The sequence below is a fragment of the Novosphingobium sp. CCH12-A3 genome (genome assembly GCF_001556015.1).
GTDB lineage: Bacteria > Pseudomonadota > Alphaproteobacteria > Sphingomonadales > Sphingomonadaceae > Novosphingobium > Novosphingobium subterraneum.
This window is the reverse complement of sequence record NZ_LSIA01000315.1, coordinates 1-55,445: the sequence shown is the minus strand read 5'-3', so window position 1 is coordinate 55,445 and position 55,445 is coordinate 1. Positions and strand designations below refer to the sequence as shown.

Annotated in this window: 56 protein-coding genes, 2 tRNA genes and 1 pseudogene (1 of these 59 running past the window's edge); 21 read left to right on the top strand and 38 right to left on the bottom strand. The window is 63.5% G+C overall.

Annotated elements, in window-relative coordinates; genetic code table 11:
- Positions 1-1,266: the 3' portion of a lipopolysaccharide assembly protein LapB gene (locus AX703_RS26225; protein ID WP_039331032.1), read on the top strand. Its footprint begins 45 nt before the window's first position; only the last 1,266 of its 1,311 coding nucleotides appear in the window; its start codon lies off the left edge, out of view; it ends in the stop codon at positions 1,264-1,266.
- A 75-nt stretch (positions 1,267-1,341) separates the two neighbouring features.
- On the opposite strand, the gene AX703_RS26220 is transcribed toward AX703_RS26225, so the two are convergent.
- The gene (locus AX703_RS26220; protein WP_039331031.1) at positions 1,342-1,992 is read right to left on the bottom strand and encodes a carbonic anhydrase; all 651 of its coding nucleotides are present in this window, start codon (positions 1,990-1,992) and stop codon (positions 1,342-1,344) included.
- Positions 1,993-2,058: 66 nt separating this feature from the next.
- On the opposite strand from AX703_RS26220, the gene lipA reads away from it, so the two are divergent.
- Both lipA and AX703_RS26210 read left to right on the top strand, forming a co-directional pair.
- On the top strand, positions 2,059-2,997 hold the full coding sequence (gene lipA, locus AX703_RS26215) for a lipoyl synthase (RefSeq protein ID WP_039331029.1): 939 nt from the start codon (positions 2,059-2,061) through the stop codon (positions 2,995-2,997).
- Between the two features lie 7 nt (positions 2,998-3,004).
- Complete coding sequence (locus AX703_RS26210; RefSeq protein WP_062348447.1) at positions 3,005-3,466, top strand: type II toxin-antitoxin system RatA family toxin; 462 nt, start codon at positions 3,005-3,007, stop codon at positions 3,464-3,466.
- Here AX703_RS26210 and AX703_RS26205 read toward each other — a convergent pair.
- Genes AX703_RS26205 through AX703_RS26195 form a run of 3 tightly spaced genes read right to left on the bottom strand, consistent with a single transcriptional unit; the run spans position 3,427 to position 5,672 of the window.
- Positions 3,427-3,930, bottom strand: coding sequence for a CinA family protein (locus tag AX703_RS26205; RefSeq protein ID WP_156135681.1), 504 nt, complete (start codon positions 3,928-3,930; stop codon positions 3,427-3,429). The genes AX703_RS26210 and AX703_RS26205 overlap by 40 nt on opposite strands.
- Positions 3,931-3,939: 9 nt before the next feature.
- Positions 3,940-4,491: a hypothetical protein gene (locus tag AX703_RS26200; protein WP_156452232.1), complete on the bottom strand. Its 552-nt coding sequence runs from the start codon at positions 4,489-4,491 to the stop codon at positions 3,940-3,942.
- A 20-nt stretch (positions 4,492-4,511) separates the two neighbouring features.
- Positions 4,512-5,672, bottom strand: a complete 1,161-nt coding sequence (locus AX703_RS26195) for a bifunctional 2-C-methyl-D-erythritol 4-phosphate cytidylyltransferase/2-C-methyl-D-erythritol 2,4-cyclodiphosphate synthase (RefSeq protein WP_062348441.1) — start codon at positions 5,670-5,672, stop codon at positions 4,512-4,514.
- A 103-nt stretch (positions 5,673-5,775) separates the two neighbouring features.
- Between AX703_RS26195 and dusB the strand changes: the two genes are divergently transcribed.
- From dusB to hflX, 7 genes are all read left to right on the top strand, one after another.
- Positions 5,776-6,819: a tRNA dihydrouridine synthase DusB gene (dusB, locus tag AX703_RS26190; RefSeq protein ID WP_062348439.1), complete on the top strand. Its 1,044-nt coding sequence runs from the start codon at positions 5,776-5,778 to the stop codon at positions 6,817-6,819.
- Positions 6,816-7,931: a nitrogen regulation protein NR(II) gene (locus tag AX703_RS26185; RefSeq protein ID WP_062348436.1), complete on the top strand. Its 1,116-nt coding sequence runs from the start codon at positions 6,816-6,818 to the stop codon at positions 7,929-7,931. The genes dusB and AX703_RS26185 overlap by 4 nt, the downstream gene beginning before the upstream one ends.
- The gene (locus AX703_RS26180) at positions 7,931-9,370 is read left to right on the top strand and encodes a sigma-54 dependent transcriptional regulator (protein WP_062348435.1); all 1,440 of its coding nucleotides are present in this window, start codon (positions 7,931-7,933) and stop codon (positions 9,368-9,370) included. Before AX703_RS26185 ends, AX703_RS26180 begins: the two co-directional genes overlap by 1 nt.
- A 140-nt stretch (positions 9,371-9,510) precedes the next feature.
- Positions 9,511-11,685, top strand: a complete 2,175-nt coding sequence (locus AX703_RS26175) for an ATP-binding protein (protein ID WP_062348434.1) — start codon at positions 9,511-9,513, stop codon at positions 11,683-11,685.
- A 13-nt stretch (positions 11,686-11,698) separates the two neighbouring features.
- Positions 11,699-13,084, top strand: coding sequence for a sigma-54 dependent transcriptional regulator (locus AX703_RS26170; protein WP_062348433.1), 1,386 nt, complete (start codon positions 11,699-11,701; stop codon positions 13,082-13,084).
- 189 nt (positions 13,085-13,273) lie between these two features.
- The gene (gene hfq, locus AX703_RS26165; protein WP_082013224.1) at positions 13,274-13,849 is read left to right on the top strand and encodes an RNA chaperone Hfq; all 576 of its coding nucleotides are present in this window, start codon (positions 13,274-13,276) and stop codon (positions 13,847-13,849) included.
- Entirely contained in the window at positions 13,846-15,195 is a 1,350-nt protein-coding gene (gene hflX / locus AX703_RS26160; protein ID WP_062348432.1) for a GTPase HflX, read from the top strand. The genes hfq and hflX overlap by 4 nt, the downstream gene beginning before the upstream one ends.
- On the opposite strand, the gene mazG is transcribed toward hflX, so the two are convergent.
- The 10 genes from mazG to AX703_RS26115 form a co-directional block, all read right to left on the bottom strand.
- The gene (mazG, locus tag AX703_RS26155) at positions 15,172-15,957 is read right to left on the bottom strand and encodes a nucleoside triphosphate pyrophosphohydrolase (RefSeq protein ID WP_062348430.1); all 786 of its coding nucleotides are present in this window, start codon (positions 15,955-15,957) and stop codon (positions 15,172-15,174) included. The two genes, hflX and mazG, sit on opposite strands and share 24 nt — an antisense overlap.
- Before the next feature lie 106 nt (positions 15,958-16,063).
- Positions 16,064-16,234: a hypothetical protein gene (locus tag AX703_RS27695; RefSeq protein WP_156452231.1), complete on the bottom strand. Its 171-nt coding sequence runs from the start codon at positions 16,232-16,234 to the stop codon at positions 16,064-16,066.
- 11 nt (positions 16,235-16,245) lie between these two features.
- A complete protein-coding gene (locus tag AX703_RS26150; RefSeq protein WP_062348428.1) occupies positions 16,246-17,013 on the bottom strand; it encodes an MBL fold metallo-hydrolase in 768 nt (255 codons plus the stop codon).
- The gene (locus tag AX703_RS26145; RefSeq protein WP_062348458.1) at positions 17,010-17,786 is read right to left on the bottom strand and encodes a TatD family hydrolase; all 777 of its coding nucleotides are present in this window, start codon (positions 17,784-17,786) and stop codon (positions 17,010-17,012) included. The genes AX703_RS26150 and AX703_RS26145 overlap by 4 nt, the downstream gene beginning before the upstream one ends.
- Positions 17,786-19,351, bottom strand: a complete 1,566-nt coding sequence (gene metG, locus AX703_RS26140) for a methionine--tRNA ligase (RefSeq protein WP_062348426.1) — start codon at positions 19,349-19,351, stop codon at positions 17,786-17,788. Before metG ends, AX703_RS26145 begins: the two co-directional genes overlap by 1 nt.
- A 35-nt stretch (positions 19,352-19,386) precedes the next feature.
- Positions 19,387-20,355 carry a DNA polymerase III subunit delta' gene (locus AX703_RS26135; protein WP_039332340.1) on the bottom strand — a complete coding sequence of 323 codons (969 nt, stop codon included), beginning with the start codon at positions 20,353-20,355 and terminating at the stop codon, positions 19,387-19,389.
- A complete protein-coding gene (gene tmk / locus AX703_RS26130; RefSeq protein ID WP_062348424.1) occupies positions 20,352-20,987 on the bottom strand; it encodes a dTMP kinase in 636 nt (211 codons plus the stop codon). Before tmk ends, AX703_RS26135 begins: the two co-directional genes overlap by 4 nt.
- Entirely contained in the window at positions 20,984-22,144 is a 1,161-nt protein-coding gene (locus tag AX703_RS26125; RefSeq protein ID WP_231735713.1) for a D-alanyl-D-alanine carboxypeptidase family protein, read from the bottom strand. Before AX703_RS26125 ends, tmk begins: the two co-directional genes overlap by 4 nt.
- A 57-nt stretch (positions 22,145-22,201) precedes the next feature.
- On the bottom strand, positions 22,202-23,173 hold the full coding sequence (locus AX703_RS26120) for an SPOR domain-containing protein (protein WP_062348419.1): 972 nt from the start codon (positions 23,171-23,173) through the stop codon (positions 22,202-22,204).
- A complete protein-coding gene (locus AX703_RS26115) occupies positions 23,157-24,203 on the bottom strand; it encodes a lytic murein transglycosylase (RefSeq protein WP_082734822.1) in 1,047 nt (348 codons plus the stop codon). Before AX703_RS26115 ends, AX703_RS26120 begins: the two co-directional genes overlap by 17 nt.
- Before the next feature lie 110 nt (positions 24,204-24,313).
- On the opposite strand from AX703_RS26115, the gene AX703_RS26110 reads away from it, so the two are divergent.
- Positions 24,314-24,403 (top strand) — tRNA-Ser (locus AX703_RS26110).
- Between the two features lie 5 nt (positions 24,404-24,408).
- Here the strand turns inward: AX703_RS26110 and AX703_RS27690 are convergent.
- Complete coding sequence (locus AX703_RS27690) at positions 24,409-24,552, bottom strand: hypothetical protein (RefSeq protein WP_156452230.1); 144 nt, start codon at positions 24,550-24,552, stop codon at positions 24,409-24,411.
- 94 nt (positions 24,553-24,646) lie between these two features.
- On the opposite strand from AX703_RS27690, the gene AX703_RS26105 reads away from it, so the two are divergent.
- A complete protein-coding gene (locus AX703_RS26105; RefSeq protein ID WP_156452229.1) occupies positions 24,647-25,339 on the top strand; it encodes a hypothetical protein in 693 nt (230 codons plus the stop codon).
- Positions 25,340-25,412: 73 nt separating this feature from the next.
- Here the strand turns inward: AX703_RS26105 and lpdA are convergent, their stop codons facing one another.
- The 3 genes from lpdA to AX703_RS26090 are packed head-to-tail and all read right to left on the bottom strand — an operon-like array spanning position 25,413 to position 28,563.
- Positions 25,413-26,837: a dihydrolipoyl dehydrogenase gene (lpdA, locus tag AX703_RS26100; protein WP_062348415.1), complete on the bottom strand. Its 1,425-nt coding sequence runs from the start codon at positions 26,835-26,837 to the stop codon at positions 25,413-25,415.
- A 13-nt stretch (positions 26,838-26,850) separates the two neighbouring features.
- Positions 26,851-27,237 carry an acyl-CoA thioesterase gene (locus tag AX703_RS26095; RefSeq protein WP_039332329.1) on the bottom strand — a complete coding sequence of 129 codons (387 nt, stop codon included), beginning with the start codon at positions 27,235-27,237 and terminating at the stop codon, positions 26,851-26,853.
- A gap of 36 nt (positions 27,238-27,273) precedes the next feature.
- A complete protein-coding gene (locus AX703_RS26090; RefSeq protein WP_062348413.1) occupies positions 27,274-28,563 on the bottom strand; it encodes a pyruvate dehydrogenase complex dihydrolipoamide acetyltransferase in 1,290 nt (429 codons plus the stop codon).
- Between the two features lie 171 nt (positions 28,564-28,734).
- Here AX703_RS26090 and AX703_RS26085 point away from each other — a divergent pair, with 171 nt between their 5' ends.
- Positions 28,735-29,193, top strand: a complete 459-nt coding sequence (locus tag AX703_RS26085; RefSeq protein ID WP_039332326.1) for a universal stress protein — start codon at positions 28,735-28,737, stop codon at positions 29,191-29,193.
- On the opposite strand, the gene AX703_RS26080 is transcribed toward AX703_RS26085, so the two are convergent.
- The 9 genes and pseudogenes from AX703_RS26080 to radA form a co-directional block, all read right to left on the bottom strand.
- Positions 29,194-31,473 (bottom strand): ribonuclease R family protein, encoded by a 2,280-nt coding sequence (locus tag AX703_RS26080; RefSeq protein WP_156452228.1) that lies wholly within the window; start codon positions 31,471-31,473, stop codon positions 29,194-29,196.
- A 39-nt stretch (positions 31,474-31,512) separates the two neighbouring features.
- A pseudogene (locus tag AX703_RS26075) lies at positions 31,513-32,831 on the bottom strand (M28 family peptidase).
- Between the two features lie 80 nt (positions 32,832-32,911).
- Positions 32,912-34,459 (bottom strand): proline--tRNA ligase, encoded by a 1,548-nt coding sequence (gene proS, locus AX703_RS26070; protein ID WP_039332320.1) that lies wholly within the window; start codon positions 34,457-34,459, stop codon positions 32,912-32,914.
- Positions 34,460-34,542: 83 nt separating this feature from the next.
- Positions 34,543-35,094, bottom strand: a complete 552-nt coding sequence (phaR, locus tag AX703_RS26065; RefSeq protein ID WP_039332456.1) for a polyhydroxyalkanoate synthesis repressor PhaR — start codon at positions 35,092-35,094, stop codon at positions 34,543-34,545.
- A 78-nt stretch (positions 35,095-35,172) separates the two neighbouring features.
- The gene (gene alr, locus AX703_RS26060; protein WP_369821065.1) at positions 35,173-36,144 is read right to left on the bottom strand and encodes an alanine racemase; all 972 of its coding nucleotides are present in this window, start codon (positions 36,142-36,144) and stop codon (positions 35,173-35,175) included.
- Between the two features lie 88 nt (positions 36,145-36,232).
- Complete coding sequence (locus AX703_RS26055; protein WP_156452227.1) at positions 36,233-37,849, bottom strand: MFS transporter; 1,617 nt, start codon at positions 37,847-37,849, stop codon at positions 36,233-36,235.
- An 88-nt stretch (positions 37,850-37,937) separates the two neighbouring features.
- Positions 37,938-38,366 carry an iron-sulfur cluster assembly scaffold protein gene (locus AX703_RS26050; RefSeq protein WP_231735712.1) on the bottom strand — a complete coding sequence of 143 codons (429 nt, stop codon included), beginning with the start codon at positions 38,364-38,366 and terminating at the stop codon, positions 37,938-37,940.
- Position 38,367: 1 nt separating this feature from the next.
- Positions 38,368-38,922, bottom strand: coding sequence for a CvpA family protein (locus AX703_RS26045; protein WP_039332311.1), 555 nt, complete (start codon positions 38,920-38,922; stop codon positions 38,368-38,370).
- 12 nt (positions 38,923-38,934) lie between these two features.
- Positions 38,935-40,302 (bottom strand): DNA repair protein RadA, encoded by a 1,368-nt coding sequence (gene radA, locus AX703_RS26040; RefSeq protein WP_062348403.1) that lies wholly within the window; start codon positions 40,300-40,302, stop codon positions 38,935-38,937.
- A gap of 119 nt (positions 40,303-40,421) precedes the next feature.
- Between radA and AX703_RS26035 the strand changes: the two genes are divergently transcribed.
- Positions 40,422-40,943, top strand: a complete 522-nt coding sequence (locus AX703_RS26035) for a hypothetical protein (protein ID WP_156452226.1) — start codon at positions 40,422-40,424, stop codon at positions 40,941-40,943.
- 4 nt (positions 40,944-40,947) lie between these two features.
- Here the strand turns inward: AX703_RS26035 and AX703_RS26030 are convergent.
- The 3 genes from AX703_RS26030 to efp all read right to left on the bottom strand — a co-directional run bounded on the left by AX703_RS26030 (position 40,948) and on the right by efp (position 42,463).
- Positions 40,948-41,031: transfer RNA gene (locus AX703_RS26030), tRNA-Leu, on the bottom strand.
- Positions 41,032-41,071: 40 nt separating this feature from the next.
- Positions 41,072-41,896, bottom strand: coding sequence for an inositol monophosphatase family protein (locus AX703_RS26025; protein WP_062348398.1), 825 nt, complete (start codon positions 41,894-41,896; stop codon positions 41,072-41,074).
- A 3-nt stretch (positions 41,897-41,899) separates the two neighbouring features.
- The gene (gene efp / locus AX703_RS26020) at positions 41,900-42,463 is read right to left on the bottom strand and encodes an elongation factor P (protein ID WP_039332301.1); all 564 of its coding nucleotides are present in this window, start codon (positions 42,461-42,463) and stop codon (positions 41,900-41,902) included.
- Positions 42,464-42,571: 108 nt separating this feature from the next.
- Between efp and AX703_RS26015 the strand changes: the two genes are divergently transcribed.
- Positions 42,572-42,949 (top strand): hypothetical protein, encoded by a 378-nt coding sequence (locus tag AX703_RS26015; RefSeq protein ID WP_052242072.1) that lies wholly within the window; start codon positions 42,572-42,574, stop codon positions 42,947-42,949.
- Here the strand turns inward: AX703_RS26015 and AX703_RS26010 are convergent.
- From AX703_RS26010 to thiE, 3 genes are all read right to left on the bottom strand, one after another.
- Entirely contained in the window at positions 42,941-44,893 is a 1,953-nt protein-coding gene (locus tag AX703_RS26010) for an OPT family oligopeptide transporter (protein WP_062348395.1), read from the bottom strand. The genes AX703_RS26015 and AX703_RS26010 overlap by 9 nt on opposite strands.
- Positions 44,894-44,957: 64 nt before the next feature.
- Positions 44,958-46,130, bottom strand: coding sequence for a L,D-transpeptidase (locus tag AX703_RS26005; RefSeq protein ID WP_062348393.1), 1,173 nt, complete (start codon positions 46,128-46,130; stop codon positions 44,958-44,960).
- 55 nt (positions 46,131-46,185) lie between these two features.
- Positions 46,186-46,830 carry a thiamine phosphate synthase gene (thiE, locus tag AX703_RS26000; RefSeq protein WP_062348391.1) on the bottom strand — a complete coding sequence of 215 codons (645 nt, stop codon included), beginning with the start codon at positions 46,828-46,830 and terminating at the stop codon, positions 46,186-46,188.
- An 80-nt stretch (positions 46,831-46,910) separates the two neighbouring features.
- Between thiE and AX703_RS25995 the strand changes: the two genes are divergently transcribed.
- On the top strand, positions 46,911-47,273 hold the full coding sequence (locus AX703_RS25995) for a hypothetical protein (RefSeq protein ID WP_062348389.1): 363 nt from the start codon (positions 46,911-46,913) through the stop codon (positions 47,271-47,273).
- 70 nt (positions 47,274-47,343) lie between these two features.
- Here AX703_RS25995 and AX703_RS25990 read toward each other — a convergent pair whose 3' ends face one another.
- The 5 genes from AX703_RS25990 to tkt all read right to left on the bottom strand — a co-directional run bounded on the left by AX703_RS25990 (position 47,344) and on the right by tkt (position 53,088).
- Positions 47,344-48,249, bottom strand: a complete 906-nt coding sequence (locus AX703_RS25990; protein WP_062348386.1) for a fructose bisphosphate aldolase — start codon at positions 48,247-48,249, stop codon at positions 47,344-47,346.
- Between the two features lie 175 nt (positions 48,250-48,424).
- Positions 48,425-49,612: a phosphoglycerate kinase gene (gene pgk, locus AX703_RS25985; protein WP_062348384.1), complete on the bottom strand. Its 1,188-nt coding sequence runs from the start codon at positions 49,610-49,612 to the stop codon at positions 48,425-48,427.
- Positions 49,609-50,079 (bottom strand): MOSC domain-containing protein, encoded by a 471-nt coding sequence (locus tag AX703_RS25980; RefSeq protein ID WP_062348382.1) that lies wholly within the window; start codon positions 50,077-50,079, stop codon positions 49,609-49,611. The genes pgk and AX703_RS25980 overlap by 4 nt, the downstream gene beginning before the upstream one ends.
- Before the next feature lie 12 nt (positions 50,080-50,091).
- Positions 50,092-51,099, bottom strand: a complete 1,008-nt coding sequence (gene gap, locus AX703_RS25975; RefSeq protein WP_062348379.1) for a type I glyceraldehyde-3-phosphate dehydrogenase — start codon at positions 51,097-51,099, stop codon at positions 50,092-50,094.
- Positions 51,100-51,120: 21 nt separating this feature from the next.
- Positions 51,121-53,088 carry a transketolase gene (tkt, locus tag AX703_RS25970; protein ID WP_062348378.1) on the bottom strand — a complete coding sequence of 656 codons (1,968 nt, stop codon included), beginning with the start codon at positions 53,086-53,088 and terminating at the stop codon, positions 51,121-51,123.
- Between the two features lie 220 nt (positions 53,089-53,308).
- Between tkt and AX703_RS25965 the strand changes: the two genes are divergently transcribed.
- From AX703_RS25965 to AX703_RS25945, 5 genes are all read left to right on the top strand, one after another.
- Positions 53,309-53,515, top strand: coding sequence for a hypothetical protein (locus AX703_RS25965; RefSeq protein WP_156452225.1), 207 nt, complete (start codon positions 53,309-53,311; stop codon positions 53,513-53,515).
- 24 nt (positions 53,516-53,539) lie between these two features.
- On the top strand, positions 53,540-53,893 hold the full coding sequence (locus AX703_RS25960) for a cell division protein ZapA (RefSeq protein ID WP_062348373.1): 354 nt from the start codon (positions 53,540-53,542) through the stop codon (positions 53,891-53,893).
- Positions 53,894-54,090: 197 nt separating this feature from the next.
- Positions 54,091-54,678: a 5-formyltetrahydrofolate cyclo-ligase gene (locus tag AX703_RS25955; RefSeq protein ID WP_193828230.1), complete on the top strand. Its 588-nt coding sequence runs from the start codon at positions 54,091-54,093 to the stop codon at positions 54,676-54,678.
- Positions 54,675-54,893, top strand: coding sequence for a DUF2842 domain-containing protein (locus AX703_RS25950; RefSeq protein ID WP_062348370.1), 219 nt, complete (start codon positions 54,675-54,677; stop codon positions 54,891-54,893). Before AX703_RS25955 ends, AX703_RS25950 begins: the two co-directional genes overlap by 4 nt.
- 67 nt (positions 54,894-54,960) lie before the next feature.
- The gene (locus AX703_RS25945) at positions 54,961-55,338 is read left to right on the top strand and encodes a limonene-1,2-epoxide hydrolase family protein (protein ID WP_039332276.1); all 378 of its coding nucleotides are present in this window, start codon (positions 54,961-54,963) and stop codon (positions 55,336-55,338) included.
- Positions 55,339-55,445 lie beyond the last annotated feature (107 nt).

Below are 55,445 nucleotides of genomic sequence, written 5' to 3'. Positions count from 1 at the left end.
GCGCTTTCGGCCGGCGCACTGTCGGTCACGTCGACCGCGGCATTCGCCAAGGAAAAGGAAGCCAAGGCCGAGAAGGCCAGCTACTCGAAGGAATTCGTGGCCGCTGCCGGCCCGATCCAGAAGACCGTGACCGCGCTTGATGAAGCCAAGAAGAAGGGTGCCGATGCCGCTGCGCAGAAGGCGCTGCTGGCCAACGCTCCGGCTGAACTCGCTGCTGCCGAAGCTGCGATCAAGACACCGCTCGACCGCATGGCGGCAGGCGGCTGGGCTGTCAGCATCGGCGGTACGCTGAACGACATCGCGATGCGCCAGCGCGGCATCCAGAACATGCTCGACAGCGGGCAGGTTCCGGCAGCGAACGTGACCGAGTACCAGTTCTACCTCGGCAACTTCGCCTATTCGAACAAGGACTACGCCACCGCCGTCAAGGCGCTGACCCCGGTTGTCCAGGCGAACTACAAGGACGATACGGCAGCCGAGCTGCTGGCGGACTCGTACTCGCAGCAGGGCCAGAACGCTGAAGCGCTGACCGCGCTGAAGATGGCACTGGATGCGCGCAAGGCAGCCGGTGCCGAAGTGCCCGAAGGCTGGTTCAAGCGTGCAAACCTGATTGCCTACAAGAACAAGCTCGGGCCGCAGGCGATCGAATGGTCGACGCTGATGGTGGAAAACAACCCGACCCCGCTGAACTGGCTCGGTGCGGGCCAGCTGGTTCGCGAGTTCAGCCAGTTCACCAACCAGGAGTCGTTGGACTTGGGCCGTCTGCTGATGCGTTCGGGCGGTTTCCAGAACGATCCGAAGTACGTCGAGCGCGAATACGTCGAGTACATCGAAGCAGCTGACCCGCGTCGTCTGCCGGGCGAAGTGCTGAAGGTTGCCAACATGGGCGTGCAGGCCGGCGTGCTGAAGGCGAACGATGCTTTCGTCACGGACGCCATCTCGCAGGCCAAGGGCCGCATCGCGCCTGACAAGGCCTCACTCCCGGCGCTGGACAAGGAAGCCCGCGCTGCCAAGGACGGCAAGAGCCCGATGGCCATGGCCGATGCGTATCTTTCGTACGACGAAGCCGCCAAGGCGGAAGAGTTCTACAAGATGGCCATCGAAAAGGGTGGCATCGACAAGGACCGTGCCCTGACACGCCTCGGCATCGCGCAGCTCGACCAGGACAAGTTCGCTGACGCCAAGGCGACCTTTGCCCAAGTCGGCGGCGCCCGTGCAACGCTCGGCCGCCTGTGGCTGGCTTTCGCCAACACCCAGGCAAAGTAAGCCTGAGGCTTCTGGCAAACGAAAAGGGCGGCCTTCGCAGGCCGCCCTTTTTTGCTTCTGGAGCGATTGCCGTGGTCAGTTGACCGGAGCGAATGCTCCGCTGGGTTCGTCCAGCACATGCAGCACGCCGTCTGAAATCGCGAAGAATGCACCGCGAAGCTTGAGCTCGCCGCTCGCCTCCTTGCGGCGAACGCACGGGAATGTGCGCAGGTTGGCAAGGCTGGCACGAACGCCGGCCTGCTCCATCGCCCGCTCGGCTTCATGTCCTTCGGTCCCGAAGTGCGAGACGACGTCCTCTCGTGCATCGTCGAGCAGTGAAATCCAGTCAGCCACAAAGCCGCCTTCACCCGGCTCAGTGCCCTTGAGGCTCTGTGTCAGGGCCGCCTTGCAGCCGCCGCACATGCCGTGGCCCATGACCACGACTTCCTTGACCTTCAGCACCTGTACCGCGAATTCCAGCGCCGCCGAAACGCCGTGATGGCCGGGATTGGTTTCGAACGGAGGCACCATAGCCGCCACGTTGCGGACCACGAAGATTTCGCCCGGATCGACATCGAAGATCTGTGCCGGATCGACCCGGCTATCGGAGCAGGCAATGATCATCACCTGCGGTTCCTGACCCTCGCGCAGTTCGCGCCAGCGCTCAAGTTTCGGGGTCCAGCCGCTTTCGCGGAAGCGGCGATAGCCTGCAATGAGGCGGTCGAGTTCGGGAGATGCCTGGGTCATGGCCTGAGCTAATGACCACATAGATTGGGTCTTTCAAGTGCTGGCGTAACGGCTTATCTGGGCGCCATGACCGAACCGGCCCAGAATCTCCGCCCCGAACGCCAGCGCAAGCCCGACTGGATCCGCGTCAAGGCTCCGACCAGCAAGGGCTATGGCGAGACTCGCGCCCTCATGCGCGAACTCGGGCTGAACACCGTGTGCGAGGAAGCGGCCTGCCCGAACATCGGCGAATGCTGGACCAAGAAGCACGCCACGGTGATGATTCTCGGCGAGGTCTGCACCCGCGCCTGTGCGTTCTGCAACGTGAAGACCGGGATGCCGCGCGCTGTCGATCCGATGGAGCCAATGAACGTGGCGACGGCTGCGGCGAAGATGGGGCTTGAGCACATCGTCATCACCTCGGTCGACCGGGACGACCTGCCCGACGGCGGTGCCGGCCACTTCGTCAAGGTGATCAAGGCTCTGCGCGAGCTCACACCCAACACCACGATCGAGATCCTGACGCCCGATTTCCGCAACAAGATGGAAGCGGCCGTCGAATCGATCGTCGAGGCGGGGCCGGACGTCTACAATCACAATCTCGAGACGGTCCCCCGCCTCTATCCGACGATCCGTCCAGGCGCGCGCTATTATGCGTCATTGCGTCTGCTCGAGCAGGTCAAGCGCCACGATCCGCGCATCTTCACCAAGTCGGGCATCATGCTGGGCCTTGGTGAAGAGCGCCTCGAGGTTCACCAGGTCATGGACGACATGCGTTCAGCGCAGATCGACTTCCTGACCATGGGACAATATCTGCAGCCGACGCCGAAGCACGCCAAGGTGATCGATTTTGTTACGCCGAAGGCATTCGAGGCGTATGGCTCGATCGCGCGCGCCAAGGGCTTCCTGCAGGTTGCGGCGAGCCCGCTGACCCGTTCCAGCTATCACGCAGGCGACGATTTCCGCGCGATGCGCGCCGCGCGCGATGCCCAGTTGGCCAAGGCTGCTGCCAAGGTCGGAATGTAGGCCTGACTTGCCGAGAATTACCGAAACCCGGACGCTGCAATGGTCGGCCGAACAGATGTTCGACCTTGTTGCCGACGTGCGTCGTTATGCGGAGTTCCTGCCGTGGGTGGTCGCCACCCGGATCAAGTCCGATAGCGAAAGCGAGATGATCGCCGACATGCTCGTAGGCTTCAGTGCACTGCGCGAGAAGTTCACCTCGCGCGTGGTCAAGGACCGACCGCGGTCGATCAAGGTCGAGTATATTGACGGCCCGCTCAAGCGGCTCGAGAACGACTGGACGTTCCGGGAAGGGCCCGACGGGGGGTGCGTGATCGACTTCTGCGTCGATTTCACGTTCCGCAGCGCGATCTTCGAAAAGCTCGCCGGGCAGTATCTCGACGCGGCGTTCCGCAAGATGGTCGCCGCGTTCGAGAAGAGGGCCGAGCAGCTTTACGGCAGCAAGAGTTCCAGCGCGGTGAGCGTCGCCTGAAAGCGCACTTCGGCGCGCGTGCTGGCGCTGTCGAACAGTTTGAGCTCCGCGTTGGTTGCTTCGGGGTCCTCGCCGCGCTTGGCGCAGGCAAAGACGACGGTGCCGACCGGCTTCTGTTCCGAACCACCATCCGGCCCGGCCACGCCCGTGATGGCCACGGCGACATCGGCCCCGGACTTCTTGAGCGCCCCTTGCGCCATCGACCACGCGACGGCGATCGAAACTGCACCGAAGGTATCGATGAGATCTTCCGAGACGCCGAGAAGCTGGTTCTTGGCCTCGTTCGAATAGGTCACGAAGCCGCGATCGAGCACGGCGGAGCTGCCGGGGACTTCGGTAAGGGCCGCAGCGACAAGCCCGCCGGTGCAGCTTTCGGCTACCGCGACCTTGCGGCCGAGGGCGGCATTCTCGGCAATCACGCGACGTGCAAGATCGCCAATTTCTTCAGGAAGCAGGCTTTCCATCGGCATTGATCAGGCCGCCGGCTTGCAGATCGGGAACGACGAGGCTTTGCCGGGCTTCGGCTTGTCCGCCATGACCAGGATGAAGGTCACCAGCTCTGCCGTGTTTTCCGGCGGAAGTGGCGAGAGAATGCGCACGCCGCGTTCGATAGCAGTGCACTGATCGGGCTTGATCTCGCCGCTGACCATTTCGCTGACCATCGCCTCGACGAAGGGCTGAATGGCGTTGTCGGGCAGGTTCTGCATCATGTCCGCCATCTTGGCGTCCTTCGAACCGCCAAGCTTGAGGAATGCGGATTTGGCGAGCGGCCAGTTCTGATCCTTGCGCGCGGCATAGCGGTTCAGGAATTCGCTGCCCCGGGTGGCGAAGTAGCCATTTGCGGCAAGGTGCGGCTTGCAGCCCTTCATCGTGCCGTCGATGACCGAGGGCAGGGCGTAGCCGACCAGCGCGGTCACTTCGCTTTCACTGAGACAAGGCGCCGTTGCTGTTGCGGCCTGCGCCATCTGGGCCTGCATGAGCGCTGCACCTGCAAGCGCGCCGAAAAGAATACGGGAAGAGACCATAACGTCTTTGCTCCTGCGGATCAGCGGGGGACGACCGTCGCCACCGCTTGTGCCGCGATACCTTCGCCCCGGCCGGTAAGGCCGAGGCGTTCCGTAGTCGTCGCCTTGACCGAGACGGCACTTGAGTCAATCCCGAGAATCCGGGCAATCGCCTCACGCATCGCGAACTTGTGCGGCCCGATCTTCGGGGCCTCGCAGATAATCGTGACATCCACGTTGCCGATCTCGTACCCGCCTTCCCGGACGAGACGTGCAGCGTGCGCGAGGAAGCGGTCGGACGATGCGCCTTTCCACTGCGGGTCGGATGGCGGGAAGTGATCGCCGATATCGCCCATGGCCACGGCGCCCAGCAGCGCATCGACCAGTGCATGGATTGCAACGTCGGCGTCCGAATGGCCGGACAGCCCCTTGCTGTGCGCGATCTTCACGCCACAGAGCCAAAGCTCCTCGCCCTCGACCAGGCGATGCACGTCAAAGCCCATGCCGGTGCGGGGCAATCGGGTCATGTCCTGTTCCTCGAGGTCGGCGGCGAAAGTGATCTTGCGGAGCGCTTCATCGCCATTGGCAAGCAGCACATTAATGCCGGCTGAGGCGGCAACCTGTGCATCGTCGCCCGCGTCGGGTTCGCCGGTCCACGCCTGGTGCGCGGCGAGGATTGCGGCGTAGTCGAAGGCCTGCGGTGTCTGGACGCGGTAGAGTTCCTCGCGAATGACCTTTTCCGCCATCGCGTGGTCGGCGCCGCGGATCATGCTGTCGACCACGGGGAGGACCGGGATCGCGGCGAGGCCACGGTCGAGAGTGCCTAGAAGTGAAGCGATCACGGCCTGTGGCAGCGCTGGGCGTGCCGCGTCGTGGATCAGCACGCGCGCGGGCGCGTCGTGCTGCAGTGTTTCCAGGGCGAGGCGGACGGATTCCTGCCGCGTGGCGCCGCCGTGCGTGAACCTGATGCCGGGAAGGCCCGAAAGCGCCTGCGCCGCCTCGGCCTCAAAGCTCTGTGGTATGGCGACGACGATCGGGGCGATGCCCGCTTCCACCAGGGCTTCGACCGAATGGCGGACGAGAGGCTTTCCGCGCCATGCGACGAACTGCTTGGGCACGCTGCCGCCGGTGCGCGAGCCCTTGCCCGCGGCCACGACGACGGCGGCAACCGGCCCGGTGCGGGAGGGAAGGGGATCGCTCATTCGCGGCGCCTCTACCAGCGCTTGGGGCGGATGAGCAACCGTCTTGCCGTTTCACCTGTAATCGACTAAGCGCCTGCCTGTTTTTTAGGCAGATTTGATCCCGATGTCCGATGCTCCCGTCCCGCCCGTGCTCAAGCCCATCCAGGTCGGCCCTGTAACGGTCGATTGCCCGGTCGTGCTCGCACCGATGACCGGGGTTTCGGACCTGCCGTTCCGCACAATCGTGCGTCGCTTCGGCTCGGGTCTCAACGTGACCGAGATGATCGCCAGCCCAGCTGCCATCCGCGAGACGCGCCAGTCGATCCAGAAGGCAGCCTGGCATCCGATGGAAGAACCCGTTTCGATGCAGCTGGTCGGCTGTGACCCGGCGCAGATGGCCGAAGCGGCGAAGCTGGTCGAGCAGCAGGGCGCGGCGATCATCGACATCAACATGGGCTGCCCGGTGCGCAAGGTGGTGAACGGCGATGCCGGTTCCGCACTCATGCGCGACATCCCGCTCGCCACACGCCTGATCGAGGCAACGGTCAAGGCGGTGAAGGTGCCGGTGACCGTGAAGATGCGCATGGGTTGGTGCCACGACAGCCTGAACGCGCCCGAACTCGCGCGGATTGCCGAAGACATCGGTGCGAAGATGATCACGGTCCACGGCCGCACCCGCAACCAGATGTACAAGGGCAATGCCGACTGGGGTTTCGTGCGCAGCGTGAAAAACGCGGTGTCGATCCCGGTCATCGTCAATGGCGATATCTGCGGGATCGAGGACGTTGCCGCCGCGATCGAACAGAGCGGTGCCGATGGCGTGATGATCGGGCGCGGGTCCTACGGGCGGCCGTGGCTGCTCGGCCAGGTCATGCACTGGCTGGAGACGGGCGAGCGCCTGGCCGATCCAACTCTCCCCGAACAGTATGCGCTGATCGTCGAACACTACGAGGCGATGCAGGAGCACTACGGGACGGTCACCGGGGTCAACATGGCTCGCAAGCACATCGGGTGGTACACCAAGGGCCTCCACGGTTCGGCCGATTTCCGCAACAAGGTCAACTTCATCGACGACCCCAAGGCGGTGCTCGCCAACCTGGCCGACTTCTACAAGCGCGCGATCGAGCACAGCCTTTCGGCACAGGTGGGGCAGCGCGCGGCGGCATGAGCTTGCTGCCCGACTGGCGCAGGACCGAGCCCGGGCAGAAGCCCGATCCCAAGCGCGTCGTCGCCAGCCTGCCGCTCGCCCTGTTGCAGCTCGATCCGGAGCTGGTGGTGGCTTCGGTCAACCCCGCCGCCGAGCAACTGATGGGCCAGAGCTACCGGCGCCTGGTCGGCAAGTCCGTGGCGGAACTGTTCGAATTCGAGGAACCGCTGATCCTCGAGCGTCTGGCCGATGGCGAGGCGAACCTGTTTGCACGCGGCGTGGGCGTGCGGATCATGGGGCAGCCGGTGCGCACGTTCGACGTGATGACGAGCCCGGTGACCCATTGTCCGGGCTGGCAATTGCTGATGCTGCACGAAGGCGTCGGCGTCGAGGCGCTGACCGGCGACGGGCGAGGTGCGGGCGGCGGCGAGGGCGTGGCCCTGCGTGCGCCGGAAGTGCTGGCGCACGAGATCAAGAACCCGCTTGCCGGCATCCGCGGCGCGGCGCAGCTTCTCGACCGCAAGCTGAGCGAACGCGACCGGGCAATGACCGGGCTGATCACGGCCGAGGTCGACCGGATTGCCAAGCTGATCGACCAGATGCAGTCGCTGTCGCGGCGCAGTGCCGAGCCGGCGCAGGAGTGCAACCTGCATGAGGCCGTTCGGCGCGCCGAGGCGGTGCTGGTGGCCGGGCACCCTTCGAACGTGGTGATCGAGGAGGAGTTCGACCCATCGCTTCCCCCGGTGACAGCCAATGCGGATTCGCTGGTGCAGGTCCTGCTCAACCTGTTGAGCAACGCGCGGGAAGCCTGCCAGCACCAGCTGCAGCCGCGAATTTCGGTGCGTACGCGCTTTGCCAGCGGCATCCAGCTGCATGTCGGGCCGGGCGGAAAGCCGTTGCGCCTGCCGATCGAGCTGCGCGTGTCCGACAATGGTCCGGGCATCGACCCAAAGCTGCGCGATCACATCTTCGAGCCGTTCGTGACCGGCAAGAAGAGCGGGCAGGGCCTTGGCCTTGCGCTGGTACAGAAGCTGGTGCGCGAGATGAACGGGCGCATCACGCATGACCGGGACGAGGCCAATGGCCTGACCCATTTCCGTATCCACCTCCCCGTTGCCGGATCGGTGCCCTGATGACCAAGCGCGTTCTTCTGGTCGAGGACGATGCTTCGATCGCCCTCGTCATCACTGCCGCCCTTGAAGCCGAAGGCTTCGACGTGGATCACTGCGATTCGGTGGCCGGGCGTGACCGGCATCTTGCGGGCGCCGACTACCGCCTGTTGCTGACCGACGTGATGCTGACCGACGGCGACGGGATCGAAACGCTGGGATCGGTGCGCGATGCACATCCCTCCATGCCGATCATTATCCTTTCAGCGCAGAACACGCTGGATACGGCGGTGCGCGCCAGCGAGACCGGAGCGTTCGAATACTTCCCCAAGCCCTTCGACCTTGAGGAACTGGTCCGCACGGTCACGCAGGCCATCGGCAAGGCCGAAGCCGCCGAGATCGACGTGCCGCAGGACGTCACGCAGGGCCTTCCGCTGGTTGGCCGGAGCGCCGCAATGCAGGCGGTCTACCGCATGATAACGCGGGTCTTGCGCAACGATCTGACCGTGCTGATCCTGGGCGAATCCGGGACGGGCAAGGAGCTTGTGGCTGAAGCGATCCACCAGCTCGGCAATCGCCGGTCCGGGCCCTTCGTGGCCGTCAATACCGCTGCCATCCCCGCCGAGCTGATCGAGAGCGAGCTGTTCGGCCACGAGAAAGGTGCATTCACGGGCGCAGTTGCCCGCTCGATCGGCAAGTTCGAACAGGCGAGCGGTGGCACATTGTTCCTCGATGAAATCGGCGACATGCCCATGCAGGCCCAGACGCGCCTGCTGCGCGCCTTGCAGTCTGGACGGATCCGTCGCGTTGGCGGGCGTGACGAGATCACACTGGATTGCCGGATCGTCGCCGCCACCAATCGCGATCTCCTGCCGATGATTGCCGCAGGGACGTTCCGCGAAGACCTTTACTATCGCCTGGCCGTGGTGCCGATCGAGCTGCCATCGTTGCGAGACCGGGCAGACGACATCGAGGCTCTCGCCCGCCATTTTCTGGCGAATGCCGCAGCCGAAGGCCTGCCTCGCCGCCAGTTGACCCAGTCCGGCGCCGAGCTTCTGTCGCGCCAGCCGTGGCGGGGCAACGTGCGCGAACTGCGCAACTTCATCTATCGGCTCGCCCTGCTGGCACGCGACGAGATCATCGACGCCACTGCGATCGAACCCTTGCTTGTTCACGCTGAAGGCAGCTCAGCGGCTCAGGAACTGCAGCACACGACCGAGTCTGCTCAAAGCGACATCGCCGTGGCTGTAGAGCATTGGCTTTCGAGCAACAGTCCGGCACCGGGAGACGTCTATGACGCAGCGCTCGCCGCATTCGAACGCCCCCTGTTTGCAGCGATCCTCAGCCAGACCGGTGGCAACCAGCTGCGCGCTGCCCAGATCCTCGGCATAAATCGCAATACGTTGCGGAAGCGGCTGTCCGAGCTTGGCATTATTGCGGAGGACTTCGCCCTGCGCGACTGATGGTTTGCGACACTTATCGTCCACCGCCAGACACTCGTCGGTTTCCTCTTGCATTTCTGCAACAGTGGTGTTGTGACCATGCAACGATGATGCAGGAGTCTAGAGTCACGGTCCGCAGGATGCCGCGATGGGTGCGGCGAATGGCCGTCGGCCTGCGCCGCGCAAACGTGTTCTTCCTGCTCGAAGTGGCGGCCTCTACGGTCCTTGCGTTGATGCTGGCAGTCAGCTGGCTGACGGTCACCGGCAGCGGCAGCGAAGGCCAGATCCTGCCTTCGCGCCTCACGTCAAGTCTTCTGATCGGAACGCTTGTCCCGGCCATGGCCCTCCAGATACTGTGGGGCCGGAGACTGGCAATCAGACGCGCCGCGCAAAGCGTGCTTGGATCGAGCGGGCGCCTCCACGTCCGCCTGGTCTGGTTGTTCTCGCTGATCGCAGCAATCCCGACGCTTCTGGTCGTGATCTTCGCCTCTTTCCTGTTCCAGTCCGGCGTCGAATTCTGGTTCTCTGACAATTCCCGCGGAATGCTGGAGAATGCAAACAAGCTCGCGCGGGGCTATTACGAGGACAAGCTGCGCGACGTCGGCAACGAAACGGTCACCATGGCTGGTGACATTCGCGATTACCTCGACCAGGCGCCGATCACCTCAACCGAATTTGCCGAAGGGTACTCCTTCCAGGTTCTCAGTCGCCAGCTCAACGAGTCCGCCATCCTCGAACGCGCGGGCGACGGCACGCTTCGCACTGCCGCCATAGTCGATCCCGAAAAGACCGACCGCCAGCAGCGCGTGACGCAGGCGGATCTGAAACGTCTCGATGCCGGCGAAGCCGTGGTCGTCCGCGCATCGGCCGAACGGATCGAGGCGGTAACGCCCATCGATAAGGCCCGAGGCATCTATCTCTTTGCCGCGCGGACGTCGAACGCACTTGCGCTCCAGCAGTGGGAGCGAGCGCAGACCGTGCTCAAGTCCTACGACATGCTGACGACGCGGGCGAGGGCACTGCAGTTGCGCTTCAACCTCGCCCTGTTCGGTGTCAGCCTCGCACTGGTAGGGGTAGCAGTATGGGCAGCTCTGCGCTTTGCCGACAGGCAGGTGGCACCGCTTGCCGAACTGGTTTCCGCAGCCCGAACCATCGGTAGCGGAAATTTCTCGATGCGCGTGGCGCAGAGCAGCGGGACCGATGAGGTCGGGCTGCTGGCGCGTGCCTTCAATCGCATGACCCAGCAGCTCGAAGGCCAGACGCAAGCTCTCGTTACCGCCAATGCGCAGCTCGAGGTGCGACGCGCGTTCATCGAGGCCGTTCTGGAATCGATCACGGCGGGCATCGTGTCGATCGGGCGCGATGGCGCGGTTCAGTTGATCAACTCCTCTGCACAGCGCGTGCTTCTTGCGGACGCGGCCCAGAACCCGATCGGCCGTCCCCTCGCGGAAGTTTCGCCGGTTTTCGCGCAGCTCGTGAACTCGGGTCAGCCCAACAACGTGATCCAGTATCCGCTCGATGGTGACCTGCGCACGCTGGCGGTGCGCGTCGTGCAGGACAGCAACGGTCACGTCATCACTTTTGAGGACATTACCCGGCAACTGCTCGATCAGCGTCGCGCGGCTTGGTCGGACGTGGCCCGCCGCATCGCCCACGAGATCAAGAACCCGCTGACACCGATCCAGCTGGCAACCGAACGTCTGCGCCGCCGTTATGGCCGCCAGATCGAGAATGATCCCGAATTGTTCGAGGAATTGACCAGCACCATAATCAGGCAGGTCGGCGATCTGAGGAAGATGGTGGACGAATTTTCCTCGTTCGCCCGGCTGCCCAAGCCTGTCTTCCGGGCCGAGGACGCCAGCGACCTCGTCAGGCAATCCCTGTTCCTGCAGGAAGTGGCGCATACCGGGATCGATTTCAGCTTCGCCTGCGATGCCGCGTCGATGCCGTTGCAGTGCGATCGCCATCAGTTCGGTCAGGTGATGACCAATGTTCTGAAAAATGCCGTCGAAGCCATTGAAACGCGGGCAAAGAGCGAGGACGTCGATTACCGTGGGCGCGTGGCGGTGACCCTGGCCGGCGACCACGACACGGTGACCGTCAGCGTCACCGACAATGGCATCGGGCTTCCAGCGGAGCGCGAGCGCATTCTCGAACCGTACATGACCACCCGGGAGAAGGGCACTGGCCTGGGCCTCGCCATCGTTCACAAGATCGTCGAGGAGCACGGCGGCGAAATGGCCTTCACCCCCGAGCCGGGCGGAGGGACACGCGTGACCATGCGCTTTGCCCGCGACCCGCTTTCCACATCAAGCGCAATGGCTGAACAGGACTGACAGGACCCAAGCAATGGCACTCGATATCCTCATCGTAGACGACGAACGCGACATCCGCGAACTGGTCGCAGGCGTTCTCTCCGACGAAGGCTATGGCTGCAGACTTGCGGCGGACAGCACCTCGGCACTTGCCGCGATCGACGAGCGTCGGCCCAGCCTTGTACTGCTGGACGTCTGGCTGCACGGCAGCCCGATGGATGGACTGGAAGTCCTCGACGAGATCAAGAAGCGCGAGCCAGAGCTGCCCGTCATCATCTTCTCAGGGCATGGCAACATTGACACAGCCGTTTCCGCGATCAGCCGCGGGGCCATGGATTTTCTCGAAAAGCCCTTCGAGGCCGAGCGCCTGCTGCTGCTGGTGGAACGGGCGACCGAGACCGAGCGCCTGCGCCGTGAGAACGCCCGCCTGCGCCAGGGTTTTGCCATGGCCGAGGAGTTCACCGGCAACAGTTCGGCGATCAACCAGGTGCGCGCGACACTCAAGCGCGTTGCCAACACCGGTAGCCGCCTGCTGATTACCGGCCCGGCCGGTTCCGGCAAGGAAGTTGCGGCGCGCCTGCTCCATTCCTGGAGCCCGCGGGCGCAGAGCCCGTTCATCACCGTCAATTCCGCCCGCATCACGCCCGAGCGCTTTGAACAGGAGCTGTTCGGAGAGGAAATCGACGGCAAGCTGGTGAGGGCGGGGTTGCTCGAGATGGCGGACGGGGGAACGCTCTTCCTGGACGAAGTGTCTGACATGCCCGCCTCCAGCCAGGCACGTATCCTGCGCGTGCTGACCGAGCAGTCCTTTGCAAGGGTCGGCGGCCACCGTCAGCTGCGGGTGGACGTCCGCGTGGTCTCGTCCTCGTCGCGCCCGCTGGAAAAGGAGATCGCCGAAAGGCGGTTCCGCGAAGACCTCTATTACCGGCTGAACGTGGTGCCGGTTGCCATTCCGTCGCTGATCGACCGGCGCGACGACATTCCGCCGTTGGTGGACCACTTCTTCGCCCGGTACGCCAGCGAACAGGGCGTGGCGCCGCCTGCAATCTCGCCCGAGGCGATGGCGGCGCTGCAAAGCTATGACTGGCCCGGCAACGTGCGCCAGCTTCGCAACGTCGTCGAACGGACGGTGATTCTGGCACCGCGTGACCGGTTGGCGCGGATCGACTCGGACATGTTGCCGTCAGAGATCGTCAGCACTCCGATGGGCGGAGAGTCTGCAGGTTCTGCCCTGATGGGCGTGCCACTGCGCGAGGCGCGGGAGAATTTCGAACGCGAGTATCTGAAGGTCCAGATAAGGCGGTTTTCAGGAAATATTTCAAAGACTGCGAGCTTCATCGGCATGGAACGCTCGGCCCTGCACCGCAAGCTCAAGCTGTTGGGAATGGCGGAGCGTCGGGAGGATGAGGACGACGAATAATCGCGCGACAGATTGATTTCGCGCGTGTGAATACGCATTAATTCGGAACCCTGTGCAATTTCCCATGTTTACGGAACGCGCGGGGGGACATAAACTCGTCAATGAACCCGGCCAGAGTGCGATCAGCACGAAGGCCAGATCGCGAAGGCCCCCGCAGGGCTGAGCCAATAGAAAACGGAGTCACGTGAAATGACCGGAAAGACCTTGTCTGCCCGCCCTCGGCCCAAGCCCGAACCCGCTCCAGTCGCGGAAGCTTCGGCACCGGTAACCGGCCCGAGCGGAGGTAAGGGGCAGAACCTTCAGGACCTTTTCCTCAACCACCTGCGCAAGAACAAGATCCCTGTCACGATGTTCCTCGTGAAGGGTGTCAAGCTGCAGGGCATCGTCACGTGGTTCGACAACTTCTCGATCCTGCTGCGCCGCGATGGCCAGTCGCAGCTGGTCTACAAGCATGCGATCTCGACGATCATGCCCGGGCAGCAGCTTTCGGTTGCGCACTTCCAGACGGGTGGTGAGGAAAACGGCAAGAAGGCCCGCTTGCTGCAGGAAGTGTTCCTGTCCAGCGTGCGCGATTCCGGCGTGCAGGTGACGATGTTCCTCGTGAACGGCGTCATGCTGCAGGGCAAGGTCGCGTCCTATGATCTCTTCTGCATGCTGCTCGAGCGCGAGGGTTACGTACAGCTCGCCTACAAGCATGCCGTTTCGACAATTCAGCCTGCCGGTCATGTTGATCTCACCGGCGACTGGGATGGTGAGGATTCCTGAGTACTTTTGAATTTGGCAACAACACCGGCGAAATAGCCGGTGAAGTCACCCGTGGCGCGCGCGCCGTTGTCGTCCTCCCCGATATCAAGCAACGGGGAGGGGGGCTTGGCTCGGATGCGGAAAGCCGCCTCGAAGAAGGGCAGGGCCTCGCCCGCGCCATCGGCATCGAAGTGGTCGATGCCTTCATTCTGCCGATCCGCGCCGTCCGCCCCGCCACCCTGTTCGGTGAGGGGCAGGTGGAACGCATCGGCGTGGCCTGCAACCAGTCAGACGCCGAACTGGTCATCGTCGACGGCTCGCTGTCGGCAATCCAGCAGCGTAACCTTGAGGAAAAACTCAAGCGCAAGGTCATCGACCGGACCGGCCTGATCCTCGAGATCTTCGGCGAGCGTGCGGCAACTGCCGAGGGGCGGCTGCAGGTCGAACTGGCGCATCTCGATTATCAGGCCGGGCGACTGGTGCGATCATGGACACACCTTGAGCGTCAGCGCGGTGGCTTCGGCTTCCTTGGTGGCCCGGGCGAGACCCAGATCGAGGCGGACCGTCGCCAGATCCGCGGACGCATGGCGCGGCTGCGCAAGGAACTGGAACAGGTCCGGCGCACGCGCGGACTCCACCGCGAACGGCGGCAGCGAGCGCCCTGGCCGGTGATTGCTCTGGTGGGCTACACCAATGCCGGCAAGTCCACGCTGTTCAACCGCCTGACAGGCGCTGACGTCATGGCGGAAGATCTCCTGTTCGCCACGCTTGATCCGACGATGCGGGCAATCCGGCTGTCGGGCGTCGAGAAGGCCATCCTGTCGGACACCGTGGGCTTCATCTCCGAGCTGCCGACGCAACTGGTCGCGGCCTTCCGCGCCACGCTCGAGGAAGTCACGGCGGCGGACGTGATCGTGCACGTGCGCGACGTTTCCAATCCCGCGACGGCGGATCAGAAGGCTGAAGTCGAACAGATCCTCGCCGACCTTGATGTGATCGGGGAAGGGGGCTCGAAGATCCCGATTGTCGAGGCGTGGAACAAGTGGGACCTGCTGACTGCCGAAGAGCAGGCGATGCGCCGGGACCTCATTGCCGCGCGCATTGCCGAAGTTCCGGTGGTGCCGATCTCGGCCTTGACCGGCGCGGGTGTGGATGCGCTGCTCGAGCAGCTGGGCCAGATGCTCACCGGCGGGGCGCAGATGCTGGAGTTTACGATTCCTTTGTCAGACGGTCAGCGCATTGCCTGGCTGCACGCCCACGGCGATATCCTGGAGGAAGCCGAGGCGGAAACTGCGGGTGGCGATCCGGCGCTGCGCATCAAGGTGCGGTTGACCCAGCGTGAGCTAGGCCGTTTCACCGCGCTCTGACGCTTTCACTGCCTGCCAAAGCTCTTCCTGCTGGTCGAGGGTCAGCTGCGCAAAGCGGCCCTCGGCCAGTTGCTCCATGCCCCTGAAGCGCCGCTCGAACTTGGCGTTAGCCTGGCGCAGCGCTTCTTCCGGCGCGACGCCGTGCTTGCGCACAAGGTTGACCGCCGCAAAAAGCAGGTCACCGGCTTCCGCAACGCGCTCAGAGTCTGAGGAAGCTTCTGCAAGCTCTTGTATCTCTTCATAAACCTTGGCAGCTGCGCCGGATGGGTCGGGCCAATCGAAGCCTTGCCTGACAGCGCGCTTCTGGAGCTTTTCGGCCCGCATCAGCGCCGGAAGCGCCAGCGCTACGCCGTCCATGGCACTGGTCGCCCCCTTTGACCTGCGTTCAGCGGCCTTGGCGCACTCCCAGCGGTCCTCACGCGACTGGCCTTCGTCAGGCTCGTTGCCAAACACATGAGGATGGCGTGCTTCCATTTTCGCGGAAATGGCTTCCGCCACGTCCTCGAACGAGAACAGACCGAGTTCTTCGGCCATGCGTGCATGGAACACGACCTGAAGCAACAGGTCGCCAAGTTCTTCCTTCAGCGCGGCCATGTCGTTGCGGGCGATGGCATCATCGACTTCGTAAGCTTCCTCGATAGTGTACGGCGCGATCGTTGCGAAAGTCTGCGCGCAATCCCATTCGCAACCGCGCGCCGGATCTCGCAAGCGGGCCATGATGGCTAGGAGCCGCGATAGATTGGGCGTGGCAGCTGCGCTCATGGTATTTTCCCGGTTCGGTTGACCGGAGTTAGGGTGTCGATCCAACCGGCCAAATCAGATTTGATAATAATGATTATGTAAACTAAGCACTGAGAGGAGCGCGTCGTCACCATCCCAGCACGGAGAATACCAGAGCCACGACGATAAACAGAAAGGCCCATAAAGCGGCCATTCTCAAGCCGTCAGACAATCCGATCTCACGGCCCTTTAAGTTGGCGACGGCCAAGACAAGCGCCATGGAAATGCCAATGATGCGCACTGTGTCGTAGCTGTCCATGCGGCACCGCCTTAGAGATTTACTTCGAGCCCGTCGTACGCAGGTTCGACATGGTCCGGAGTTTCGGCGCACAATGTCCGGTAATCCATCGACTTGTCGAGATGCGTCAGGATGCCGTGTCCTGCTCTTGTGGCTTCGATCAGTTCGAGCGCCATGCCCAGATGCGAATGCGTCGGATGCGGCTGCCGCCTGAGGCAATCGACGACCAGAACGTCGACCTTGTAGAACAGGTCGATCATTTCATTCGTAATTTCGCTGAAGTCTGTGGCATAACCAATTGTTTTTCCGCCCTGATCAAAGCGAAACGCGGTGGACTGCGCCGGACCGTGCGGCATCTGGCAATGACCGATGCCAATGCCGCACAACATCCTGACACGGTCGAGATTGTCCAGCTCTACAATGGTATGATAACCGTGCTGCCCGGCGAAGACATACCCGAAGCGTTGGCGCAGTCGGCGGACGGTCTCGCTTGCCGCATAGCCCGGAATGGGTCCTGCTCGACCATAGCGGAGCGGCCTGAGGTCATCGATCCCATGGCAGTGGTCGGCGTGATCGTGAGTCCACAGTACCCCATCAACGCGATCGATGCCGCAACTGAGGAACTGCTGCCGCAGGTCCGTCGGGGTGTCGACCAGCAAGCGGCTGCCGTCATTGCCTTCGATCATGATGGCAACCCGGGTGCGCCGGTTTCTCGGCTCGTTCGGATCGCAATCGCCCCAATCGTTGCCGATGCGCGGCACGCCCGTCGACGTGCCGGAGCCGAGGATCGTCAGCTTCACAGGCTGGCCTTGCTGAACAGCTTGAAGAAATTGGCGCCGGTGCGATCCGCAAGGGCTTCCTGCGAGGTTCCACGCAGGCCAGCGACGAAGGCGCAAGTGTTCGACACGAACGCCGGTTCGCAGGTCTTGCCCCGGTGCGGCACCGGCGCCAAGAACGGCGCGTCGGTTTCGACCAGAATTCGATCTTCAGGCAGTTCGGCGGCAATCGCTTGCAAGTCCTTGGCATTCTTGAACGTCACGATGCCGGAAAGCGAGATTGACAGGCCCAGTTCCAGCATCTTGGCAGCAAACGGCGCGGATGCGGTGAAGCAGTGGATCAATGCGGGGAAGGCTCCCTTCCCCATTTCTTCCTCGATGATCCGCGTCGTGTCGTCTTCCGCATCGCGCGTGTGGACGATGAGTGGCAGGCCGGTTTCGCGGGCCACGCGGATGTGGACCCGGAACAGGTCCTGCTGCACCTGCCGGTCCGAATGGTCGTAATAGTAATCCAGCCCGGTTTCGCCAATGCCGATGACCCGGGGGTGCGCGGCGGCTTCCAGCAGCGCAGCCTCGCCCAGATCTGCATGACCATCAGCCTCGTGCGGATGGATGCCGATGCTCGCCCAGACATCGCTTTCGCGCTCAGCCGTGGCGACGATATCGGCCCACTCGCGCTGGCGGGTCGAGATGTTGAGAAAGCCGCGTACGCCGGTTTCGCGCGCACGCCCGAGAACCTGGGCCTGATCTTCGACCAGACCCTTGTAGTTGAGATGGCAATGCGAATCGATCAGCATCATGCCGAGGCAGGCTCCTCGGGCATTTCGAGGCGCGGGAACGCCGGCACCGGCTGCGCGAGCTTTTCACCGGTAGCCACGCGCGCCAGATACCAGTCGGCATCGGTCAGGGCTGCAAAGGTGCGAGCGTCGCCGGGTACGCCGAGCTGGTCGAGGACCTCGGCAGCAGCGGCGGGCACCACCGGCGCAATCGCGATTGTCAGATCCCTGATGGCCATGAACAGGGTAAGCAGCACCGCCTTCATTCGTTCCGGATCGGTCTTGCGCAGGGCCCAGGGGGCCTGCTCGTCAACGTAGGCATTGCATGCGAAGACAGCGCGCATCCACGCATCGATACCTGCAGAGAAGTTCAGTGCCTCGAACTCGCGCGGCAGTTCGTCCCGGCAGGCTGTGAACACGGTGGCGAGCAGCGCATCGTCGGCCTCGGAGCTTGCAAACTTCTCAAGTGTCCCGTCCATGTTCTTGAAAATCATGGACAGTGTTCGCTGGACAAGATTGCCGTAGCTGTTTGCCAACTCTGCATTGCAGCGCGTGACAATCGCTTCCGGGGAGTACGACCCGTCCTGCCCGAAGGCGACTTCACGCATGAGGAAATAACGCAGCGGATCGACGCCAAAACGCTCCGCCAGTTCCAGCGGATCGGTGACGTTGCCGAGCGACTTGGATTCCTTCTGCCCGCGATTGAGCAGGAAGCCATGCCCGAAGACCTGCTTGGGCAGGGCGATGTTCGCGCTCATCAGGAACGCCGGCCAGTAGACTGTGTGAAAGCGGACGATGTCCTTGCCGATCAGGTGGAGGTTCGCTGGCCAATATCTTGCAAAGTCGCCGGATTCATCGGGAAACCCGAGCCCGGTGATGTAGTTCGTCAGCGCATCGACCCACACGTACATGACGTGGCCGTCGCTGCCCGGCACCTTCACGCCCCAGTCGAAGCTGGTGCGCGAGACCGAGAGATCGCGCAGACCGCCTTCGACGAAGCGCATCACCTCGTTGCGGCGGCTGTCGGGCTGGATGAACTGCGGGTTCTCGTTGTAGAGCTTCAGGAGAGGCTCGGCGTACTTCGAGAGGCGGAAGAACCAGGATTCCTCGACGGTCCACTCCACCGGTGTTCCCTGCGGCGAGAGCTTCTCGCCCCCTTCCCCGGCCACCAGTTCACTTTCATCATAGAACGCTTCGTCGCGGACCGAGTACCAGCCTTCGTAGCGATCAAGATAGAGATCGCCGCTGGCTTCCATGCGCCGCCAGAGTTCCTGGGTCGAGGCGTGATGTCGTTCTTCTATTGTCCGGATAAAGACGTCGTACGAAACGTTAAGCTCATCGCACATCTTTATGAAATACGAGGACATTTCGTCTGAAAGTTCGCGCGGCGTTATGCCCAGCTCGCGCGCCTTCTGCGCCATCTTCAGGCCGTGTTCGTCCGTGCCCGTCTGGAAGCGCACGTCGCGCCCCATGGCCCGCTGGAACCGCGCGATCACGTCAGCCGCAATCGCTTCGTAGGCATGGCCGATGTGCGGCTTCCCGTTGGGGTAGGAAATGGCGGTGGTGATGTAGAAGGGTTCGCCCATTGGGCCAGTCGCTTTCTGAAAGGGAATCCGGTGGCTTATCGCGCCCCTTCCCTAGTCGGCGCGGCCGATGCCAGCAAGGAGCCGATTTCCATGGTCAGCATCGATGGATCAAAGTTGTAGATCGGCGCTTCGCCGGCAAGCCGGACCAGGCGGGCATGGACTTCGACAAGCCGCACCTTGGCAGCATCGTCGACACGATCGAGCGCGCCGACCACGGTCATCCGCGCAGCTTCTATGGCGGCGGCGATCCTTTCACGGTCCGGTCGCGCGCCGAGCGCCCCGGCCAAGGCGCCGCGTAGCGAGAGGTCAGGATCGCCATGTTCGACGATTCGGGCGAACAGCGCCTGCGCCTTGCCCAGGTCCTGCGCCGCGAAAGCCAGGGCCGCGCCGGGCGATCCTCCCGCGACCGCCAATGCGCCCTTGCGGGTCTCGGCATCGAGTTCTGGTGCTGCATGATCCAGGGCGCGCGAAACGTCGCTTGCCGAAAGTGGATGGAACCGCACCACGGTGCAGCGTGACCGGACTGTCGGCAGCAAGCGGCCGAGAGCGTGGACGACGAGCAGGAAGAAGGTGCCGACGGGCGGTTCTTCAAGGCTCTTGAGCAATGCGTTCACCGCGCTTTTCTCAAGCAGGTCAGCCGAATCGATGATCACCGCACGCCGCCGACCAAGTGTTGGGCGGGTCGTAAGGCGCCGCTGCAGCGCCCGGACCTGATCGACCGAGATGCTGCGCTTCAACTGATAGGGCTTGCCCTCGTCGCGCTTCTTGGCTTCGTCGTCATTTGCGGGGAGCGGGAAGAGCGTCAGAATGTCGGGATGCGCCTCGACCGGAGGTTGCGGCACTCCGGGTTCGGCAACAAGCTCTGCGGCAGCCGCACGAGCGAAGCTGGCCTTGCCGAGGCCCTCGCGCCCGGCGAGAATCCAGCCATGGTGCATGCGTTCGCCAGCAATGGCCGCGCGCCAGATGCGCCAGGCTTCGTCATGGCCAATCATGCGCTCGCTCATGTGAGAAAGCCTGCGATACGGGCCATGATCCTCGAATGCACGTCAGCGGGCGATCCCTCGGCATCGATCACTGCAAAGCGGCCCGGGTCTTGCGCGGCGAAGGCGCGGAAAGCCTCGGCCACACGGGCATGATAGGCCGCACCGCGGCTCTCGATGCGATCACCCGCGCCACCATCACGCATGGCGAGACGCTGTGCCGACACTTCAGGGCGCACGGTGAGCAGGACGGTCAGGTGCGGCAAGAGGCCCTCGCTACCGATGCGGTGCAGGTCGAGAATGTCAGTGTCGGAAAGCCCGCCACCACCGCCCTGATAGGCACGGCTGCTGTCGACGAAGCGGTCACAGATCACCCACGCCCCGCGCGCGATGGCAGGCCGGATGAGCTTCTCGACGTGATCGGCACGGGCCGCGGCGAAGAGCAGGGCCTCGGCGCGGGCGCCCCACCCCTCCCCCTCGGTGGTGAGCAGCATGGTGCGGATCGCCTCGGCGCCCGCAGTCCCACCCGGTTCGCGCGTCGTCACGACTTCCAGCCCGCGCGCACGCAAGGCTTCAGCAAGCATCCGCCCCTGCGTGGACTTGCCAACGCCCTCGCCGCCTTCAAGCGCAATGAAGCGGCCCGGTGCAGGGCTCACAGGCCGACCAGCCCCATCGCACCATTGCGCAAGCGGGCCAGAACACCACCGCGCGGCACGTCCTCGCCGGCAGCGAGCGGCAGGACATGGACCGGCTCTCCGGGCACGCGAACGAGGAGGCTCGCCACGGTTTCACCCTTGCGGATGGGCGCCTTCAACGGACCCTTGTAGCGCACCGACAGCCTGTACTTGCTCGCCGCGCCCTTGGGCATGGTCACGCTCAGGTCGTGAGGCGCAACAAGCGATACCTGGCGAGCTTCGCCACCCTGCACCGCCGCCGAGCCAAGGGCAGAGCCTTTGCGATAGATAGGTTTGGCATCCCAGGCGGCAAAGCCCCATTCGATGAACGCGCGTGACTGGTTGGTGCGGTCAATCGGCCGGTCATAGCCGCCAAGCACCATGACAAGCCGCCGCCCGTTGCGCTGGGCCGAGCCGACGAAGCCGTAGCCCGCCTCGTTGGTAAAGCCCGTCTTCACGCCGTCCGCACCTTCGGTGTGGCCGTAGAGCGGGTTGTGGTTGGGCTGGGTGATGCCGTTCCAGGTCATCTGCGAATGGCCATAGAAGCGACGGTACAGGTCCGGGAAGCGAGTCATCAGCGCGCCGCTCAGCGTCGCCAGGTCCGCAGCGGTAACGTAGGTCTGGCCCTCGTCCATCCAGCCATTGGGCGTGTTGAAGTGGCTGTCGCGCATGCCGAGCTCGTCGGCCGCCTGGTTCATCAGCGCAGTGAAGGCGGGGACGGAGCCGGTTGCACCCTCGGCCAGCACGACGCAGGCGTCATTGGCCGAAACCGTGACGATGCCCCCGATCAGTTCCGCCACCGTGGGCTGCGCTTCGGCGGGCAGGAACATCGTGCTGCCGACATTGCGCCACTTGCGGAAGGTTTCGGGCCGGATCGGGATGCGCTGGTCGAGCCGCAGCTTGCCCTTCGAAATCAGGTCGAACGCGACGTAGCTGGTCATGATCTTGGTGATCGAGGCTGGGACGAAACGCCGATGCGGATCGCGCGAGAAAAGCACGCGCCCTGAGCCGACATCAAGCATCAACGCAATCGGCGCGTCGATCCGGGGCATCGAACCGAGCGGATCCGCTCCACGGAACTCTGGCGCCGCGGCTTGTACCGGCAGGGCTGCCAGCGTGGCAGCCATCGCAATTGTCACGACCTTCAAACGCAAGTGCAATCCCCGGACAACGCCGGTCGCTTCGCGCCTATCAGGTCACGGCGCGACAACGACCCTTGCGTCGGCATAGCCGCCCGCGCGAACCTTCGCCAGCGCTGCATCGGCTTGTCCACGATCCTTGTGCGGTCCGACACGCACGCGCCACAGCTTGCCGACCTGCGACACCGAACCGCCGGTCGCCTTGGCGGCGGCATCGGCACGAGCCTGCGTGGAGTATGCGCCTACCTGGATAAGAAAGCCTTTTGCCGAGGCAGAAGTGGGTAAAGGCTTCGGGGTAGCGGGCTTCGGAGTAGCAGGCGGGGGCGCTTCCTTGGCCGCAACCGGCGCATCCAGCCTGGCGGGCGCAGGCTTGGCAGGGGCAGGTTGGGCGGGCGCAGGTTGGGCGGCAACCTTCGGTTCGGGCTTCGCGGGCGCGGCGGGTTTCGGCAAGGTCGGCTCGGCGACGGTGTCGGCCGGCAAGGCAGCAGGCGCGATGCCGAGCTTCCGCTTCAGCGCAGCCAGCAAGCCCGGCGGCGTATCCATCCGTGCGGGAGCCTGATGGCCTGTCCTGAGCAACGCCCGCTCGGCCTCGGGCGGGTTCACACGGCGAACGCGCACAGGCAGGCGCGCACCTGGCGCAGCACCGAGTTGTGTCCATGCGCCCGCCGACAGCGCCACCAGACCACTGCCGGTCATGGGGCCGCGCTCGGTCAGCCGGACGAGGATGGTCTTGCCGGTGTCGAGCGAAGTGACTTCAACGTAGCTCGGCAACGGCAGGGTTCTGTGGGCACCGGAAACGCCCGCCCCTGCGACAGCCTCGGCATAGCCGACCGAATCGTAATTGAGCGTGTCGGCGGGCGTATAGGTCACCCCGTCGACAACGAACGGCGCCCCCAGCACCATCGGATAATCGCCCGCTGGACCTGGGTCACCAGCCTCGGAAACTGCTAAAACGCTGGCATTCGCACCGCCACAAGCAGCAAGCAGCAGCGTGGCAACGAGTGCAATTCGGCTAACGGGAGATCTCATCTGCAAGAAGTCCTACGGACAGAGCGTAAAAGTTCGAGCAGTTGTAATCGAGGATAACCCTATAATTTCCAGTTAGCAAATAGGCGGTCCGCCCTCTGCCATCGGGTTCGAGCAGGCTGGCCATGACATTGTCGCCGGGCCAGCTGCCGCTCCGCGGCATTATGCCCAGAGCGCGCCATTCGGCCATGGTCTTCCACCCGGTATGCCGGTCGAACACGCGCGGGCACCGCGGGCTTTTCAGCGTGGTGCCAAGGCTGTTGCGATCCAGCCCATCCGGCACGCTGACGGCAATGCCCCAAGGCTGCCCCGAACGCCAACCGGCATCGCGAAAGTAATTTGCGATCGAGGCGAGCGTATCGGTGCGGCTGCTCCAGATGTCGGCAAAACCATCGCCATCGCCGTCTTGCGCTACGCGCAGATAGACCGAGGGCAAGAATTGCGGATTGCCGAAAGCCCCTGCCCAGCTGCCGACCAGCTTCGACCGCGGCACGCCCCGATCGACCATCTTCATCGCCGCAACAAATTCGTCGGCAAACAGCTCCCGTCGCCGTCCTTCGTAGGAGAGCGTTGCCAGCGCTCGTGGCAGATCGAAATTGCCGGTATAGCCCCCGTAATCGGTTTCATGGCCCCAGATTGCCATCAAGACCGGCCCAGGCACGCCATAGCGCTGCTCGATCGCGCCAATCTGGCCGCTCACCGCCGCATATTGCCGACGCCCCCGCAGAATGCGCGACGAATCGACATGCTGGCGACGGTACGGATCGAAAGCCGGGATGGTGCCGGACGATGATCCCGGCTGCGCACGGTCGAGCTGGATAACACGCTGGTTGAGAGTGAGGCCCGAAGTCATTGCCGCAATTGTCGATTCGCGAACGCCTTCAGCCCGTCCACGCGCGGCAAGAAGTTGCAGATACCCTTGAAAGCCTGCCTCTTCCTCATCGGCCTGTCCAGCGGCAGGGCCGGCGGCGAGCAGAGCCATGGCAGCCACTCCAAACGCCCGGATCGCCTTCGCATTCTTCAGAAACATCATGAAACCGATGTCGCACGGAACATCATGGTTGGGAATCCCCTTTGCGACCGACGCCAAACCCGCTAACGGCGAGCCGAGCCAGCATCGCCAGAAGGCGAAGCCGGCAGTGCGGACAGGTGGCCGAGTGGTTTAAGGCAGCGGTCTTGAAAACCGCCGTGGGTGGAAGCTCACCGTGGGTTCGAATCCCACCCTGTCCGCCAAATTTTTAGCTTTCCTCTGACTCCGGGATTTCCAGCGCCTTGACGCTCATGTCGTCGCGGTCGACTGCATGACCCGGCTTGACCGTCTTGCAGCGCCATTCTGCTTCCCAAGGCAGCGGATTCACGGGTTCTTCGATCTCGAATTCCATTGAACTCTCTCCTCAGCTTGGAAAATCACCAGAGAGGAGTGTGTTCCGATGGTTAGAGGATTACTTCATTTCTGATCTTGTCTTTATGTTGCTCATGTGGAACGTCCGCAATTGGGCAACAGGGAAGGAAATTCAAATGCATCGTCAAGTATTTGGCGTGGTCGCGCTACTCGCGGCCGCGCAAGGTCCAGTATTGGCTCAAGAAGCAGCAGCGCCGCCAGCTGCAGTCGAAATCCCGGCGGCTCCGGCAGCACCTGTCATGCGGCAGATCGTCCTTCCGCCGAATTCTGAGGTGGTGATCACGCCGAACGATACGCTTACCACCAAGGGCAAACAGCTCAAGGAAGGCTACAAGTTCCGTCTCGCGACAATGTTCGACGTAATGCAGGACGGCTATGTGGTGATCCCGAAGGGCACCATGGGCGAAGGTACTGTTACCTGGATGACCAACAAGGGTGCGTTCGGCAAGTCGGGCAAGATGGAAGTGTCGTTTGATTGGCTCGACTTGGGTGGCAAGCGTGTCGCCCTCACGGGCAATCACCGCCAGGAAGGCGAAGGGAACACCGGAGCAACCGTCGGCACGGCCGTCGCTGTCGGGGTTTTTTCGGCGTTCGTGACCGGGCGTTCGGCAACGATCGCCAATGGGCAGCAATTGCGCGGGCGCACCGCTGAGCCTCTGACATTCACGGTTCCGGATTCAGCTGCGCGGGTGGTGGCGGGCACTTTGGTGTCGACGCCAGTCGCTGCACCGGCCGCAACGGCGGCAGTGGCTACGCCTGCCAGCTAAAGTCTTGTGTTCAAACAAGTGAGAGCGCGGACGGATGACCGTCCGCGCCCTTTTTGTTGCCAGATGCCGATCCTCAGATGTGGATCGCGCGCCCGTAAGCCGCCAAGACGCTTTCGTGCATCGATTCGCTGATGGTCGGGTGCGGGAACACCGTGTGCATCAGTTCGGCCTCGGTCGTCTCAAGCGTCTTGCCGACGACATAGCCCTGGATCATCTCGGTCACTTCCGCGCCGATCATGTGCGCGCCCAATAGCTCGCCGGTCTTGGCGTCGAACACGGTCTTCACGAAGCCTTCGGGCTCGCCCAGGGCGATGGCCTTGCCGTTGCCGATGAACGGGAACGTGCCGACCTTGAGTTCGTAGCCGGCTTCCTTGGCCTTGGCCTCGGTCAGGCCGACGCTGGCGATCTGGGGGTGGCAGTAGGTGCAGCCCGGAATGTTGGCGCGGTCCATCGGGTGCGGGTGAACGTCCTTGTTGCCGAGCTCGGCAGCAATGGCTTCTGCCGCAATGACGCCTTCGTGGCTTGCCTTGTGCGCCAGCCACGGCCCCGGCGTCACGTCGCCGATGGCCCAAAGACCCTTGACGTTGGTGCGTCCATAGCCGTCGATGGCGATGATCCCGCGCTCAGCCTTCACGCCCAATGCTTCGAGGCCGATGTTTTCGGTGTTCGGCACGATTCCGACCGCAACAATGACGTGGCTGTAGTCGGCCTCGGCAACCTTGCCGTCCTTGCCCTTGATCTTCGCCTTCACGCCCGAGGCCGAGACGGCAAGGCTCTCGACGCCCGCGCCGGTCATGATCTTCATGCCCTGCTTGGTCAGCGCCTTTTCGAGGAATGCAGACACGTCGGCATCTTCAACCGGCACGACGCGATCCATCATCTCGACGACAGTAACTTCAGCACCCATGTCGTTGTAGAAGCTGGCAAATTCGATACCGATCGCGCCAGAGCCGATGACCAGCAGCTTGGTCGGCATCTGCTTGGGCGTCATCGCGTGGCGATAAGTCCACACGCGCTCGCCATCAGCCTTGGCGAAGGGCAGATCGCGAGCACGGGCGCCGGTTGCGACGATCACGTGCTTGGCCGAGATCGTCTCGGTGCCCCCTTTGCCATCGACGCCGCCGGTCACTTCGACCGAAGTTGCCGACTTCAGCACGCCGTTGCCCATGTGCACGGTGATCTTGTTCTTCTTCATCAGGTGCGTGACGCCCTGATTGAGCTGCTTGGCCACACCGCGCGAGCGCTTGACCACCGCGTCGAGGTCGGCGCGGATGTTGTCCGCGGCGAGGCCATAGGCGGCCGCATGCTTCATGTGGTTGAGCACTTCGGCCGAGCGCAGCAGCGCCTTGGTCGGGATGCAGCCCCAGTTGAGGCAGATGCCGCCGAGGTTCTCGCGCTCGACAATGGCGGTCTTCAGGCCGAGCTGCGCGCAGCGGATCGCCGCGACATAGCCGCCGGGACCCGATCCGAGGACGATGACGTCGTATTGGTCAGCCACGCAAATGCTCCTGTCAGTCTGTCTGCGGCAAGGGCCGCGGTTTGCGTTCGTCGTCGATGGCGACGAAGAAGAATCGTGCTTGCGTTACCTTCTGGCGATCCTCGCCGGTGCGGGCGCGGCGCCAGGTTTCCACATCGATGGTCATCGAAGTGCGTCCCGCCTTGGCAAGAGAGGCATAGACCGAAACCTCGTCACCCACATGGACCGGGTGATGGAAAGTCATGCCCTCCACGGCGATCGTCGCGGCGCGGCCCTTGGCCCTTCTTGCCGCGACAATGCCTGCCGCCATGTCCATCTGCGCCATGAGCCATCCGCCAAAGATATCGCCGGCGGGGTTCGCATCAGCTGGCATCGCCGTGATGCGGATGGCCGGTTCGCCCTGTGGTAGCGGATCGGCCATCATTGCACCCCTGCGACTTGTTTCAGGCGATCAGGCTCAGGCCACCAGACCCAGCGGGTTCTCGATCAGGTTCTTGAACGCCTGCATCAGTTCGGCACCATCGGCGCCATCGATGGCGCGGTGGTCGAAACTGCCGGTTGCCGACATGACCGTGGCAATGCCCAGGGCGCCATCGATCACGTAAGGGCGCTGCTCGCCCGCGCCCACGGCCATGATCATCGCCTGCGGCGGGTTGATCACCGCGTCGAAGCTCTTGATCCCGAACATGCCGAGGTTGGAAAGCGAAGCCGTGCCGCCCTGGTATTCGTGCGGCTGCAGCTTGCCCTCGCGTGCCTTGCCGGCAAGCGTCTTCATTTCCGTGGCGATGGCCGAGATCGACTTGTTGCCGGCATCGACGATGATCGGCGTGATCAGGCCAGAAGGCGCCGCGACGGCGACTGAGATATCGGCGCGGTTGTAGGTGCGCAGTTCGTCGCCCGCGAAGCTGACGTTGCACTTGGGAACCTGCACCAGCGCCTTGGCCAGCGCCTTGATGATGAGGTCGTTCACCGAAAGCTTCACGCCCTGCGCCTCGAGCGCCTTGTTGAGCTGACCGCGCAGCTTGAGCAGTGCGTCGAGCTGGATGTCGACGGTGAGGTAGATGTGCGGGATCGTCTGCTTCGCCTCGGTCAGGCGGCGAGCGATCGTCTTGCGCACGTTGTTGAGCTTGGTCGCCTCATAGGGGATGCCAAAGTCGGGCACAGCTGCAGGTGCCGGAGCCGCAGCAGGTGCCGCTGCCGGAGCAGAGGCTGGTGCAGTGGCCCCAGGCGCGGCGGTGGCAGGCTTGGCACCTTCGACGTCGGCCCGGACGATGCGGCCGTTGGGGCCTGATCCGGCGATGCCCGCAAGGTCAATGCCCTTGTCGGCGGCAATACGCTTGGCCAGAGGGCTGGCGATCACGCGGTCGCCCTTGGGAGCGGGCACTGCCGCAGGAGCGGGGGTCGGAGCCGGCGTCGGCGATGCTGCAGGGGCAGGCGTTGGCGCGGCTTCCGCCTTCGGAGCAGGAGCGGCCTTGGCGGCAGGCGCAGGTGCGCTGGCATCTTCGTCCTCGCCTGCGATCATCGCGATCACGGTGCCAACCTTCACGCCCTCGGCACCCTCGGCAACGTCGATCGAAACGATCGTGCCCTCATCGACAGCCTCGAACTCCATCGTGGCCTTGTCGGTTTCGATCTCGGCCATGATGTCGCCCGAGGAAACCTTGTCGCCGACCTTGACCAGCCATTTGGAAAGCGTCCCTTCTTCCATGGTGGGGGAAAGGGCGGGCATCTTGATGGCGATGGGCATGGGCGTGTTTTTCCGTGTCCTGATGGCAAGCCGCAGGGAGTCCGTAGCGGAAACCTCCCCTGCACCTTTTGTCACGCCCATTTCACCAGCATGGCGCGTCGGGTCAAGTGGCTTGCCGCTTGCGCCGCATACGAATTTGCCGATACGTGTGCATCGAGAGGACAGTTCGCCATGTCGCAGCGCATATATCTGGTCATCATGGATGAGACTGACGAAGCCAAGGGAGCGTTGCGCTTTGCGGCAAGGCGCGCGGTCCGCACCGATGGCACGGTCCACATTCTTGCCCTGGTGCCGCAACAGCAGTTCGTGGCATTCGGCGGGGTACAGGCCACGATCGAGGAGGAAGCGCGCGATCGGGCGGAAGTCCTCGCCATGACTGCCGCCGGAAGCCTGGCCAGCGAGTCAGGCCTTTCTCCGCAGATCTCGGTGCGTATGGGTGACGGACCGAAAGTCGTGCGCGAATATCTGGGCGAGCACCCCGAAGTCTCCGCGCTGGTGCTGGGCGCGGCCGGAGGCGGCAATCCCGGGCCTCTCGTCAGCCACTTTGCCGGCATTGCGGGGCAGCTCCCCTGCCCGCTGATGATCGTCCCCGGCGCGATCTCCGACGAGGAAATCGACCGTTTCAGTTGATCACTTGCGCTTGCCCTGGTGCCGGATGTTCGATGGGCGACCCCGCTTGCCCGCGGTATAGTTTCCCTGCCGTCTGGGCTTGTGTTCCATCTTGCCACCACGCCGCTCGATGCGTTGCACGCCTTCGGCAACGTCAACCGGCTCGAACTTGAGCGCCCCTGTAAGGGGGTTGGCCTCGGCAAGCCTCAGCTTGAGAATCTGCCCCATGGCAAACTCCTCGCCGCTCAGTTCACCGATCAGGCGCTGCGCCTTCTCGTCATAGTTGAAACGCTCCGCCCCGAGGGTCGATACCGGCACCAACCCATCGCCACCGAGACCGATAATGGTGGCGAACAGACCGAACTTCTGGACGCCGGTGATTCGCGTGTCGAACACTTCGCCGACCTTGCCCGAAAGCCACGCCGCGACGTAACGGTCGATGGTGTCGCGCTCAGCCTCCATCGCGCGGCGCTCGGCATTGCTGATGGCTTCGGAAACCCGCGCGAGGTCGCCCCGGTCACGGTCCGATTGACCGGACGTCGGCGGCAGATCGGCCTTGGGCCGTGGCTGCTCCAGACCATAGGCGTCGACCAGCGCGCGGTGGACCAGCAAGTCCGAATACCGTCGGATCGGCGAGGTGAAGTGCGCGTAGGACCCCAGGCTCAAGCCAAAGTGCCCGGCATTGCGCGGACCGTAGTAGGCCTGCGTCTGGCTGCGTAGCACGGCCTCCATGATCAGCGCCTTTTCCGCCTCGTCGGCGATGTCCTTGAGCATGCGGTTGAACAGCGAGGGTGTGATCACCTGCCCCAGCGAAAGCTTGCGATCGAATGTCGCCAGATAGTCCTTGAGCGCCACCAGCTTCTCGCGGCTCGGCGGTTCGTGAATGCGATAGACGACCGGAGCGACCTTTGCCTCCAGCGCCTTGGCCGCAGCAACGTTCGCCGCGATCATGAAGTCCTCGACCACCCGGTGCGCATCGAGCCGTTCGCGAATCGCGATCTCGGCGATCTTGCCCTGCTCGTCGAGCACCACGCGCCGCTCGGGCAGTTCGAGGTTCAGCGGATCGCGTGCATTGCGCGCCTTCTCCAGCAACCGCCACGCGTCCCACAAGTTGGCGAGGTGCGCCTCGGCTTCCCCTGAATCGATGCGCCGCTGCGCTTCTTCATAGGCGATCACTTCGGCGATCCGCACGATCGCGCGGGTAAAGCGCCAATCCTTGATCCGCCCCTCGCTGTCGATCGAGAGGTGGCAAGCCATCGCGGCACGGTCTGCGCCCGATTTCAGCGAACAGACGTCTGCCGACAGCACTTCGGGCAGCATCGGCACGACGCGATCAGGAAAGTAGACCGAGTTGCCGCGCTTGCGGGCTTCACGGTCGGTCTGGCCGCCGGGACGAACGTAGAAGCTGACATCGGCAATCGCGACAAGGGCGTTGAAGCCGCCCTGTCCGTCCGGCTCGGCCCAGATGGCGTCGTCATGATCGCGCGCATCGGCCGGGTCGATCGCCACGATCGGCAGATGCCGCAGGTCTTCGCGCTTGTCTTCGCTGAGCGGCAGCTTCGCCGCCTCCTCGGCCTCACGGAGCGCGGCTTCGGGGAACACGAACGGAATGCCATGCTTGTGGATCGCGATCAGGCTGAACGCGCGCGGCGCCAGCGGATCGCCCAACACGGCAACCACCTTCATGCCCGAACGCGGTGAGCGCCCCGCAGGCTCGGCCAGCACGAGTTGCCCCGCCTCTGCGCCACCAAGGTCCGAAATCGGCACGGCATTGCGCACGCGCTTGTCGACCGGCGCGAGCCAGCCTTTGCCAGTGCCGTCAAGTTCGACGACGCCCATCAACTGCTCTTCGCCGCCCTGAATCTTCTTCATCGGATGGGCGAGCCAGCCCTTCCCTGCTTCCTCAGTGCGCGCCAGAATGCGATCACCGACGCGCAGCGCAGGGCCGCGGTCCCTGGCCTTGCCCCGCGGTTCCACGACCCGCAGCCGCGGCGGCGGGCTTGCGTCCTCCGGCTGCCAGCTGTCGGGGATGGCGACAGGTTCGCCCTCATCGATTTCGACAATGCGCAACACCGTTACGCGCGGCACGCCACCCATGGCGTGGAAGGCGCTGCGGTTGCCATCGATCAGGCCTTCTTCGGCCATGTCCTTGAGCAGCGTCTTGAGCGCGATCTTCTCGGTGCCCTTCAGGCCGAAAGCCTTAGCGATCTCGCGCTTGCCCGCAGGCTCGTCCGATTGTGCAATGAAGTCCAGCACCTGCTGGCGCGTCGGGAGCCCTTGCGGAAACTTGTTCTTGGCCATTGGCGGCATGTGGTCGTTATGCCCGCCGATGGCAAGAAGTTACGGCTTGGGTAACGGGCCGAATTGACCGCCCGGTACTGCCGAAGCGATGGGACTATCGTCTCCATCGGCAGCGACTGCACTGACGCCGAACAGCCAGTCGTCCGCGCGAACGCCAGGCAGGCTGGCTTTTGTCTCCACGGTTTCGAGCACGCGCGTCTCCCACATCGGCGCTTCGGTCCGGCGTTGCCACAGCACATAGCGCGCGGCCCCCGGCACCGGTTGCCACGCGATGTCCGTGCTGGGCTGCACTGCGCCCTTGACCACGGGCGCGGGCGGCATCGGGGTTCGCGCCAGCTTTGCCAGCGCACGCACGTTCAGTCGCGTCACCTTGGCAAGATACGGAAAATCCATCTCGTCCACAGTATCGCCGAACTTCACCCCGCCTTCGGTGCGCAAGTCCTGATGCTGGTGTTCGTAGTCCTCTACCGCCACGGTGAAGCGGATCGCGGGGTAGCCCTTGTCGGAAAAAGGCAACTGGTCCCCGCCCCGGCCGAGCCGGTCAGCCCGCCAGATCTGCCGCACCGCCAGCCCGGCATCATCCTTATCCGCCAGCTTGGCAATCCAGCGCGAGATATTGCGTGATGGACTGTCATTCTCGCCCCCATAACGGCGCATCTGGGCGCGGAGGGCGTCGGTCGCATCGGCGCGAGGGCCTTCGGACAGGACGCGCACGTGTGCATCGTCCCTGTAGCCGTCGGACCCAGTCGAGCCGCCGACGATATCGTTGTTGAGCACGGCCTTCACGGTCCAGCCCTGCTGCGCCACATAGTCCGCCAGCAGCTTGCCGCCGAGCAGCCCCTGCTCTTCCCCGACAGAGCAGCATAGACGATCGTGGCGGGGAACTTCTCCTTCGACAGCATACGCGCAGCTTCGATTACCAGCGCAGTGCCCGAGCCGTCGTCGTTAGCACCCGGCGCATCCTTCGTCGCGTCGAGCACGTCCGACACGCGGCTGTCGATGTGCGCCTGCACGATGACAACCTCGCTGGGACGTTCGGTACCGCGCTGGATGGCCACCACATTGACGAGACGGGTCGGCACCGGGACACGGTCACCGCTCACCACCGTTTCCGGCAGGACGATCTCCAGGCAGTTGCCGCAAGCGGCCGAACTCTTGCGAAACTCCGCTTCGGCCCATTTACGCGCCGCACAGATCCCCCGCTCGGGGTCGGTCTGCGACGACAGCGTATGGCGCGTGCCGAAGCTGACGAGCTTCTCCACATCGGCCCGCAGCCGTGCCTCGGAGATAGCGTCCTCGGGCGTGGCCAGAACTGCAGACGAATACAGGAACGGGACGAGGTAAAGCGCGTGTCTCATGCGGCCGAGACTAGCGCCACGACCGGCAGCGCCAAGGGGCCCTGACAAAAAGGGCGGCAGTTCCCTGCCACCCTTGTTGATCAATAAGCCCTGGCGATCAGGATCTTCTCGACCGCCGGTTCGCCGGTGAACGGACAAACCCCATCCGGCTTCCGGGCATCGAGGGGCGTGTTGCGGATCGTCAGCTTGAGCGCCTTCAACTGCTCGACAACCTTGTCCAGCGCGGCACCGGTCGGCTTGCTCCAGCCCATTTCGACCCAGCCGGGATACTTGTTACCCTCGGCGAAGTAGGTCTTCAGGCCGTCAAGATCCCTCACGTCGCGCACGATCTGCGCATCGCGGCGCTGGCGCGCCTCCTCGTAGAGGGAATTCTGGATCGCCTCGAGCTCTGCCGCAGCCGAGGCGATGAAATCCCCCTTGGCCTGCCCGACGAAGTTGGGCTTGGCATCCTCGCGCCACAGCCGGTCACGGCGTAGCGCCGAAACCTGCCCGCCCTCTGCGTCGCGACCGCCGATCTCGAGAATCAGCGGCACGCCGCGCTTGACCCACGCCCAGCGCTTCTGCGTGGCCTTGCCCGGACGCTTGTCGAGCAGGACGCGCACACGCTCGCCGAAGGCAGACTGGCTGGCCAGCGCCTTGCGGATCTCTTCGCAGTAGGCAAGCAGCGCTTCGTCCCCATCGTTGTCGCGCAGCATCGGCAGGATCACGATCTGCTGCGGCGCCACCTGCGGTGGGACGCGAAGGCCGTCGTCGTCGCCATGTGTCATGATCACGCCGCCGATCAGGCGCGTCGAAACGCCCCACGACGTGGTGTGCGCCAGCGCCTGCTGGCCCTCCTTGTCCTGATAACGGATGCCCGCGGCCTGCGCGAAGGTCGTACCCAGGTAATGCGAAGTGCCGGCCTGCAGCGCCTTGCCGTCCTGCATCATGGCCTCGATCGAGAAAGTCTCGACCGCGCCGGGGAAGCGTTCGTTCTCGGGCTTCGGCCCGGCGATGACCGGCATCGCCAGCGGACCTTCGGCAAAGGCGCGATACATCTCGAGCGCGCGCAGCGTCTCCTTCATCGCGTCAGCCTCGTCGGCGTGCGCGGTGTGGCCCTCCTGCCAGAGGAACTCGCTGGTGCGCAGGAACATGCGGGTGCGCATTTCCCAGCGCACGACGTTGGCCCACTGATTGACCATCAGCGGGAGATCGCGCCACGATTGGACCCAGCGCGCCATCGCCGCGCCGATCACCGTTTCCGAGGTCGGACGAACAACCAGCGGCTCTTCCAGCTTGGCTTCGGGATCGGGCGTCAGTCCGCCCTTGCCATCAGAAATCAGGCGGTGGTGCGTGACGACCGCCATTTCCTTGGCAAAGCCTTCGACGTGTTCGGCTTCCTTGGCGAAGTAGGACAGCGGGATGAACAGGGGGAAGTAGCAGTTCTCGACGCCCGCTTCCTTGATCTCGGCGTCCATCAGCTTCTGGATGCGTTCCCAGATGCCGTAGCCCCATGGCTTGATCACCATGCAGCCGCGCACGCCGGATTCCTCGGCAAGCTCGGCCTCGGAAATCACGGCCTGATACCACTGGGCGAAGTCGTCAGCGCGCTTGACGTTGAGCGCGTGCTTGATTGCGGGCTTGTTCATGAGGCAGCGCGTTAAAGCGCAAAAGCGCTTCCCGCAATGCCGTCATCAGCTCAAAATGACGGAAAGGCGGGAAGGAAAACCGCTTACTTGGAAAGCTCGTCGAGCTTCTTCTGCATGTCGGCCATCTGCTTGCGCAGGACGTCCAGGTCGTCGCCCTCAGCAACGGGGGTACTCTCGTCCTTGGTGGCCGCGCCGGGAACGAAAGCGGCGGCAGCAGCCTTAAACATTTCCATGTTACGCTGTGCGATCTGGGCGAGCGGATTGGCGCCGATGCTTTCCTCGATCGCCTTGCGCATCTTGGCCTGGTTCTCGCGGAAATGTTCCATCGAGGCTTCTAGATAGCCGGGCAGGAATGCCTGCATCGAATTGCCATACATGGAGATGAGCTGTCGCAGGAAATTGGTCGGCAGCATCTGCTCGCCGGCGGACTCCTCCTCCATGATGATCTGGGTCAGAATCGCGTGCGTCAGATCCGCACCCGTCTTGGCATCGATCACCTGAAAGTCGACATTGTCCTTAACCATCTGAGCAAGATGGTCGAGCGTGATGTAGCTTGAGGTACTGGTGTTGTAGAGGCGACGGTTTGCGTACTTTTTGATTATAACCGTGCCGCCGGACTTGGACTCACTGGCCATGGTTTGGGCCCCCACTGCGACGTTGCTTAGTATTAGCATGTGCAGCATGTGCGGCGCAACAAATCTTAACAACCCCAGTCAGAATCCATTTTGGCGGGAGAAGCGCTTGCCCATCAATGTCAGCAATTCGTATTGCGAAAGCCCGCTTTGCGCGGCTGCAGCAGGGAGCTGGTAGTCCGCGGTTAACCATTCACCCTCTTGGCAATCGGGCATTTCCGCCAGATCCACGATCGTCAGGTCCATCGAGACACGCCCCAGGACCCGAGCCTTTCGGTCCTGCCAAAGAAACGTGCCGATGCAGGACCAGCATCGCAGGTATCCGTCGGCGTAACCGAGCGAGATGATCCCGATCCGCATCGGCTGATCGGCAGTGAACAGTGCGTTGTAGCCCACCCTGTCGCCCGCCCGCAGTGTCCGAGTCTGCAACAGCGCCGCTTCGGGCCGGACGACCGGTCGGATGTGCGGCGCCAGTTCGGGTCTGGCGATGCCGCCATAAAGCGCAAGCCCGGGCCGGGTCAGGTCGGCGTGATAGCCCTTGCCGAGCGCTATGCCGGCGCTGTTGGCGAGGCTGTAACGCCGGGCCGGGATGCTGCGGCGGACGTCCTCGAACAACTGCAGCTGCGATTCGTTCTGCGATACGTCCTCGTCCGCACTGGCCAGATGGCTCATGCACAGGTCGATCTGAAGTGCACTGATCGCGGGATCGCCAATCTGATCAAGCGGCACGCCGAGACGGTTCATCCCGGTATCGACCATCAGGTGGCAAGGGCCTCCTCCGCCACTGCTCCAACGCCGCGCCTGCTCCAAACTGTTGATGACAGGACGAACACCTGTTGCCCTTGCAAACTCGCTTTCTTCGCCGGTCAAGGGACCATGAAGCACTGCTATGGATGCAGCGGGCACGTAAGGCAGTATCTCTGCCGCTTCAGTCCAGTGCGCCACGAAGAAGGTGCCGCAGCCCGCGGCGGCAAGCACCGGAACCACCCGCGCCGCGCCTACCCCGTAGGCATCAGCCTTAACCGCGGCTCCAGCGCTCGCGCGGCCGGACAGGGCATCAAGCGCGCGCCAGTTGGCGGCGAGCGCTTCGGCATCGAAGCCGAGACGAAGCGTCGGGTCTGGCGGGGCAGGAAAGGTGATGTCAGTCGTCCGTGAAATCAGCGGGCAGTCCAGGCTTCAAGCCCCACAGCGAGACCAGAAACGCGACGAGGACAATCACCCAGGTGTACCACAAACCGGCATAGGGATCGCCGGTTCGGGCGACGATGTAGCTCGAAATCAGCGGCAGGAAACCCCCGAAATATCCTGTGCCAAGATGATAGGGGATCGACATCGAACTGTAACGGATCCGCGGCGGGAACATCTCGGACAGGAGGGCGGCGACCGGGCCGTACGTGGCGCCGGACATCGCCATGAGCAGCAGCAGCGCGGCGAGGATGAGGGCAAGACGGAGCGGCGAAGGCTTAACCTTGGCAAAATCATAGCCGAAGGCTGCCAGTTCGCTCTGGAGTGCCTGCGCCCTTACCGTTGCCTTTTCAGCCCATGGATAGTCCGCGAGAGTTAGCGCTTCGCCTCCGACAGTTACGGCAAAGTTGCCCTTCTGCTCCAGAGAGTAGGAAATCCCCGAGGCGGATAGATCGGAAAGCAGCTTTCCGCACTTGCTTGTCTGTTCGCCCTGGAACGGACTGTAATCACACTCCGCCCCGGACACGAGCACAGGACTTCTTTGCGCTGCTGTAGCAAGCTCCGGATTGGCGGCCGACCCTAGAAGCCAGAACGTGGGGAAGAGCAGCAGGAGAGTGACGGCATAGCCGATCACGATCGGCTTCTTGCGCCCGATCCGGTCTGAAAGTGCGCCGGCCATAAGGTAGAACGCCATGCCGATCGCTCCGCCTATGCCGACGATGACCTCCGCCCAAGTGTCGTCAAGTCGCATCGCGGACTTGAGAAACGCAAGGCTGGAAAACATCGCGGTATACCAGATAACGGTCAGACCAGCGGCGATGCCGAACAGCGCGATGAAGATGCGGCGCTTGTTACCTGGATAGGCAAAGCTCTCGACGAAGGGATTGTTTGCCAGCTCTCCCTGCTCCTTCATCGCCTTGAAGACAGGGCTTTCCGAAAGCTTGAGGCGCATCCACAACGATACCGCAAGCAGCGCAAGGCTGACCAGGAACGGCACGCGCCAGCCCCAGGAATTCCACACCGCCTCGCTCATCACGCTCTTGCTCGTCAGGACCACGATGAGGCTGAGTACGAATCCGCCGACCACGCTGGCCTGGATATAGCTGGTGTAATAGCCCCGGCGACCACCCGGCGCATGTTCTGCCACGTAAACCGCAGCGCCGCCGTATTCACCACCAAGCGCAAGGCCCTGGAGGACTCGCAGAAGAATGACGATTGCGGGGGCGACAAGGCCGATGCTGTCAGCCGAGGGAATAAGGCCGACGCCTGCGGTGGCGATACCCATGAGCGTCACGGTTACGAGGAACGTGTACTTGCGGCCCAGCTTGTCACCCAGGAAGCCGAACAGCACGGCGCCCAGAGGACGAAAGCCGAAACCGACGGCGAACCCTGCCCACACCAGTAGCAGCTGGAGCGTTGCGTTGTCGGATGGGAAGAACGTCTTGCCGATGATCGCGGCAAGTGTGCCGTAGATGAAGAAATCGTACCACTCGAACACGGTACCCGCCGAACTGGCAGCGATCACCAGCCTGATGTCGGAAGCGCTCGGCTCCACCGCGGCCCCGTGTTTCATGGTATCTGGCACTCGATTTCCCCCGCGTCACTCTTATCGGAGGGTGCTGTAGCCAAGCGGAGTCGCCTGCCGCAAGCCCCGCATTCGATCAGGGAAGGACATGCTCCGGCAGAGCATCAAGTGCGGCATCCCATGCGAGCAGTATCGCGGCGTGGCGAGCGGGATAGGCGAGCGCCGGATTGAGCAAGTGGATGCCCGGCCACTCAGGCTGGTTGCCCTCCCCCACCAGCCATGCCGCCAGCGTCACCCGTGCCCGTGCAATGTCGGTTCGGGAGCGGCCAGCAGCCTGCTCGGCAAAGACCGCAGCCGCTGCCTGGCCAACCGCGCAGGCGTGCGGGCGAACGCCGACTGCCTCTATGGCGCCAGTATCGTCCGTGCGAAGCGAAAGTTCGATCGAACTGCCACAACTGCGTGACCTAGCCGCGCCGTGATACGGCGCATCCGACACCCACGGATACTGTGCCAAAACCATGGCCTGGCCCAGGATGTCGGCCGTGTAGAGCCCGCGCGTGGTCATTCTATTCGCCCAGCAACTGCTTGCGCGCCTTGCGCCTGGCAACTTCACGGGCCTGATCGGCAGCTTCTTCACGGCGCTCCGAAATCAGTGTCAGCAATTCTTCGCTTGCGGCATTGAGGAAGGGATAGGCGCGCGACTGCACGATCCACTCCGGACGCCCATCCTCACCCCAGACGAGATCATAGCCGAAGACGATGATCGAATAGCCCAGCACGACGATGATGAAGCCCTTGACCGCGCCGAACCCGAAACCCAGCACGCGATCAATCGGTCCAATCGCCGAATCCCGACTGGCAGACCCCATCCGACGCGCAATAATCCGCGTGAGAAGATAGGGGAGCAACAGCAGCAGGAAGAATGCGAGGACCCCGGCGCCAGTCTCGGTCGGCAGATGGACGGCCAGCCAAAGCGTCAGCGGTGCGTGGAGATAATGCACTGCCAGCAAGGCAATGCACCACGCGGCCAGCGAGAGCACTTCCTCGATGAAGCCACGTATGAATCCCCCGACGGCACCGATGCCCAGGAAGATCAGGACGACATAATCAAGACCGGTCATTGCGCCGCGAGCCTATGAGCCGCCCATTATGCGGTCAATGAGATTTGGCAGCAGCTTGAGCGGGGAGTAGCGCAGACCGTCGACCTTTTCCGCGCCTGCTTCGGGTCCGCAGCCGAGGCTGAAACCCAGCTTGGCCGCTTCGCGCAGGCGAACGGGTGTGTGGGCCACCGGGCGGACTTCGCCAGCGAGCGAGACCTCCCCGAACCAGATCGAAGCGGCAGGCAAAGGGCGGTCCGACAAGGCGGAGATCAGCGCTGCGGCCACGGCAAGGTCGGCGGCCGGGTCGGTCAGACGGTAACCGCCTGCGACATTGAGATAGACTTCGGCCGTCGAAAAGCTCAAGCCGCATCGGGCTTCGAGCACCGCCAGCAACATGGCAAGCCGGCCACTGTCCCACCCCACCACGGCGCGCCGCGGTGTGGCCCCGCTCGCGAGCCGGACCGTAAGCGCCTGAATTTCAACCAGCACCGGCCTCGTGCCTTCAAGTGCCGGGAAGACTGCGCTGCCCGCGACCTGATCCTCGCGCCCCGAAAGGAACAGCATCGAGGGATTGCCGACCTCTTCCAGCCCTGCCCCGGCCATTGCGAAGACGCCGATCTCGTCCACGGCGCCGAAGCGGTTCTTGATTGCGCGAAGAATGCGATACTGGTGGCTGCGCTCCCCTTCGAAGCTCATGACCACATCGACCATGTGTTCGAGCACGCGCGGGCCCGCGATCGAGCCGTCCTTGGTAACGTGGCCCACAAGCACCAGCGAGACGCCGGTTTCCTTTGCATAACGGATAAGTTCGAACGCACATCCGCGAACCTGGCTGACCGTGCCCGGCGCACCTTCGATCTGGTCCGAATGCATCGTCTGGATCGAATCGATCACCAGCAGCGAGGGCGGGTTCATCGATCCCAGCGTGGTCAGAATGTCCCGCACCGATGTAGCCGAAGCCAGTTGGATCGGCGCCTTGCCGAGGCCGAGGCGGTCAGCCCGCAGGCGAACCTGATCCGACGCTTCTTCGCCGCTGATATAGACCGCCTCGCCTCCGGCCATAGCGATCTGCGCCGCCGCCTGAAGGAGCAAGGTTGACTTGCCGATGCCGGGATCACCGCCCATCAAGACAGCACAACCGGGAACAAGCCCGCCGCCCAGTGCCCGATCAAACTCGGCAATGCCTGTGGACCGGCGCACCGGAAGCGCGACCGGCGCATCAAGCGGCACGAAGGCAACGCGGCGGCCGCCACTAGACAGGTCATGCTTGGCCGAGAAGATCGTTTCCGGCGCTTCTTCGACAAGCGTGTTCCATTCGCTGCAATCAACACATTGCCCCTGCCAGCGGGTGGTGACGCTGCCACAGGCCTGGCAGACGAAGCGACGTTTGGGTTTGGCCATGCAGTGCGATTACCAGAACATAGGCGGAACGCAAGCGCATCTCCGCCATTTCCGTAGCTCTTTGCTAACCATGCTGTGGGGCATCATCCTTAACGGCGCATCAGGTATGCCCCTTAGCCATGGCCGCGCCGTCTGATCATTTTCTGGGTATCCAGCCCCGCATGTACCGCCACTTTGCGGTACTCACCGTTGCCCTTTCGACGGTGATTGCCGTGTTCGCCAACGGTGATGCGCAGGAGGCGATGGCACAGGCTGACCGTCACGCCGAGCGCCAGGCTGCCAAGGCGCGGAGCGGCAAGGCCAAGTTGGTGGACAACCGCTCCAGCCAGCGCAAGTCGTCGTCGGGACAGGCCGGGTTCAATGGCCAGTTCGGCGCGCCGATGGATGGCAGCGGGGGACCCGGCGGGAACAGCAGCATCATTCCCGAGGGAATGACGACAGCGCCCGGCACGATCATCATCGAAGTTGACCAGGCTGCGCTTGCCCGGATGACGCCTGCGCAACGCGCAGCCTATCTGCGCAAGCTTGAGGAAGAGCGGAAAAAGCGCCTGGAACAGGGGCAGATGACGCCGACGCCCGAGCAGGTCAGCGCGCTTGCCGCGCAATCGGCGCTGCGATCCGGATCGGATGCTGTCGATTAGGGAATGGTGCCCCTGGCCCGACTCGAACGGGCACGTATTTCTACAAACGATTTTGAGTCGTTCGCGTCTACCATTCCGCCACAGGGGCACTGGACGGCACCGGCCTTAGCCAGCGCCGTCCTGCAACGTCAAGCGTTACGGAGTGCGCCAACAAGAAGCTTGTGGAGCTTCGAGTGCAGCGCATCGTTGCCGGCGAGGATCGTCTCGTCGCAGATCGGGTGCGAGCGCCCCTTGTAATCGGACACGAAACCGCCGGCTTCGCGCACGAGAAGGCAACCTGCTGCCGTATCCCAGGGATAGAGACCGGATTCCCAGAATCCGTCGAAGCGGCCCGCTGCGACCCAGGCAAGGTCGAGCGAGGCGACGCCGAAACGGCGGATACCGGCAATGCGGGGGCCCAACTCGCTGTAGATGCGAATCCATTCACCCATGTCACCCCGGCCGGAGAACGGAATGCCAGTGGCAATCAGCGCCTCGTCGAGATGGCGACGCGCCGAAACGCGCAACCGGCGGTCCTGCAGCCATGCACCTTGCGACTTTTCGGCCCAGAAGCTTTCGTCGGTGATCGGCTGATAGACGAGCGCTGCGGTGACTTCGCCCCAGCCCTTCCCGTCCAGCGTGGGTTCCTGCACGGCGATCGAGATCGCGAAATGCGGAATGCCATGGAGGAAATTGCTGGTGCCGTCGAGCGGATCGATGATGAAGCGCGGCTTGCCCGGCTCACCGGCGATCTCACCACCTTCTTCCATCAGGAAGCCCCAGCCCGGACGTGCCGCGCGGAGATCATCCCACAGCGTGCGTTCGGCGTGCTGGTCGGCCTTCGAGACGAAGTCCGCCGGGCCCTTCTTGCTGACCTGAAGATGCTCGATCTCGCCGAAGTCGCGGCGCAGGCGGCCACCCGCCTTGCGCGCCGCGCGCTCCATCACGCGGATCAGGCCGGAAATGGCTGCCATCGATCAGTTCGCCTTGCCGACGTAGCTGCGCTCATACACATCGACGACGATGCGCGTGCCGCTCTCGATGTGCGGCGGCACCATCACGCGCACGCCATTGTCGAGGATGGCGGGCTTGTACGACGAAGAGGCGGTCTGGCCCTTCACCACGGCGTCGGCTTCGACGATGGTGGCTTCCACCTGTTCCGGCAGCTGCACCGAGATCGGGCGCTCGTCATACATTTCGAGAAGAACGGTCATGCCATCCTGCAGGAACGCTGCGGCATCGCCGAGCAGATCCTTGGGCAGGTTGATCTGGTCGTAGGTCTCGACGTCCATGAACACCAGGTCCTCGCCCTCGGCGTAAAGGAACTGGAAGTCCTTGGTGTCGAGGCGGACGCGCTCGACAGTGTCGGCGCTGCGGAAGCGGACGTTGGTCTTCCGGCCGTCGATGAGGTTCTTCATCTCGACCTGCATGAAGGCGCCGCCCTTGCCGGGCTGGGTATGCTGGGTCTTGGCGACCTTCCAGATGCCCTTTTCGTATTCCAGGATATTGCCCGGACGGATGTCCACGCCGCTGATCTTCATGATGGAAAGAGCCTTACCGTGAGTAGGGAAGCGCGGCCCTTAGCGGTTCGGGCCCAAAGCTTCAAGCGCGATTGCCCAACGCTGCTGCCACGTGCTAGCGCAACGAGCATGAAGCGCATGGTTGTTTTCGCAGTCGGAGTTCTCGGTCTTGCTGGCGTTGCCCAGGCGGTGCCGGGCGGCAGGCTGATGGTCCTGCCCAAGGGCGGCTGGACTTGCGAAGTGCCGGGCGATGCCGCGGTGCTTCCGGTCGAGAAGCCTGAACTGGGGTTCAAGACGATCCCGGATTCGAGCTATATCGCACCTGATGGATCGCGCGGCACCTATCTGCGCCTGGCAGACCGGGTGACGATCACCAGCGGCGTGTTCGCCGGCCGCCGCTTCCAGATGGACGGCGAGGAAATCCTGCGCGAACTGGCGACGGACGATACGCAACTCAACCTGCGTTGCGTTCATGCCGGGCCGGTCAACCTCTCTACCTCAGGCTGATCCCACGGCACTGTCACGCCGCATGCGCCAGTAGGCGTAGGCGATGATGCTCCCGAACGCGATCACGCCGAATGGCAGCGCGCCCGGGAAGTCCTCGACCACAGCCAGGGCATCGGGATTGTCGGTAGCCGCGACGATTGCGGCGTAGGCAATGTTGAACAGGCTGTCACCGACGATCAGGCCGGTGGCGGTGAGGACGCCCATGCGCTCGGCAAATTCGGGCGCGGACTGGCGGGCGGCCCATCCATTGTAAAGGTGGCCAAGTACCGCGCCAAGGATCACCATCGCCGTGACCGAGGTTGGCAGGTACATGCCCATGCCGACAGCGAGCGGCGGGAGCGAGCGGTTGCCGGTACGCTTCAGAATCTCGTCGACGAAGATAACGCCCACGCCGATCGCGGCGCCGAGGCCGACGAGGTTCCAGTCAAGATTGCCGCCGAGCACCCCTTGGGCAATGGCGGAGATCAGCGAGGCCTGCGGGGCCGAAAGCGCGTTCTCGCCTGCGCCTGGCGCTCCCTGGAAGCCGAAGGTTGAGTTGAGCAGGTCTAGGATCGGCGGGATCACGAGTGCCCCGAACAGCACGCCCAACACGAGAGCGACCTGCTGACGCCACGGCGTTGCGCCGACGAGCTGGCCGGTCTTGAGGTCCTGCAGGTTGTCGTTGGAGATCGTCGCGACGCCGAACACGATGGCGGTGACGAACAGGGCGAAGGCGACCAGCGCCTTGGTGTCATCCTCGCCCAGGCCTCGTCCGAACAGGCCAAGGAGAAGGAGCGAGATGCCAAGCGCGGCGAGGATTCCAACGCCGGAAATCGGGCTGTTCGACGCGCCGATCAGGCCGGCCATGTAACCGCAGACCGAGGCGATGATGATGCCGGCGACGAGTACGTAGATTACCGACGCGATCAGCGATAGCCCGAGCGCGGCCGCGACCGGGCCTCCGGTGGCGAAGTCTGCCAGCAGCAGGGCAATCGGGATCATCGCCGCAATGATGGTTCCTCCCACGATGCCGATGGGAATGTCACGCTCGGTCAGGTCAAGGCTGCCCATTCCGGCACCGCTGCGGGCGCGGTTGGCAGCGATGGCCGCAGTCACTCCCTTCACGATCGGTCCAATTACGCGAAGCAGCGTCCAGATCGCCGCGACACCGATCGTGCCAGCGCCGATGAAGCGGATCTTCTGGCGGAAAACCGTGCCGACGAATTCGGACAGTTCGGTTCCGGCCGGAATCCCGCCTGCCGTCAGTTGTGGAAGCAGAATGCCGAAGCTGATCACGATACCGACGAGCATGGCGATACCGACGGCAAGTCCAACGAGGTGGCCAACGCCGACCAGGGCGAGCGACAGTCCACCGGTCAACATCGAGCCGCCGGTTCCGACCTTGAACGCCCCTCCCACTTCCTCGACGGCCAGCTTCATCTTGGCGAGCAACGGGTAGAGCGCAGCGAGGAGCCCTCCTGCAGTCACTGCAGCAAGACCCTTCCGGTTCTCCTCCGCGCCACCGACCCCTGCCCCCACCTTGAGAACTTCAGCGGCGGCAACGCCTTCGGGATAGGGAAGGTCGGACCCGGTCACCAAGGCTCGGCGCAGCGGCACCGAGTACATCACGCCGAGGATGCCGCCGACGGCAATGACTGCGACCGACTCCCAGTAGGGAAAGTCTGCCCACCAACCGACCATGACGAGGCCGGGGAGTACGAACACGATCGCCGATAGCGTGCCCGCCGAACTCGCAATCGTCTGGACGATGTTGTTCTCCTGGATGGTTGCGCCCGAAAACGCACGCAGAACAGCCATGGAGATCACAGCCGCAGGGATTGAAGTCGCGAACGTCAGGCCGATACGCAAGCCAAGGTAGACGTTGGCGGCCGTGAACACGATCGTCAGGATCGCGCCCAGCACCACGCCACGAAGTGTCAGTTCCCTTGGGACCATGCCGCTCATTTCCGCTCCATCCGGTGTAACAGGTGGCCTGTCTTGCACGATGAAGCACGCATGGGAAGCGGCATCAGCTTACAAACGAAACCTTCGTCGCACCCGTTACCATCTGCGCGAGCCGGGCTGCGTCCCAGTTCGTCAGGCGAACGCAGCCGTGGCTTTCAGCGCGTCCGATGGTCTGCGGCTCAGGGGTGCCGTGGATGCCGTAGTGCTCCTTGGAAAGGTCGATCCAGACAACGCCCACGGGGCCGTTCGGTCCGGGCGGAAGGAGATGTTCACCCTTGCTGTCGGGCACGTCCCAGAACAGGCTGGCGTCGTAAGAAAATTCGGGGTTGTAGGACGTTCCGTTGATCTTCCAGTCGCCGAGCGGCAGTGGATCATGGGAAGAGCCGGTTGTCACGGTGAAGACGGCCACCAGCTTGTCCGACTTGTCGTAGGCTTCGAGAGTCCCCTTGGACTTGCTGACGACGATGCGCGCAGCTTCAGGCTGAGCGTCGCTCACGCCAAGCATGGCCAGTGTCGAAAGCCAGCCCTTGTTATCGACCATGCCGGGATCAAGGCGGTCGCCACCGGTGTTAGGCACGCGAAGCTGCATTCCGGCGCGGTACGGTTCGACCGGGGGTGTGTCGGCTGTGGGCGGGTTGCGAGTCTGGCGCTCTTTCATTGAAGCTTCGCGCGCTGCTGCTTCTTGCGCCAGGGCGGGATTCAATCCCCGCAACACCTCTGGCGTGGTATGAAAGCGCTCGGCCAGCTTCTCCTCGAGCGATGTGTAGCCGATTTCCGAAAGCTTGGCCTGCTGCGCCGGGTCCTTGGGCAGCGGTGCATAGCGGCCTGCGGCGAACTCTTCGGGAATCGTGACGACGCGTGTTGCCGCAATATTCGACCAGCGCGACAGGGCCTTCATCGTGGCATCATCGAACTTGCCAGTCACAGGCAGGTCGTTTGCCTTCTGGAAACCGCTCACGGCATTTGTCGTCGATAGGCCGGTCTTGCCGTCGATGATGCCGGGTGAGAACCCGAGCCGTTCCAAAACTACTTGCGCCTGCATGACCGGACGCGCCGCGTCTTCCTGTTGTGGCGGCTGACCCGGGGCGGGATCGTTCGACGCCATGGGAACCGCGAACGCAGGCGTACTTGCCACCGTCTCGCTCGGGGCTGGTTCAGGCTTGTTCGAATTGCAGGCGCTGAGGCTCAGGGCACTCAGTACGAGTAAGGACGACGCGGCTAGGTTGAAACGGGACATTGGCGCTCCGGAGACATTGCCTCTCCAGAACCCCCTGCCCTTACCGCCGGTTCCGTCAGCTGTCCTCGTTCAGTCGCGGATTTGCCCGGATGGTGTCGAAGAAAGCTGCCACGTTGGCCGCTTCGTCGCCACCCCACACCGCATTGCTGACCGCCAGAAAATCAGCGCCGGCCTGTATCAGCGGTGCGCAATTCTGGGGCGTGATTCCTCCGATCGCAACGCACGGCAATTCGAAGATCGACTGCCACCATTCGAGGAGGTCGAGTCCGGCGACGTGCTTGGTGTCCTTGGTGCTGGAAAGAAAGAAGGCGCCGAAGGCAACATAGTCCGCCCCCGCCTCGCCCGCGTCCATGGCGAGATGCCGGCTGTCGTGGCAGGTAACGCCAATCTGCGCATTACGGCCTAGGCGGTCGCGGGCGTCCTTCACGTCACCATCATCTTGCCCAAGATGCACGCCGTCGGCACCGAGACGCTTGGCCAGGCTGATCGAATCGTTGACGATGAAAGCCACGTCACGGTCCGCGCAGATGCGCTGGAGCGGCTCGGCAAGGCGCGCAGCCTCGTGCTCGTCCACGTCCTTCACCCGGAACTGGAATGCGGCCACCGGCCCTGCATCAAGGGCGCGCACGAGCCTGTCTGGAAAAGTGCCCGCAACATCGAGGGGCGAGATCAGGTAGAGTTCGGAGGAAAGCTTTGCCATGGCGCGCGCCTTATCGGTTAGCCGTCGCTGCTGCAACTTCGGTTCCGGAACGGTTCATCCGGCGGGAGCATTGTCGGGGGATGACCAAAGCCTTCCTTGCCCTTGTCCCTGCGGTTGCTCTTGCCGCCTGCGCCACCACCACGAAACCAGAACGCACCGATGGGAACGCGATGGTTGGCCAGACAACGCTCGTCGGCGCCGACAAGGTCCGCGTCGATTCGCTGATCGAAGACAGCCGTTGTCCGATGAATGCGCGTTGCGTCTGGGCTGGCCGCGTGATCGTCGAAGCAACCCTGCAGCGCGGCGGCACGTTCGATACCAGGCGCTTCACTCTTGGTGAGCCGACCGACGGGATCATGCTCGATACAGTCGAGCCGGGCCGTCTTGCTGGCAAGAAGCTGAAACCATCGGACTACCTGTTTCACTTCAGCGTCGCGCGATAACCCCACAATAAAACACCCCGCCCCGGCTGTGCCGGTGACGGGGTGGCCTTTCCGTCCTCTCAAACGGCAATCAGGCGGCGACGAGGGTCTTCTGCGTCGAGCCGGTATAGATTTCGTCGATTGCCGCAGCGAGCGAAGCGTCGAATTCCGCGTCGGTCATCTGGTGACGCAAGTCTTCAAGCAGGGCGCGGCTGAAGCTGGCGATGATGCCGGTGTTCTTGGCAAGCTCGACGCAAGCCTCGGGACGCTTGTATCCGCCCGACAGGGCCACCACGCGAAGCACCTTGGGGTGCGCGACGAGCGGGTCGAACGTGCACGGCACAATCGGCAGCGACAGCTTGAGCATCACCTGCGTGCCTTCGGGCAGGGCATCGAGGTTCTTGAGGATTTCTTCCAGCAGGATCGCGTCGCACTCGGCGCGGGTCTCGCTCTTGATGTTTACCTCAGGCTCGATGATCGGCATCATGCCGTGGCTGAGCACCTGCTTGCCGACTTCGAACTGCTGTGCAACCACGGCAGAAATGCCTTCGCGGTTGGCCGAGTTGATGACCGAGCGTTTCTTGGTCCCATAGACGCCCAGAGCCTTCGAACGGGTCAGCAGGTCGTCAAGTGTCGGCATCGGCTTCATCAGCTGGACGCCGTTTGCCTCGTCCTCGAGACCCTTGTCGATCTTGATGAAGGGCACGACGCCCTTTTCGATCAGCGCCTGCGGAACCGACTTGCCATCAACCGTGCCGTCCATCGTACGCTCGAACAGGATGGCGCCGATGACCTTCTCACCCGAAAAAGCATCCGAACGAATGATGCGGGCGCGCATTTCGTGGATCAGGCCGAACATTTCCTCTTCCGAGGCCCACGCGCCTTCTTCGATGCCATAGCCCTTAAGAGCCTTCGGCGTCGAACCGCCCGACTGGTCAAGTGCGGCAATGAAGCCGTTGCCGGAGGCCATCTTCGCGGTCATTTCGGTCGTGATCATCAGCGGGTCCTGTTCCTTGCAGAAACGGCGGAATTCCGTCTCCGCATACCTATGCGTAAAAGCGCTTTTGAAAGACGCTCCCGAAGTCCGAAGAGCGTCTGAAATGGCGCATACCTATGCGGATATGCGCCATAAAGGAGCGCGTGCCGCAGTGCAACACGCGCTCCGGAATTTTTTAACGTTCGAGGGCTGCCACGCCCGGCAGTTCCTTGCCTTCCATCCATTCGAGGAACGCGCCGCCGGCCGTCGATATGTAGCTGAAATCGGCGGCAACACCGGCGTGGTTGAGCGCGGCCACAGTGTCTCCACCACCCGCAACCGAAACCAGCGACCCTTCCTTTGTCAGCGCAGCGGCCGTCTTGGCCAGAGCGACAGTGGCCGCATCGAACGGCTCGGTCTCGAACGCGCCCATCGGACCGTTCCACACCAGCGTACGGCAGGTCTTCAACGCGTCGCCCAGAGCCTCGACGGCGGCAGGCCCCACGTCGAGGATCATCTCATCCTCGGCAACCTCATGGACGTTGCAGGTACGCAAGCTGGCGGGGTTGGCCGCGAATTCCTTGGACACAACCACGTCGTAAGGCAGGTGGACAGTGCAGCCCGTCTTGTCGGCATTGTCGAGGATTTCCTCGGCGGTGCCGGTCAGGTTGTGTTCGCACAGCGACTTGCCGACGTTTACGCCACGTGCCGCCAGGAACGTGTTGGCCATGCCACCACCGATGATCAGGTGATCGACCTTGGTCACGAGATGCTTGAGCACATCGAGCTTGGTCGAGACCTTGGCACCGCCGACAACGGCCGCGACCGGACGTTCCGGCTCGCCCAGGGCCTTCTGCAGAGCCTTGAGTTCGGCCTCCATGGCGCGACCAGCGTAAGCGGGCAGCACGTGGGCCAGGCCTTCGGTCGAGGCGTGGGCGCGGTGTGCAGCCGAGAAGGCATCGTTGACGTAGATATCGCCGAGGCTGGCGAAGCGCTCGATCACAGCCTGATCGTTCTTCTCCTCGCCGCCGAAGAAGCGGGTATTTTCAAGCACCGCGATAGCCCCCGGCGCAAGCGCCGCGACCGCAGCCTTGTCGCCTTCCCAATCGATGTAGCTTACCGGGCGGCCCAGCACGTGAGACAATGGCTCTGCCAACTTCTTCAGCGAGAATTCGTCCGAAGGCTGCCCCTTCGGACGGCCGAAATGCGCCAGGACCAGAACCTTGGCGCCCTTGTCCGATAGTTCGTTCAGCGTGGCAACGGTGGCGCGAAGGCGCGTGTCGTCGCTCACCACGCCGTCCTGCATCGGCACGTTGAGGTCCTCGCGAACCAGCACGGTCTTGCCGGTCAGATCGCCGATATCGTCCAGAGTCTTGAAGCTCATTCCTCGATCCTCACTTCGTCGCCGACGGCAATTTCGCCATCGCTGATCACCCGGCCGAGCACCCCGCCGCGCCAGTCAGGCATCAGCGCGAGTTTCAGGCCGGGCAGTATTTGGTCCATGCGGCTGCACGGGTCGCATTCGCAGGTTGTCTCGATCCGCAGGCTCTTGCCAATGGCGATGACCTTCCCCGCCTCGCGGGGCAAGCGGATGCCACGGACCAGCAGGTTCGCTCGGCGCACGTGCCAGGGAAGCATTTGATCTGCGGTCAGCTTGAGGTCCGCCAGCGCGGCATCCCAACTTTCGGCTTCGATCAGCGAGACCTGCCTGCGTCCCGATTTGCCGGGACGGATCGCCCCGCGCAGGTCACCGCGAACACCAAGTTCGCGCGTGACGGAAACGTGATCGAGCGTCTCGATAGGCCCGCGCGGCCGGTCATGCCGTGCAATGCCTCCGAGACGCCCGCTCATCGCGTCAGTTCCTCAGAGGAACTTCGCCATCGCGCCCGCGGTGTCGAGCACGCGGTTGGAGAAGCCCCACTCGTTATCGTACCACGACAGGACGCGAACCAGCTTGCCTTCAAGCACGGCGGTCTCGAGGCTGTCGATGGTCGACGAGTGCGGATCGTGGTTGAAGTCGATCGAGACCAGCGGCTCTTCCGTGTAGCCCAGCACGCCCTTCAGTGCACCTTCGGCAGCGGCCTTGAGCAGGCCGTTGACTTCCTCGACGGTGGTGTCGCGCTTCGGCGTGAAGGTCAGGTCAACGACCGAGACGTTCGGGGTCGGGACGCGGATCGACGAACCGTCGAGCTTGCCCTTGAGATCGGGCAGTACTTCACCCACGGCAACGGCGGCGCCGGTGCTCGTCGGGATCATGTTCATGGCAGCGGCACGGGCACGACGCGGGTCCTTGTGGATCTGGTCGAGAATCTTCTGGTCGTTGGTGTACGAGTGGATCGTGGTCATCAGGCCGCGCTCGATGCCGATCGATTCATGCAGGACCTTGGCCATCGGCGCGAGGCAGTTGGTCGTGCACGAGGCGTTCGAGACGATCAGGTGATCGCCGGTCAGCTTGTCGTGGTTCACGCCATAGACGACCGTCAGGTCGACACCCTTGGCCGGTGCCGAGATGAGCACGCGCTTGGCGCCTGCATCGATGTGCTTCTGGCCGCCGGCGCGATCGGTGAAGAAACCGGTGCATTCCAGCGCGATGTCGATGCCGTTGGCGGCGTGAGGCAGGTTGGCCGGGTCCTTCTCGGCGGTCACCTGAATGCGCTTGCCGTTGACGATCAGATCGTTGCCGTCGACCGAAACGTCGCCCGCGAACGCGCCGTGGACGCTGTCGCGCTTGAACAGAAGGGCGTTGGCCTTGGCATCGGCCAGGTCGTTGATCGAGACCAGCTCAAGGCCGCAATCGGGCCGTTCGAGGATGGCGCGGGCGACATTGCGCCCGATGCGTCCGAAACCGTTGATTGCAACCTTGATCGCCATGTCAGGTATCTCCTGTTTGAATTACGAAACCCGCGAGAGGATCTGCGGGACAATCTTTTCGGCGGTAAGGCCGAAGTGATCATAGAGGGCGTCGATCGGAGCCGAAGCGCCGAAGGTATCGATGCCGATCGACAGGCCATCACCGACATACTTCTGCCAGCCAAGAGTGACGCCAGCCTCGATCGAGACCTTGAGCGCGTCGGCAGGCAGGAGGTCTGCCTTGTAGGCGGCGTCCTGTTCGTCGAACAGTTCCCAGCACGGAACCGAGACAACGTCGGCGCCGAGGCCCTTTTCTTCCAGAGCTGCAGCAACTTTCATCGCCACTTCGACTTCGGAGCCGGTTGCCAGCAGCACGACCTTGCGTGCGGCCGAAGACGAGACGAGACGATAGGCGCCCTTGGCACTCTTCATTTCGGCGTCGAAGCGGACCGGCGGCAGGTTCTGGCGGGTCAGCGCGAGGACCGACGGGCGATCCTTGTTGGCCAAGGCCAGGGCCCACGCTTCCGCCGTTTCGATGGCGTCGGCCGGGCGGAACACCAGCAGGTTCGGAATCATGCGCAGGCTCATGACATGCTCGACCGGCTGATGGGTCGGGCCGTCTTCGCCAAGGCCGATCGAATCGTGGGTGAACACGTAGATCGCGCGAACGTGCTGCAGGGCCGACATGCGCACGGCGTTGCGGCAATAGTCGGAAAACACCAGGAAGGTGCCGCCGTAGGGAATGATTCCTCCGTGCAGCGCCATGCCGTTCATCGCGGCGGCCATGCCGAATTCGCGGATGCCGTAATAGACATAACGGCCGTCATAGCTTTCCGGCGTGAACGGGGCGGTCGACTTGGTCTTGGTGTTGTTCGAACCGGTAAGGTCCGCCGAACCACCGACCATCTCGGGCACGTTTGCAGTGAACGCCTCGAGCGCCATTTCGCTGGACTTGCGGGTCGCAACCTTGGGCGGGGTGGCGATCAGCGACTGGATGTAGGCATCGAAACCGGTATCGGCCGGAAGGTCACCTGCCATGCGGCGGGCGAGTTCGGCGGACTGCGGGTTGGCTGCAGCGCGCTTTTCCCACTCGGCGCGAGCGGCCTTGCCGGCTTCTGCCGACGTGCGCCAGTTGGCAAGGATATCTGCCGGGATTTCGAACGGCGCCGAAGTCCAACCAAGATAATCGCGGGCGGCGGCGATTTCGTCAGCGCCGAGCGGCGCGCCGTGGACGTTATGGCCACCCTGCTTGTTGGGCGCACCTTTGCCGATCACCGTACGGCAGGCGACCAGCGACGGACGCGGATCTGCCTTGGCTTCGGCAAGGGCGCGGGCGATGTCGGCAAAGTCATGACCGTCGCACGAGGTCACGTGCCAGCCTGAAGCAGTGTAGCGTCCGAGGATGTCTTCGGTGGTCGACAGCGACGTGTCGCCATCGATGGTGATCTTGTTGTCGTCCCACAGGACATTGAGGCGGCCGAGCTTGAGCGTCCCGGCAAGGCCCACGGCTTCGTGGTTGATGCCTTCCATGAGGCACCCGTCACCGGCGACAACCCAGGTGTGGTGGTCAACCAGGTCATCACCGAACTGCGCGTTGAGATGACGCTCCGCCATTGCGAAGCCGACGGCCATGGCAAGGCCCTGCCCCAGCGGGCCGGTGGTGCATTCGACGCCCGGGATCAGGAAGTTCTCGGGGTGACCGGCGCAGACGCTATCGATCTGGCGGAACTTGCGGATGTCCTCCATCGTCGGGCTTTCGTAGCCCGTCAGGTGAAGGAGCGCATAGATCAGCATCGAGCCGTGACCGGCCGACAGTATGAAGCGGTCACGGTCGGACCACTTCGGCGCGGCAGGATCGTGCTTCAGGAACTGCGTCCACAGCACCGTCGCCACGTCGGCCATGCCCATGGGCATGCCGGGGTGACCGGAATTGGCTGCCTGAACCGCGTCCATGGCAAGCGCACGGATCGCGTTGGCCATGGGAGCCAGCGCGGTGGAATCGCGTGTCATGCTGAAAAAGCCCTTCCCTGCGAGCGGCCGAACGGCTGTGGCCGCATGAATCCGGTGATTCGGAGCGGGGTCTCTTTGGTCACCATGGGGCCGAGGGTCAAGGCTGGCAGGGCGGCTTCTTTATTGCAGATGCACAATATGAGCTTCTGCGCCCGACTTTCCCCGGCGCAGTCCTGCCATGGTGTTGCGCGTCCATGCGATTGTGCTAGCGTGCCAAGCCATGGCGACGGAAGCACTCGGCGCCGCTCTGGACCGGCTTGAGCAGGCGCTCGTGCGGGTCGAAGGAGCGGTCGCGCAACAGGGAACCACAGGGGTTGCAGCGGGCGAAGAGCTGGCGCTGCTCAAGGTTCGTCATCGACGCCTGAAGGACACGGTCGCCCAGGAATTGCGACAGCTTGATCTGTTGCTGGCAGGTCTTCCGAAATGAGCCCCCGATCATGAGCCCCCTGTCATGAGCAACGTCAGTCTACCGATCGGCGGCCGCAACTTCGCGGTGTCCTGCGCTGACGGCGAGGAAGCCCATATCGAGATGCTCGGCCGCATGGTCGACGAACGTGCTCGCAAGATCGGTGGCCAGCAAAGCGAGACGCGGATGCTTCTGTTCGCGGCATTGATGATGGCAGACGAGCTGCACGAAGCGCACAAGAGCGCTCCTGCCCCTGATGCCGCACAACCGGTAACGCCCGCTCCCGCCTCGATCGAAAGCACAGAAATCGACCCTGCCATGGTCGATCGCGTCAACGCATTGGCAGAACGCATCGAAAAACTCGCTGCCGCCCTTGAGCAAGGGCCAGTCAGCGCCTAACTAGGTCGTGACGGGATCTGCCCGGCACGAGCCGCATGAACATCCCTGAGGCTATAAGCAATCCAAGGGGGCTGCCCCTGTCTGGGATCCTGGTCCCGGGCAAGCGGTCCCCACCTGACGTCGAGGCGTCAGAGGATTTTCCGAGCAAACGACCCATGGTGGGCCCGTCACCCCCTCCTTTCTGTCCGGAGCACCTTGTGGAAGCCAAGAATGCGTTGCGCACCGAATTTAGAGCGCGGCGCAATGCCCACGTCGCAGCGCTCGATGCCCGCGTGAAGGCGCTGATGTTCCGCCGGCCGCCCTCGCCCGTCATGGCGATGGTACCGGAAGGCGCGACCGTCGGGATCTATCTCGCCGGCCCGGCAGAGGCACCGGCAACCGCCTACGCGCAGGTGCTGCATGAGGCCGGTCACAAGATCGCGCTGCCGTGGTTTGCCGACCGCTCGTCGCCGATGGTGTTTCGCGAGTGGAGTTCGCCGTGGGTGGACGAACTGCTCGCGCCCGGACCGTGGAAGGGCATAGTCCAACCAGCAGAGGATGCCGCGGAGGTCGTGCCCGAAGTGCTGTTCGTGCCCCTGGTTGCTTTCAGCGCCGATGGTGGGCGCCTGGGCCAGGGCGGCGGTCATTACGACCGCTGGCTTGAAGCGCATCCGTCCACCCTTCCCATCGGCCTTGCCTGGGACTGCCAGCTGGTCGAGCACCTGCCCCGCGAGGCGCATGACGCGCCGCTGCATGCCGTGGTAACGCCGACGCGAATCTATGGTCCGTGGGAGCGCCAAAGGTGAGGGAAGATTACAAGCCGACCTGGCGCAAGCCCATTGGCATTCTCGGTCTGGTCCTGGGCCTGATCGTATATGCGTTGGGCGTCGCTGCTTTGTCCGGCGTCATCGGGCAATGGCACGTCCTGCTGCAGACCCTTGCCTACATCGTGCTTGGAACCGTCTGGCTCCTGCCGCTGCGGCGCTTCCTGATCTGGATGGAAACCGGCCGCTGGGGTTGAGCGCAAAGGTTGCTGGACAGTGCAACGCGATTCCTTACCCTTTTGCCTAACGCAAGGGGAGAATGGCATGCCTGGTCCAATTGAAACCGTCGAAGCCTTCTGCGCGATGTGGGAGCAACCCGGCGGATTTGCCGCTGCGGTGCGGGAATACTTCACAGAGCAGACCGACTACGAAAACGTGGGGATGACCCACACCATCGGCATCGAGCAAGGCCTTGCGCTGGTCGCAGGCTTCGAAAACGACATGGGGATTGCGCGCATCAAGGTCGACATGCTGGCGATTGCTGCCAACGGCAATACGGTCCTGACCGAGCGAGTTGACCACATGATCAACGCTGCAGGCGAGACTTTCGTATCCTTGCGCCTCATGGGCATTTTCGAGGTGCTTGACGGCAAGATCGTGAAGTGGCGCGATTACTTCGACACCGCGCCATTCAAGGGTTAGGCGCTCTGAACGCGAAAGGGCGCCCTGAGGCGCCCTTTGCATCGCATCTGACGTGGCGCGAGTGACGGGGCTCGAACCCGCGACCTCCGGCGTGACAGGCCGGCACT

Excerpts from the sequence above, each read along its gene's own strand:
- AX703_RS26200 (WP_156452232.1), bottom strand. The coding sequence starts at position 4,491 with ATGGTCTCTTCCCGTATTCTTTTCGGCGCGCTTGCAGGTGCAGCGCTC.
- AX703_RS26175 (WP_062348434.1), top strand. The coding sequence starts at position 9,511 with ATGGCCGTCGGCCTGCGCCGCGCAAACGTGTTCTTCCTGCTCGAAGTG.
- AX703_RS25945 (WP_039332276.1), top strand. The coding sequence starts at position 54,961 with ATGCCTGGTCCAATTGAAACCGTCGAAGCCTTCTGCGCGATGTGGGAG.
- AX703_RS26090 (WP_062348413.1), bottom strand. The coding sequence starts at position 28,563 with ATGCCCATCGCCATCAAGATGCCCGCCCTTTCCCCCACCATGGAAGAA.
- AX703_RS26080 (WP_156452228.1), bottom strand. The coding sequence starts at position 31,473 with ATGGCCAAGAACAAGTTTCCGCAAGGGCTCCCGACGCGCCAGCAGGTG.
- AX703_RS25990 (WP_062348386.1), bottom strand. The coding sequence starts at position 48,249 with ATGATCACGACCGAAATGACCGCGAAGATGGCCTCCGGCAACGGCTTC.
- dusB (WP_062348439.1), top strand. The coding sequence starts at position 5,776 with ATGTCCGATGCTCCCGTCCCGCCCGTGCTCAAGCCCATCCAGGTCGGC.
- AX703_RS25965 (WP_156452225.1), top strand. The coding sequence starts at position 53,309 with ATGGCGACGGAAGCACTCGGCGCCGCTCTGGACCGGCTTGAGCAGGCG.
- AX703_RS26195 (WP_062348441.1), bottom strand. The coding sequence starts at position 5,672 with ATGAGCGATCCCCTTCCCTCCCGCACCGGGCCGGTTGCCGCCGTCGTC.
- mazG (WP_062348430.1), bottom strand. The coding sequence starts at position 15,957 with ATGAGCGCAGCTGCCACGCCCAATCTATCGCGGCTCCTAGCCATCATG.
- AX703_RS26010 (WP_062348395.1), bottom strand. The coding sequence starts at position 44,893 with ATGAGCGGCATGGTCCCAAGGGAACTGACACTTCGTGGCGTGGTGCTG.
- AX703_RS27690 (WP_156452230.1), bottom strand. The coding sequence starts at position 24,552 with ATGGAATTCGAGATCGAAGAACCCGTGAATCCGCTGCCTTGGGAAGCA.
- gap (WP_062348379.1), bottom strand. The coding sequence starts at position 51,099 with ATGGCGATCAAGGTTGCAATCAACGGTTTCGGACGCATCGGGCGCAAT.
- metG (WP_062348426.1), bottom strand. The coding sequence starts at position 19,351 with ATGGGCGAACCCTTCTACATCACCACCGCCATTTCCTACCCCAACGGG.
- AX703_RS26135 (WP_039332340.1), bottom strand. The coding sequence starts at position 20,355 with ATGAGCGAGCGCATGATTGGCCATGACGAAGCCTGGCGCATCTGGCGC.
- AX703_RS26005 (WP_062348393.1), bottom strand. The coding sequence starts at position 46,130 with ATGTCCCGTTTCAACCTAGCCGCGTCGTCCTTACTCGTACTGAGTGCC.
- thiE (WP_062348391.1), bottom strand. The coding sequence starts at position 46,830 with ATGGCAAAGCTTTCCTCCGAACTCTACCTGATCTCGCCCCTCGATGTT.
- AX703_RS26220 (WP_039331031.1), bottom strand. The coding sequence starts at position 1,992 with ATGACCCAGGCATCTCCCGAACTCGACCGCCTCATTGCAGGCTATCGC.
- AX703_RS26025 (WP_062348398.1), bottom strand. The coding sequence starts at position 41,896 with ATGGCAGCCATTTCCGGCCTGATCCGCGTGATGGAGCGCGCGGCGCGC.
- proS (WP_039332320.1), bottom strand. The coding sequence starts at position 34,459 with ATGAACAAGCCCGCAATCAAGCACGCGCTCAACGTCAAGCGCGCTGAC.
- AX703_RS25960 (WP_062348373.1), top strand. The coding sequence starts at position 53,540 with ATGAGCAACGTCAGTCTACCGATCGGCGGCCGCAACTTCGCGGTGTCC.
- AX703_RS26050 (WP_231735712.1), bottom strand. The coding sequence starts at position 38,366 with ATGACCACGCGCGGGCTCTACACGGCCGACATCCTGGGCCAGGCCATG.
- AX703_RS26035 (WP_156452226.1), top strand. The coding sequence starts at position 40,422 with ATGGCCGCGCCGTCTGATCATTTTCTGGGTATCCAGCCCCGCATGTAC.
- AX703_RS26015 (WP_052242072.1), top strand. The coding sequence starts at position 42,572 with ATGAAGCGCATGGTTGTTTTCGCAGTCGGAGTTCTCGGTCTTGCTGGC.
- AX703_RS26145 (WP_062348458.1), bottom strand. The coding sequence starts at position 17,786 with ATGCTGATCGATTCGCATTGCCATCTCAACTACAAGGGTCTGGTCGAA.
- AX703_RS26170 (WP_062348433.1), top strand. The coding sequence starts at position 11,699 with ATGGCACTCGATATCCTCATCGTAGACGACGAACGCGACATCCGCGAA.
- AX703_RS26120 (WP_062348419.1), bottom strand. The coding sequence starts at position 23,173 with ATGAGATCTCCCGTTAGCCGAATTGCACTCGTTGCCACGCTGCTGCTT.
- AX703_RS26085 (WP_039332326.1), top strand. The coding sequence starts at position 28,735 with ATGTCGCAGCGCATATATCTGGTCATCATGGATGAGACTGACGAAGCC.
- AX703_RS26105 (WP_156452229.1), top strand. The coding sequence starts at position 24,647 with ATGTGGAACGTCCGCAATTGGGCAACAGGGAAGGAAATTCAAATGCAT.
- tkt (WP_062348378.1), bottom strand. The coding sequence starts at position 53,088 with ATGACACGCGATTCCACCGCGCTGGCTCCCATGGCCAACGCGATCCGT.
- AX703_RS25995 (WP_062348389.1), top strand. The coding sequence starts at position 46,911 with ATGACCAAAGCCTTCCTTGCCCTTGTCCCTGCGGTTGCTCTTGCCGCC.
- AX703_RS26180 (WP_062348435.1), top strand. The coding sequence starts at position 7,931 with ATGACCAAGCGCGTTCTTCTGGTCGAGGACGATGCTTCGATCGCCCTC.
- lipA (WP_039331029.1), top strand. The coding sequence starts at position 2,059 with ATGACCGAACCGGCCCAGAATCTCCGCCCCGAACGCCAGCGCAAGCCC.
- radA (WP_062348403.1), bottom strand. The coding sequence starts at position 40,302 with ATGGCCAAACCCAAACGTCGCTTCGTCTGCCAGGCCTGTGGCAGCGTC.
- AX703_RS26185 (WP_062348436.1), top strand. The coding sequence starts at position 6,816 with ATGAGCTTGCTGCCCGACTGGCGCAGGACCGAGCCCGGGCAGAAGCCC.
- efp (WP_039332301.1), bottom strand. The coding sequence starts at position 42,463 with ATGAAGATCAGCGGCGTGGACATCCGTCCGGGCAATATCCTGGAATAC.
- AX703_RS26205 (WP_156135681.1), bottom strand. The coding sequence starts at position 3,930 with ATGGAAAGCCTGCTTCCTGAAGAAATTGGCGATCTTGCACGTCGCGTG.
- hfq (WP_082013224.1), top strand. The coding sequence starts at position 13,274 with ATGACCGGAAAGACCTTGTCTGCCCGCCCTCGGCCCAAGCCCGAACCC.
- AX703_RS26055 (WP_156452227.1), bottom strand. The coding sequence starts at position 37,849 with ATGAAACACGGGGCCGCGGTGGAGCCGAGCGCTTCCGACATCAGGCTG.
- AX703_RS26115 (WP_082734822.1), bottom strand. The coding sequence starts at position 24,203 with ATGATGTTTCTGAAGAATGCGAAGGCGATCCGGGCGTTTGGAGTGGCT.
- phaR (WP_039332456.1), bottom strand. The coding sequence starts at position 35,094 with ATGGCCAGTGAGTCCAAGTCCGGCGGCACGGTTATAATCAAAAAGTAC.
- AX703_RS26095 (WP_039332329.1), bottom strand. The coding sequence starts at position 27,237 with ATGGCCGATCCGCTACCACAGGGCGAACCGGCCATCCGCATCACGGCG.
- AX703_RS26045 (WP_039332311.1), bottom strand. The coding sequence starts at position 38,922 with ATGACCGGTCTTGATTATGTCGTCCTGATCTTCCTGGGCATCGGTGCC.
- pgk (WP_062348384.1), bottom strand. The coding sequence starts at position 49,612 with ATGAGCTTCAAGACTCTGGACGATATCGGCGATCTGACCGGCAAGACC.
- AX703_RS25980 (WP_062348382.1), bottom strand. The coding sequence starts at position 50,079 with ATGAGCGGGCGTCTCGGAGGCATTGCACGGCATGACCGGCCGCGCGGG.
- AX703_RS27695 (WP_156452231.1), bottom strand. The coding sequence starts at position 16,234 with ATGGACAGCTACGACACAGTGCGCATCATTGGCATTTCCATGGCGCTT.